This window comes from Streptomyces sp. NPDC090445 (assembly GCF_044769385.1).
Taxonomy (GTDB): Bacteria; Actinomycetota; Actinomycetes; order Streptomycetales; family Streptomycetaceae; genus Streptomyces.
In genome coordinates this window covers 1-57,671 of the sequence record NZ_JBIVXV010000026.1, presented here as the reverse complement: position 1 = coordinate 57,671, position 57,671 = coordinate 1, and the positions used below count along the sequence as shown (strand labels likewise).

At 72.3% G+C, this 57,671-nt stretch carries 45 protein-coding genes; 18 read left to right on the top strand and 27 right to left on the bottom strand.

Translation table 11 applies throughout. The features are described from left to right. Window positions 1-60: 60 nt before the first annotated feature. On the top strand, window positions 61-996 hold the full coding sequence (locus tag ACIQUT_RS32290) for an NAD-dependent epimerase/dehydratase family protein (protein ID WP_403568182.1): 936 nt from the start codon (window positions 61-63) through the stop codon (window positions 994-996). A gap of 87 nt (window positions 997-1,083) precedes the next feature. After that, window positions 1,084-2,343, top strand: coding sequence for an MFS transporter (locus ACIQUT_RS32285; RefSeq protein WP_403568180.1), 1,260 nt, complete (start codon window positions 1,084-1,086; stop codon window positions 2,341-2,343). Window positions 2,344-2,491: 148 nt separating this feature from the next. Here the strand turns inward: ACIQUT_RS32285 and ACIQUT_RS32280 are convergent, their stop codons facing one another. Continuing rightward, on the bottom strand, window positions 2,492-4,198 hold the full coding sequence (locus ACIQUT_RS32280; RefSeq protein WP_403568178.1) for an ABC-F family ATP-binding cassette domain-containing protein: 1,707 nt from the start codon (window positions 4,196-4,198) through the stop codon (window positions 2,492-2,494). A gap of 140 nt (window positions 4,199-4,338) precedes the next feature. Here ACIQUT_RS32280 and ACIQUT_RS32275 point away from each other — a divergent pair, with 140 nt between their 5' ends. Both ACIQUT_RS32275 and ACIQUT_RS32270 read left to right on the top strand, forming a co-directional pair. Next, a complete protein-coding gene (locus tag ACIQUT_RS32275; protein ID WP_403568266.1) occupies window positions 4,339-5,103 on the top strand; it encodes a 4'-phosphopantetheinyl transferase family protein in 765 nt (254 codons plus the stop codon). Between the two features lie 73 nt (window positions 5,104-5,176). Continuing rightward, window positions 5,177-5,935, top strand: coding sequence for a thioesterase II family protein (locus ACIQUT_RS32270; protein WP_403568176.1), 759 nt, complete (start codon window positions 5,177-5,179; stop codon window positions 5,933-5,935). Here the strand turns inward: ACIQUT_RS32270 and ACIQUT_RS32265 are convergent. The 18 genes from ACIQUT_RS32265 to ACIQUT_RS32180 form a co-directional block, all read right to left on the bottom strand. Then, window positions 5,898-7,148: a cytochrome P450 gene (locus tag ACIQUT_RS32265; protein WP_403568174.1), complete on the bottom strand. Its 1,251-nt coding sequence runs from the start codon at window positions 7,146-7,148 to the stop codon at window positions 5,898-5,900. The two genes, ACIQUT_RS32270 and ACIQUT_RS32265, sit on opposite strands and share 38 nt — an antisense overlap. Continuing rightward, entirely contained in the window at window positions 7,145-8,899 is a 1,755-nt protein-coding gene (locus tag ACIQUT_RS32260; RefSeq protein ID WP_403568172.1) for an amino acid adenylation domain-containing protein, read from the bottom strand. The genes ACIQUT_RS32265 and ACIQUT_RS32260 overlap by 4 nt, the downstream gene beginning before the upstream one ends. Window position 8,900: 1 nt before the next feature. After that, the gene (locus ACIQUT_RS32255; protein ID WP_403568171.1) at window positions 8,901-11,135 is read right to left on the bottom strand and encodes a penicillin acylase family protein; all 2,235 of its coding nucleotides are present in this window, start codon (window positions 11,133-11,135) and stop codon (window positions 8,901-8,903) included. A gap of 4 nt (window positions 11,136-11,139) precedes the next feature. Continuing rightward, a complete protein-coding gene (locus ACIQUT_RS32250; protein ID WP_403568169.1) occupies window positions 11,140-11,451 on the bottom strand; it encodes a phosphopantetheine-binding protein in 312 nt (103 codons plus the stop codon). Window positions 11,452-11,570: 119 nt separating this feature from the next. Next, a complete protein-coding gene (locus ACIQUT_RS32245) occupies window positions 11,571-14,582 on the bottom strand; it encodes an amino acid adenylation domain-containing protein (protein WP_403568167.1) in 3,012 nt (1,003 codons plus the stop codon). Continuing rightward, window positions 14,579-22,333 (bottom strand): amino acid adenylation domain-containing protein, encoded by a 7,755-nt coding sequence (locus tag ACIQUT_RS32240; RefSeq protein WP_403568165.1) that lies wholly within the window; start codon window positions 22,331-22,333, stop codon window positions 14,579-14,581. The genes ACIQUT_RS32245 and ACIQUT_RS32240 overlap by 4 nt, the downstream gene beginning before the upstream one ends. Continuing rightward, window positions 22,330-28,761, bottom strand: coding sequence for an amino acid adenylation domain-containing protein (locus ACIQUT_RS32235; RefSeq protein WP_403568163.1), 6,432 nt, complete (start codon window positions 28,759-28,761; stop codon window positions 22,330-22,332). Before ACIQUT_RS32235 ends, ACIQUT_RS32240 begins: the two co-directional genes overlap by 4 nt. A gap of 39 nt (window positions 28,762-28,800) precedes the next feature. After that, a complete protein-coding gene (locus tag ACIQUT_RS32230) occupies window positions 28,801-29,796 on the bottom strand; it encodes a cupin-like domain-containing protein (protein WP_403568161.1) in 996 nt (331 codons plus the stop codon). Between the two features lie 117 nt (window positions 29,797-29,913). After that, a complete protein-coding gene (locus tag ACIQUT_RS32225; RefSeq protein ID WP_403568159.1) occupies window positions 29,914-30,990 on the bottom strand; it encodes an amidinotransferase in 1,077 nt (358 codons plus the stop codon). A gap of 25 nt (window positions 30,991-31,015) precedes the next feature. Next, window positions 31,016-31,846 carry a formylglycine-generating enzyme family protein gene (locus ACIQUT_RS32220; RefSeq protein ID WP_403568157.1) on the bottom strand — a complete coding sequence of 277 codons (831 nt, stop codon included), beginning with the start codon at window positions 31,844-31,846 and terminating at the stop codon, window positions 31,016-31,018. Next, window positions 31,843-33,102 carry an MFS transporter gene (locus ACIQUT_RS32215; RefSeq protein WP_403568155.1) on the bottom strand — a complete coding sequence of 420 codons (1,260 nt, stop codon included), beginning with the start codon at window positions 33,100-33,102 and terminating at the stop codon, window positions 31,843-31,845. Before ACIQUT_RS32215 ends, ACIQUT_RS32220 begins: the two co-directional genes overlap by 4 nt. Beyond that, on the bottom strand, window positions 33,099-34,664 hold the full coding sequence (locus tag ACIQUT_RS32210; RefSeq protein ID WP_403568153.1) for a DUF885 family protein: 1,566 nt from the start codon (window positions 34,662-34,664) through the stop codon (window positions 33,099-33,101). The genes ACIQUT_RS32215 and ACIQUT_RS32210 overlap by 4 nt, the downstream gene beginning before the upstream one ends. Beyond that, on the bottom strand, window positions 34,665-34,805 hold the full coding sequence (locus tag ACIQUT_RS32205; RefSeq protein ID WP_403568151.1) for a hypothetical protein: 141 nt from the start codon (window positions 34,803-34,805) through the stop codon (window positions 34,665-34,667). Between the two features lie 2 nt (window positions 34,806-34,807). Continuing rightward, window positions 34,808-35,833, bottom strand: a complete 1,026-nt coding sequence (gene sbnB / locus ACIQUT_RS32200; protein WP_403568149.1) for a 2,3-diaminopropionate biosynthesis protein SbnB — start codon at window positions 35,831-35,833, stop codon at window positions 34,808-34,810. Further along, entirely contained in the window at window positions 35,826-36,842 is a 1,017-nt protein-coding gene (gene sbnA, locus ACIQUT_RS32195) for a 2,3-diaminopropionate biosynthesis protein SbnA (RefSeq protein WP_403568147.1), read from the bottom strand. Before sbnA ends, sbnB begins: the two co-directional genes overlap by 8 nt. Then, window positions 36,839-37,048: an MbtH family protein gene (locus ACIQUT_RS32190; protein WP_403568145.1), complete on the bottom strand. Its 210-nt coding sequence runs from the start codon at window positions 37,046-37,048 to the stop codon at window positions 36,839-36,841. Before ACIQUT_RS32190 ends, sbnA begins: the two co-directional genes overlap by 4 nt. Before the next feature lie 34 nt (window positions 37,049-37,082). Then, entirely contained in the window at window positions 37,083-38,291 is a 1,209-nt protein-coding gene (locus ACIQUT_RS32185) for an aspartate aminotransferase family protein (RefSeq protein WP_403568143.1), read from the bottom strand. 537 nt (window positions 38,292-38,828) lie between these two features. Beyond that, a complete protein-coding gene (locus ACIQUT_RS32180; protein WP_403568141.1) occupies window positions 38,829-39,155 on the bottom strand; it encodes a hypothetical protein in 327 nt (108 codons plus the stop codon). A gap of 308 nt (window positions 39,156-39,463) precedes the next feature. Between ACIQUT_RS32180 and ACIQUT_RS32175 the strand changes: the two genes are divergently transcribed. After that, complete coding sequence (locus tag ACIQUT_RS32175) at window positions 39,464-39,607, top strand: hypothetical protein (RefSeq protein WP_403568139.1); 144 nt, start codon at window positions 39,464-39,466, stop codon at window positions 39,605-39,607. 28 nt (window positions 39,608-39,635) lie between these two features. On the opposite strand, the gene ACIQUT_RS32170 is transcribed toward ACIQUT_RS32175, so the two are convergent. Beyond that, the gene (locus ACIQUT_RS32170) at window positions 39,636-40,427 is read right to left on the bottom strand and encodes a MarR family transcriptional regulator (protein ID WP_403568137.1); all 792 of its coding nucleotides are present in this window, start codon (window positions 40,425-40,427) and stop codon (window positions 39,636-39,638) included. Between the two features lie 295 nt (window positions 40,428-40,722). Between ACIQUT_RS32170 and ACIQUT_RS32165 the strand changes: the two genes are divergently transcribed. From ACIQUT_RS32165 to ACIQUT_RS32140, 6 genes are all read left to right on the top strand, one after another. After that, window positions 40,723-41,901, top strand: a complete 1,179-nt coding sequence (locus ACIQUT_RS32165) for a serine hydrolase domain-containing protein (protein ID WP_403568135.1) — start codon at window positions 40,723-40,725, stop codon at window positions 41,899-41,901. 133 nt (window positions 41,902-42,034) lie between these two features. Continuing rightward, on the top strand, window positions 42,035-42,208 hold the full coding sequence (locus tag ACIQUT_RS32160; RefSeq protein ID WP_403568134.1) for a hypothetical protein: 174 nt from the start codon (window positions 42,035-42,037) through the stop codon (window positions 42,206-42,208). 102 nt (window positions 42,209-42,310) lie between these two features. Continuing rightward, window positions 42,311-42,844, top strand: a complete 534-nt coding sequence (locus ACIQUT_RS32155) for a MauE/DoxX family redox-associated membrane protein (protein WP_403568132.1) — start codon at window positions 42,311-42,313, stop codon at window positions 42,842-42,844. A gap of 12 nt (window positions 42,845-42,856) precedes the next feature. Further along, the gene (locus ACIQUT_RS32150) at window positions 42,857-43,456 is read left to right on the top strand and encodes a TlpA family protein disulfide reductase (protein WP_403568130.1); all 600 of its coding nucleotides are present in this window, start codon (window positions 42,857-42,859) and stop codon (window positions 43,454-43,456) included. An 88-nt stretch (window positions 43,457-43,544) separates the two neighbouring features. Continuing rightward, entirely contained in the window at window positions 43,545-45,356 is a 1,812-nt protein-coding gene (locus ACIQUT_RS32145) for an ABC transporter ATP-binding protein (RefSeq protein WP_403568128.1), read from the top strand. Then, a complete protein-coding gene (locus ACIQUT_RS32140) occupies window positions 45,353-45,841 on the top strand; it encodes a S26 family signal peptidase (RefSeq protein WP_403568127.1) in 489 nt (162 codons plus the stop codon). The genes ACIQUT_RS32145 and ACIQUT_RS32140 overlap by 4 nt, the downstream gene beginning before the upstream one ends. A 7-nt stretch (window positions 45,842-45,848) precedes the next feature. On the opposite strand, the gene ACIQUT_RS32135 is transcribed toward ACIQUT_RS32140, so the two are convergent. After that, window positions 45,849-46,565 (bottom strand): BTAD domain-containing putative transcriptional regulator, encoded by a 717-nt coding sequence (locus tag ACIQUT_RS32135; protein WP_403568125.1) that lies wholly within the window; start codon window positions 46,563-46,565, stop codon window positions 45,849-45,851. 453 nt (window positions 46,566-47,018) lie between these two features. Further along, on the bottom strand, window positions 47,019-47,792 hold the full coding sequence (locus ACIQUT_RS32130) for a helix-turn-helix transcriptional regulator (protein WP_403568123.1): 774 nt from the start codon (window positions 47,790-47,792) through the stop codon (window positions 47,019-47,021). 408 nt (window positions 47,793-48,200) lie between these two features. Between ACIQUT_RS32130 and ACIQUT_RS32125 the strand changes: the two genes are divergently transcribed. The 3 genes from ACIQUT_RS32125 to ACIQUT_RS32115 all read left to right on the top strand — a co-directional run bounded on the left by ACIQUT_RS32125 (window position 48,201) and on the right by ACIQUT_RS32115 (window position 50,651). After that, window positions 48,201-48,329: a hypothetical protein gene (locus ACIQUT_RS32125; protein WP_403568121.1), complete on the top strand. Its 129-nt coding sequence runs from the start codon at window positions 48,201-48,203 to the stop codon at window positions 48,327-48,329. Between the two features lie 100 nt (window positions 48,330-48,429). After that, window positions 48,430-49,485 (top strand): HesA/MoeB/ThiF family protein, encoded by a 1,056-nt coding sequence (locus ACIQUT_RS32120; RefSeq protein WP_403568120.1) that lies wholly within the window; start codon window positions 48,430-48,432, stop codon window positions 49,483-49,485. Then, entirely contained in the window at window positions 49,482-50,651 is a 1,170-nt protein-coding gene (locus ACIQUT_RS32115) for a hypothetical protein (protein ID WP_403568118.1), read from the top strand. The genes ACIQUT_RS32120 and ACIQUT_RS32115 overlap by 4 nt, the downstream gene beginning before the upstream one ends. A gap of 88 nt (window positions 50,652-50,739) precedes the next feature. Here the strand turns inward: ACIQUT_RS32115 and ACIQUT_RS32110 are convergent, their stop codons facing one another. Then, entirely contained in the window at window positions 50,740-52,536 is a 1,797-nt protein-coding gene (locus ACIQUT_RS32110; RefSeq protein ID WP_403568117.1) for a protein kinase, read from the bottom strand. Between the two features lie 131 nt (window positions 52,537-52,667). On the opposite strand from ACIQUT_RS32110, the gene ACIQUT_RS32105 reads away from it, so the two are divergent. Next, window positions 52,668-52,934, top strand: a complete 267-nt coding sequence (locus ACIQUT_RS32105; RefSeq protein WP_403568115.1) for a hypothetical protein — start codon at window positions 52,668-52,670, stop codon at window positions 52,932-52,934. A gap of 130 nt (window positions 52,935-53,064) precedes the next feature. Here the strand turns inward: ACIQUT_RS32105 and ACIQUT_RS32100 are convergent, their stop codons facing one another. Then, window positions 53,065-53,646 (bottom strand): TetR/AcrR family transcriptional regulator, encoded by a 582-nt coding sequence (locus ACIQUT_RS32100; RefSeq protein WP_403568265.1) that lies wholly within the window; start codon window positions 53,644-53,646, stop codon window positions 53,065-53,067. 96 nt (window positions 53,647-53,742) lie between these two features. Here ACIQUT_RS32100 and ACIQUT_RS32095 point away from each other — a divergent pair, with 96 nt between their 5' ends. Continuing rightward, window positions 53,743-54,192, top strand: coding sequence for a VOC family protein (locus tag ACIQUT_RS32095; protein ID WP_403568113.1), 450 nt, complete (start codon window positions 53,743-53,745; stop codon window positions 54,190-54,192). Window positions 54,193-54,236: 44 nt separating this feature from the next. On the opposite strand, the gene ACIQUT_RS32090 is transcribed toward ACIQUT_RS32095, so the two are convergent. Next, a complete protein-coding gene (locus tag ACIQUT_RS32090; protein ID WP_403568112.1) occupies window positions 54,237-54,746 on the bottom strand; it encodes a DUF3995 domain-containing protein in 510 nt (169 codons plus the stop codon). Further along, complete coding sequence (locus tag ACIQUT_RS32085) at window positions 54,743-55,102, bottom strand: DUF6191 domain-containing protein (protein ID WP_403568110.1); 360 nt, start codon at window positions 55,100-55,102, stop codon at window positions 54,743-54,745. Before ACIQUT_RS32085 ends, ACIQUT_RS32090 begins: the two co-directional genes overlap by 4 nt. Before the next feature lie 532 nt (window positions 55,103-55,634). Here ACIQUT_RS32085 and ACIQUT_RS32080 point away from each other — a divergent pair. Both ACIQUT_RS32080 and ACIQUT_RS32075 read left to right on the top strand, forming a co-directional pair. Beyond that, window positions 55,635-56,210, top strand: coding sequence for a TetR/AcrR family transcriptional regulator (locus tag ACIQUT_RS32080; protein WP_403568108.1), 576 nt, complete (start codon window positions 55,635-55,637; stop codon window positions 56,208-56,210). Between the two features lie 17 nt (window positions 56,211-56,227). Further along, window positions 56,228-57,103 carry an SDR family oxidoreductase gene (locus ACIQUT_RS32075; protein ID WP_403568106.1) on the top strand — a complete coding sequence of 292 codons (876 nt, stop codon included), beginning with the start codon at window positions 56,228-56,230 and terminating at the stop codon, window positions 57,101-57,103. Between the two features lie 27 nt (window positions 57,104-57,130). On the opposite strand, the gene ACIQUT_RS32070 is transcribed toward ACIQUT_RS32075, so the two are convergent. Further along, on the bottom strand, window positions 57,131-57,391 hold the full coding sequence (locus ACIQUT_RS32070; RefSeq protein WP_403568104.1) for a hypothetical protein: 261 nt from the start codon (window positions 57,389-57,391) through the stop codon (window positions 57,131-57,133). Window positions 57,392-57,671: the final 280 nt, after the last annotated feature.

The window sequence follows — 57,671 nt, the reverse complement described above, 5'->3', positions numbered from 1 at the left end:
TCCTGTCTATGGGGTGTCGAGACGGACAAGGGGTCGAGGGGCCCGATTCGGGAGGCTGGTATGGGCGCGACGAGGGTGCTGCTGGCGGGGGCGACCGGGGCGGTCGGGCAGCCGCTGACCCGGGCGCTGGTCGGGGCGGGGTACGACGTCCTGGCGCTGGCTCGGTCCGAGGGGTCCGCGGCGGCGGTGCGTGCGATCGGGGCGACGCCGGTGCGAGCGGACGCGCTGGACCGGGACGGCTTGCTGAAGGCCGTGGAGGGGCTGGCGGCCGACGCGGTGATCCACCAGCTGACCGCGATGAAGGCGCCGTCGCGCAAGCTCACGGCGGACAATCCGACCAATGTGCTGCGCTCGACGGGATCGGCGAATCTGCTGGAGGCGGCGGGGGAGCTCGGGGCCCGCCGGTTCCTCACCCAATCCCTGGTGCTGGGCTACGGGTACCGGGACCACGGGGAGCGGTTCATCACCGAGGAGGACCCGTTCGGGGTCTACGGCGGCACGGTTGCCGACCACGTGGTCACCGGCCTGGTGGAGGCGGAGGAACGGCTGTTCTCGGCGGATCACGTGGCCGGGACGGCGCTGCGGTACGGGCTGTTCTACGGGCCGGGCACCTGGTTCGACCCGACGCCGGGCAGCCGGCCGATGCCGGTGCCGCTGAGCGGCGGCGGGGTGATGTCGTGGATCCACGTCGAAGACGCCGTGGCCGGCACCCTTGCCGCGCTGGAACACGGCCGGGCGGGCGAGGCGTACAACATCGTGGACGACCGGCCGGCCCGGTTCGGGGAGGTCGCGGCAGCGGCCCGGCAGGGTCGGCCGGGACTGCGGCTGCCGGGCTGGGCGCTGCGCACGGCGGTGCCGTACCTGGGCGACCTGATGCTGGACACCACGCTGCGGGTATCCAACGCGAAGGCCGCCCGCGAGCTGGCCTGGACCCCGCACCACCGGGACCACCGGGCCGGGATGGCCGCGCCCGCAGGCTCGAGGTTCTCTGCATGAGTTGCAGGACTCCGCTCGCGTCGCCATCAGGGCACGCGTTCTTGGTACCACTGCGGTGGTTCTGCGACCGCTGCTAGCCTGCCGTCCATGATCAAGAGCAGCCCGGCAAGCCGAATAGGCCGCATAGGCCGCATGGTGGGGGACAGCAGGCCGGAGCGCGTACTGATCGCCGCCAGTTTCGTCAACCGGGTCGGCAACGGTCTGTTCAACGCGGCGTCGGCGCTCTATTTCACCTTGGTCGTGGGCCTGCCCGCGGTGCAGGTCGGCGCCGCGCTCACCATCGCCGGAGTGATCGGCTTGTGCGCGGGCGTACCCGGAGGGCATCTCGCCGACCGGCGCGGGGCGCGCACGATCATGATGCTGGCCCTCGCAGTCCAGGCGGTGTCGATGGCGGCCCTCGTCCTCGTCGAGAGCTGGGCCGCGCTCACGATCCTCGCGACGGTCGACCAGATCGCCGCGGCGGCCGGTGGGGCGGCCTGGGGCGCTCTGGTGGCGCGGGTCGGGGGTGATCGCCCCGCCGTGTTCCGGGCGAAGTTGCGCACCTTCGTCAACCTGGGCGTCATTCTCGGAACGGTGGGTGCCGGGCTGGCACTGGCCGCGGGAACCCGCGGCGCCTATGTCACGCTGATCCTCGGCAACGCGGCGAGCTTCGCCCTGTGCGCGCTGCTCCTGCTCCGGCTGCCCCGGTATCCGGTGCTGGCAGCACCGCCGCAGCAGCATCGCTGGCTCGCTTTCACGGACCGCCCGTTCCTGGCGTTCACCGCCCTCTACGGGGCCATGGGACTGCAGTACCCGGTGGTCTCCCTGCTCCTGCCGATCTGGATCTCCGAGCACACCGAGGCACCGCGCTGGACGGTGGCCGCACTGTTCGCCGTCAATGCCGCCTTCTGCGTACTGATGCAGACCAGGATCGGCTCCCGTATCGAAACCCCGCAGGACGGCGGCAGGGCGTTTCGCACCGCGGGGCTGCTCTTCCTCGTCAGCTGCCCGGCGATGGCGCTGGCGGCGTACGCCCCTGTCTGGGCGGCGGCAGGACTGGTCCTGGCCGCGATCTTCGTCCACAGCCTGGGAGAGGTATGGGAGTCCTCGGCGGGCTTCGCCCTGGGTTTCGGTCTTGCCCCCGACCATGCCCAGGGTCAGTACCAAGGTGTCCTCGGCCTCGGCTTCAGCGCGGGCCAGGCCCTCGCCCCCGCGCTCCTCACCACGGTGGTGCTCGGCCTCGGCACGGCGGGCTGGCTGCTGCTGGCGTTGTTCTTCGCGGCGCTGGGTGCTGCCGGCCCGTCCCTTGCCCGCTGGGGCATGCGGACCCGGCCGCAGCCGGGTGTTGCTGCGGAAGTGGCGGGATGACCGGGGCGTAGGTGTCAGGAGTCTTCTGCCCGGCGTGGAAGAGTGCGCGTGCCTGTGCATCGCGCTGCCGCTGAGCAGTGAACGGCATGAGCGGTCAGGCCGCCTGGCCGCAGCCGTCCGCGCCCCGCGCCCGGCCCGGGCCGTGACGTCACGGATTCGTCTTCCGGGCGGACGGGCGCGGGCGTTGCACGCGGCCCTCGTCCCATACCGGCTCGGCCGACTCCCGCACCCGGCCGTCCTCGCCGAAGACGAGGAAGCGGTCGAACCCCTTGGCGAACCAGCGGTCGTGGGTGACCGCCACGACCGTTCCCTCGAAGGTGGACAGAGCCTGTTCGAGCGCCTCGACCGAGTGGAGGTCGAGGTTGTCGGTCGGCTCGTCGAGCAGGAGCAGGGTGGCGCCGCTCAGTTCCAGCAGCAGGACCTGGAACCGGGCCTGCTGGCCTCCCGAGAGCGAGTCGAAGGTCTGCTCCGCGGAGCGGGCCAGTCCGTACCGGTCCACGGCACGGGCGGCCTCCTCGCGGTCCCGCCCGGCGCGGTGCTCGTCGCCGCGGTGGAGGATGTCGAGCAGGGTGCGGCCGTGCAGACCCGCGTGCTGGTGCGTCTGGGCGAACCATCCGGGCCGTACCCTCGACCCGAGCCGGATCCGGCCGCCGTGCTCCACCGGCTCGGGCCTGACGGTGCTGACGGGCTGGTGCTCGACGTCGGGGTCGGTGCCACCGCACGCCATCAGACGGAGGAAGTGGGACTTGCCCGATCCGTTGCCGCCGAGGATCCCGACGCGTTCGCCGAACCAGATCTCGGTGCTGAACGGCCGCATCAGTCCGGTGAGTTCGAGGTCCTCGGCGACGACGGCCCGCTTGGCGGTCCGTCCGCCCTCCAGCCGCAGCCGCATCCTCTGCGGCACGGGGATGGCCTCCGGCGGGCCGGCGGCCAGGAACCGCTGGAGGCGTGATTCCGTGGCGCGCAGGCGCGATGCCATGTCCGAGTTGTACTTCGCCTTCTCCCGGTACATGACGATCAATCCCTTGATCTTCGCGTGCTCCTCGTCCCAGCGCCGGCGCAGTTCGTCGAGCCGCTCGTTGCGCTGCTCGCGCGCCTCGTCGTAGGTGGCGTAGGTGCCCGTGTACGTCCATGCCCGCGCTCCGGCCGCCCCGGGCTCCAGGGTGACCATCTTCGTCGGCACCCGGCTGAGCAGTTCGCGGTCGTGGCTGATGATGAGGATGGACTTGTCCGTCTTCAACAGCTGTTCCTCAAGCCACTCCTTGCCGGGGACGTCGAGGTAGTTGTCGGGTTCGTCCAGCACGAGGACGTCTTCCTGCCCCCTCAGGAGCGTCTCCAGGACCAGCCGCTTCTGCTCGCCCCCGGACAGCGTGTTGACGCTCCGGAACCGGGCCTCCTCCCAGGGGAGGCCGAGGGCCGCGGTCGTGACGACGTCCCAGTGCGTCTCCTGGTCGTAGCCGCCGGCCTCGGCCCAGTCGGCTAACGCCTGGGCATAGGCCATCTGCTCCTCGTACGAGTCCCGCTCCATGATGGCGAGCTCGCTCGCCTCGATCTTCCGGGCGGCTTCGCGGATGCCCGGCGGAGCCACGGACAGGAGCAGGTCCCGCACGGTGCGGGCGTCCCGGAATCCGCCGACGAACTGGGTCATCACCCCGACGCGCCCGCCGTACGTGACCGCCCCGGCATGGGCTGCGATCTCCTCCGTGATGATCCTGGTCAGGGTGGTCTTACCGGCCCCGTTGGGCCCGACCAGTGCGACGCGGTCACCCTCGCCCACCTTGAAAGTGATGTCGGCCAGCAGGGGGCGGCCGTCGGGAAGATGGAACGACACCCGGTTGACATCGATGTGACCCATGTCTTCTCCTGCCTCTTCAGCTCAATGGGCCGCACGATAACAAGAGACCTCTGAGGCCTTCGTGGGGATTTCTGCGCTCGGCAGCCCGCGGCCGTTGACCACCGGCCCGCGGCCGTCGCTACGGTGGTCCCGTGACGACGATGCCGCCGAGGCTCCGGCCGGCGCTGCTGCTCGGCGTGCCCTCGGCACACCGGCTCCCTCCCCCGCCCGGCGGCGAGCCCCGGCTGTGGGAAGTGCCGACCCGGGCGTTCGCCCCGGCCGCCCACGCCCTGGCCGACGGAGTGCTCGACCCGGCGGAACGCCGGCGCGCGGCGGGGCTTGGGCACCGGGAGGACCGGGACGCGTACGTGGCGGCCCACGTCGCGCTGCGCGTCCTGCTCGGCGGGCAGCTCGGCGTCGACCCGGGGGAGGTCGTGCTGGGGCGCCGTCCCTGCCCGGGCTGCGGTGGTCCGCACGGGCGCCCCTGCGTGAGCGGCGACGCCGTGCACTTCTCCCTGTCCTACACGCGGGGCCGCGCCCTGATCGCCTTCGCGGCGGTGCCCGTGGGCGTGGACGTCGAGCGGGCGCCTGCCCCGGCCACCGTCGCGCACGTCTCGTCGGCCCTGCATCCCCGGGAGCGCGAGGAGTTGGCGGCGCTGCCGAGGGCCGAGCGGGCCGGCGCGTTCTGCCGCATCTGGGTCCGCAAGGAGGCGTACTTCAAGGGGCTGGGAACCGGGCTCGCGCGCGGGCTGGGGCACGACCGGCTCGGGGCCGACCCGGCAGGCTCCGTACAGCCCGACGGATGGCGCATCCACGACGTGGAGGTGGGGGACGGGTTCAGCGCGGCCGTGGCCGCGGCCGCGGACCCGGATGCGGACGCGGACGCCGATGCGGACGCGGACGCCGCGGGGGCCGGCAGCGGGTGAGGTGCTCGTAAGCAATCGGCCAACGACGGCCAACTCCCCTGCTGCCTCTGCGGTATGGGGGTAACGTCGGTGTATGACCGAGCCTCGACGTGTCAAGGAACCGAAGTGGCTGCTGCGCAAGCCCGACCCCGAAGCTGCCGCCAGGCTCTTCTGCTTCCCGTATTCGGGGTGCGGCGCCTCCATGTACCACCGCTGGCCCCGCCGCATCGGTGAGGTCGAGGTGTGCCTGGTCCAGCTGCCGCACCGGGAGAACCGCATCCGGGAGCCGCACTACGGCACCTACGGGGAACTCGCGCGTCATCTCGTCGGCTGTCTGGCGCCGTTCCTGGACAAGCCGTTCGCCTTTTTCGGCCACTGCGGGGGCGCGCTCCCCGGCGTCGAGCTGGCCGTACAGCTGCACGAGGCGGGGCTGCCCACGCCGGAGCGGCTGTTCATCTCGTCCCAGGTGGCCCCGCAGGACGGGCCGTACGGGCGGTTCCTGGACATGCAGGACGACGAGCTGGCCGAGCAGTTGAGCGAGCTGATCACCAGTCTCGGCGGCACCCCGGACCCCCGGCTGGTGCAGCTGGGACTCGGGCTGCTCGGCCAGGACCTCGAAGCCAACCGGCAGTACCACCGGGCGGACCCGGTGGTACTGCCGTCCGGGATCACGGTCATCGGCTGGACCGAGGACCGGGAGATCCCGATGGACCTCATGGGCGGTTGGAAGGCGTGGTCGGACGACTGCCGCCACGTGCTGCTGGAGGGCAGGCACTACGACTTCCTGCACGCCCCTCCGGCACTGCTGGACGTGCTCAGCACCGGGCTGTCACCTTCACCGGGAAGTGCTTGATCCCGGCGGTGAAGTTCGAGACCAGGTGCTCGACGGCGCCGGCCTGCTCGAAACGTTCGACCCGGTCGAAGATCTCCCGGAGCGTCAGCTCCAGGGTGATCTGCGCGGCGACGGCGCCGATGCAGCGGTGCGGGCCGTAGCCGAACGCGATCTCGCGGTTCGGCCTGCGGCCCACGTCGAAGCGGAACGGGTCGGTGAACACGTCCTCGTCGCGGTTGGCCGAAGGGATCCACGCGACGACGCCGTCGTCCTTGCGGATCTTCCGTCCGCGGATCTCCACGTCCTCCACCGCATAGCGCAGGAAGTGCACGACCGGGGACGACCAGCGCAGCGCCTCGCGGATGCCCGGCTTGAGCAGCGACCTGTCGTTCGCCCACTTCCCGTACTGCTCGGGAGAGTCCAGGAGCTTCAGGATCGCGGCGGACACGGCGTGCCCGGTGTTGACGTTCGCGCCGAGCAGGAGGCTGTAGCAGTTCGAGACGATCTCCCCCTCGCTGAGCCTGCTCCCCTCGACGCGCAGCGTCATCAGCCTGCCGATCAGGTCGCTGTCGGCGAGGTCCGGCGGCGGGTTGCGGCGGCGCCTGCGCACCTGGGCCGCGAAATAGGCGAACAGGTCGTGGTGCGCCTGGTGCAGCGTCGCCTCGGCGCTGCCGCCGGCCTGGAACTCCTCGTCGTCCGGCGCCACCGTCATCAACCCGCTGCGCACCAGGTCCGGGTGGTCCTCCTCCGGCAGCCCCATCAGGACCCCGGACACGATCATGGGCAGCGCCGTCATCGCGACGCCCATGTCCCAGGTGTCGCCGGACGTCATGGGCGCCAGCAGCTTCCGTACCGCCGCCTGGATCTCCGGTATCCGGGGGCGCAGCGCGGACGGGGTCATCAGCTGGTAGAGGGGGCGGCGGACGTGGGTGTGCCGCGGCGGATCGCTCACCGCCATCTGCCTGCCGCCCGCCGGGTCCGGGGTGCCCAGCATCTTCAGGATCGCGCCGCGCGACGACGTGAACGACTCGTGGTCGCCGAGGACCCGGCACACGTCGTCGTACTTCGTCACCGACCAGAACCCGCGCCCGTCGGGGAGCTGTTGCCAGAAGACGGGTTCCTCGTGGCGCAGGGTCCGCCAGATCGCGTGGGGGTCGCCCTCGCTGAAGGTGTGCGGGTCGTACAGGTCGATGTCCTCGACGGACACGGCCGATTCCGGGACGGTGATCCTCATCGTGCGACGCCTTCTGTGCCGAGCAGCTCGCCGATGGCGCCGGTGAACTCCTCCACGGTGGGGTGGTGGAGCAGCGCGCGGATCGGCAGCTCCACGCCGAAGACCAGCTCGGTGCGGCTGATCAGGTCCATGGCGAGCAGCGAGTTCCCGCCCAGCTCGAAGAAGTCGTCCAGCGCGCCGACCCGGTCCAGGCCGAGTGCCTCGGCCCACAGGTCGCACACCAGCTGCTCGGTCGCCGACCGCGCGGCGACGAACTCGTTGTCGGCGTCCCGCTGCACCCGCCCCGGGTCCGGCAGTGCCGCCGGGTCGATCTTGCCGTTGGCGGTGATCGGGAACTCGTCGACCGTCACGAAGGCGGCGGGGATCATCGCCGCCGGCAGGGTCGTCCGCAGCGTCCGGCGCACGCGTGCGGGCAGGGACTCCGGTTCGTCCTCGTCGAGGGCGGGCAGCAGGTACGCGGTCAGCCCGTTCTCGCCGGTGCCGTCCCGCCGCGCGACCACGACGGCCTGGCCCACTCCGGGCAGCGCGGCGACCTCGCGCTCCACTTCGGACGGCTCGACGCGGAAGCCCCTGATCTTGACCTGGCGGTCGCCGCGGCCGAGGAAGTCGATGCCGTCCGGTGTCTGCCGCACGAGGTCGCCGGTGCGGTACATCCGCGCGCCCGGTACCTCGGCGAACGGGTCGGGGACGAAGCTGACCGCGGTCGCCGACGGCTGCCCGACGTACCCGCGGCTCAGTCCGGCGCCGGTGACGTAGAGCTCCCCCGTCTCCGCGGGGTTCAGCGCCTTGTCCAGCACCCGTGCGCCGGTGCCCCGGAGGGGACGGCCGATCGGCACGGAACCCGCAACGGGGCCGGGGACCGTGTGGCATGTGGTGAAGGTGGTGTTCTCGGTCGGCCCGTATCCGTTGATCAGCCGGATCGACGGGTGGCGCGCCACGAACCGGTTGACATGGTCGACCGACAGCACGTCGCCGCCCGCGAGGAGCTGGCGCAGCCCGGCGAGGTCGTCGAGGTGGTGGTCGACCATGCGGTGGAAGAGGCCGGCCGTCAGCCACAGCGTGGTGACCTCCTGGTCGGCCAGGGTCGCCACGACTTCCTCGGACACCAGCGGGCCCGGTGGGTGGATGGCCAGCCTCCCACCGGTGAGCAGCGGCGCCCAGATCTCGAACGTCGACGCATCGAAGGACACGGGCGCCAGCTGAAGGAACGTCTCGTCCGGTCCGAGGTCCGCGAACCCGCCCCGGACGAGCCGCACGACGGCCCGGTGCGGCACGGCGACGCCCTTGGGCAGCCCGGTCGATCCCGAGGTGAAGCTGACGTACGCCAGGCCGTCCGGGTGGACCCGCCGTGCCGCGAGCGGGGGGTGCTCGCCCATGCCGTCCAACGCCAGCACCCGCAGCCCCTCGTCCGCGGTGCGGTCGCCTGCGGACACGACCGCGACCGCGCCGGCGGCAGCTGCCAGCCTGTCCCGGCGCACCTGGGGGATCCCGGCCTCCAGCGGGAGGTAGGCCGCGCCGGCCTTCAGCGTGCCGATCAGCACCGCGATCAGGTCGTGGCCGCGTTCCAGTTCGACCGCGACCACGTCCTCCGCGCCGACGCCGTGCGCGACGAGCCAGGCGGCGATCCGGTCGGAGCGCTCGTCCAGTTCGCCGAAGGTGGCGGTGGATCCGCCGGACACGACGGCGACCTCGTGCCGCCGGTCGTGCACCTGCGCGGCGAACAGCTCCGGGATGGTCGTCAGTGTGGGCATGTCAGTTCCTCTCTCCAGGCCGAAGCACGAACGTGCACGCCGTGCCCCGCGGGCGCGCCGCGGCGGCGGGGTTCGACCACCGCCCGTGGCGGTCGGCGAAGTGGATGCTCAACGGGTGGCCGGACTGGCCCCCCGGAAGTTCGAAGGAGGCGTCGCCGTCCGGCGACACCACGGCACGGCCGGCTGCCGCGAAGCCCGGCACGCACGTCCGGACGGTGTGCAGCGCGCCCGGCTGGGGCGTCGCCGCGATGCCCAGCAGCGGAGCCGCCCACGGCACCAGGGCGGCGAGCGGATGGTCGAGCCCCACCCGGTTGACCTCGCCCCACGTCGGCAGTCCGCCCGCGACGGCCTCGTCGACGCACTCCTCGACCAGACCGGGAGGCAGCACCGAGGGGTCGTCGGACCGCAGGACCGCGAGCAGCGGCCGGTCCACGCAGCGGAAGGCGTAGCGGAAGCCCGGTTCCAGCTCCTGGCACGAGGCGAAGAACGGCGACAGCACCCGTCGTGCGAGCACCTCCCTCAACCGCACCAAAAGCGCAAACGCACGGGAGTCGGCGCCGGACGTGCCGTCCCACGAGGCCAGCAGGGCGGCCGTGCCGTCGTCGCGCCCCTGCAGGACGCGCACCGCGATCTCGCGGTACGGCTCGTACAGCTCGGCTGCGGTGTCGTGCTGCAGGGCATGCATGTCCCGGGCGCCCTCGGCCAGCACCTGCCGGATCCGCCGGGCGCGGAAGCCGGGATCGCTGTCGTACCCGATCCGGAACGGGTCCTCGGGAAACGCGCTGTCGTTGGCGGACACCAGGACCCCGTCCGCCGGGTCGACGGACCGGGGGCGCTGGGCCCCGCTCAAGTGGCCCTCGCCCGGCCGCCGGGGCAGCAGTCCGGTCGCCATGTGCGCCATGTGTCCGGCCGAGTCCGTCATGAGCACGTTGAGCGCGATGCCCTCGGCCTCCTCCAGCACCTCGACGCCCTCTTCGACGCTCACCGCATGCGCGAGCCGCTGGAGCTTCAGGTCGCAGGCCCGCGGATCGTACCCGGTCCAGCGCACCGCGACCCGCTCTCCCATCAGCGTCCGGGGGGACACCGGCAGCGGGCCCGTCCAGGCGGTGCGGCACTCCACCTGCCGGCCGCCGCGCACCCGGATGCGCTCCGTGCGCTCCTCGGTCCCGCCGGCGGGCACGAGGTCGAGCACATCGGCGCTGAGGTTCGTGATGCCCCAGGCGATGTGCCCGTTGGTTCCGGTGAGCACGACCGGCAGGCCCGGCACGGCGAGCCCGCGCACCCGCCGGCCCGGCCACGCCAGGTCGACCTCGTACAGGAGGTTCGGCATGGCCAGCGGCAGGTGCGGATCGCAGGCGAGCCGGTCGCCCGTCGCCCAGCAGTTGGACCCGGCGACGGCCTTGTCCACCGTGACCAGGTCGTCGCCGGCACCGCGGAACCGCGCCAGCCCGTCGGGCACGCCTCCGCCGCCCGGCAGGAAGAACGCGGCGACGTCCTCGGGGAACGCCCGCCGCACCACGGCTTCCGCCCGCTTGTCCTGCTCGTTCCACGACAGCCCGTGGAACGTCGAGAGCACGATCAGCAGGCTGTCCTCGACGCTCCACGCGCGGGGCCGGTACGACAGGAACCGGGTCTCGAACGGCCGGTGGGCCAGCGCCGCGTTCACGCCGTCCGCGAAGGCCGTGAGCAGATCCCGTTCCGGCGCCTCCAGCTCCTTCGCCGCCGCCTTCGCCGCCCCGGCGAACCCGAGCCTGCGGTAGTGCTCGTCGACGGGCACGGCGGTCCTGCCCCACACCTCGGCGAGGCGCCCGGCCGCGGTACGGCGCATCAGATCCAGGTGGAAGCCCCGGTCGCGGCCCATGGCGAAGCCGAGCGCGCGTACGGCGTCCGGCCACGACGCGGCCTCGATCCGGGTCACTCCGTCCCCCTGCACCTCCGCCCGCGCCTCGGCCACGAGGCCGGGCAGCGCGGCGCCGCCGCAGTCCGGCCGGGACGCGACGAGCGCACGCGCCATGCGCACCTCGACGGCGACGCGGGCCCGGTTCCGCCGCAGGTACCCGGCGAGCGCCACGGTCGCGAGCGCCACCACCAGCCAGGGGCTCCAGGGCGGAGCGAGCAGACCGGCGAGAACGGCGAGCGTCCCCGCGGCGGCGGCCGCCGCGCCCACCACCCGCGCGGTCGGCAGCCGCCACAGCCGCCCGTACCTGGGCCGGTGGGCGGAGCAGGACGTCACCACCGGCTCAGATCTCCCCTTCGTGCGTCGCGCGCCCGTCGGCGGCCGGCAGGCGGTCCAGCTCGGCCGCGATGTCCTCGACCGTCCCCAGGTCGAAGAACGTCTCCAGCTCCAGCTCGGTCCCCGTCCTCTCCGCGATCTCGTGCACCGCTCGCACGGCGAGCATCGAGTGGCCGCCCAGCTCGAAGAAGTCGGCGTCCCGTCGGGCGGGCGGACTGCCGAGCAGCTCGCCGAACACGTCGGCGACCAGGGCCTCCGTCGGGGTACGCGGCTGCCCGGCCGCTTCCTCGGCGGCCGCTGGCAGTCGGTCTCGGTCCACTGTGCCTCCTGGGGCGAGCGGGGGTTCGCCGGCCGGCGGGCCTGCGCCGGGGTCTCGTGGCGAGTGGTCGGCGGGCTGATCGTCCAGCGGCACTTCAGGTCCTCCGGTGACGGACGGGTTCACGTGCGGACACCCCCTGCGCCGCGCAGCACGTCGCCGACCGCGGCCACCCACCGCCCGGCGGTCTCCGCATCGGTCACCTGGGGCCGGTAGACCAGCTCCAGCCGGAGTCTGCTCGCCTCCCCCGACACGTCGAGCAGCAGGTCGAGATCGGTCTCGGGCTCCGCCAGCTCCGTCGGGACCACCTCGATGTCGGGAAGCGACACTCCCGTGCGCCAGGCGCCCTGCTGGGTGACCTTCGCCTGGAAGAGCGGGAACCGCCCCGCCTTGCGCGGCGGGTTCACCGCGGCGACGATCCGGTGGAACGGCAGCCTCTCGTGCTCGTACGCGCCGAGGCACTGCCGGCGCGCGAGCTCCACCAGTTCGCGGAACGCCGTGGCGGGCGTGGCGAACCGCACCGGCAGCTGGTTCACGAACGTGCCGATCAGCTGCTCGCTGCCCGGCCACGACCGGTTCACCGAGTCCATGCCGATCACGATGTCGTCCGTACCGCTCGCCTCGCGCAGCACCTGGTAGAACGCGGCCATCACGGCCATGAACGGAGTCGCCTTCACTTCCCGTGCCAGCGCGGCGACCGCGGCGGTCTCGGCCTCGGTCAGCTCGTGCACGACGTGGGCCGCCGTGAAATCCGGGGACTGCGGCCGTTCCCGGTCCAGCGGCAGTTCGAGCACGGGCGGCGCTCCGGCCAGCCGGTCGGTCCAGTAGCGCTCGGCCTCGCCGGCCTCCGCGCTCTCCAGCCACTGCCTCTCCTGGCTGACGTAGCCGCCGAACGTCGTGTCCGGCAGCGGCACCTCCGTCTCGCCGTCCACCCACTGCTGGTAGTACTCGGCGATCTCCCGCGCCAGCACGACCAGCGACCAGCCGTCGGCGACGAGGTGGTGCAGCACCAGGGTCAGCACGTGCAGGCCGGGGCCGGTGCGCACCAGGCCCGCCGTCATCAGCGGCGGACGTGCGGTGTGCGACGACAGCCCGGGCCCGTCGCCCCGGGCCGGCCCGTCCACCGCGGCGGGGTCCTCCAGCGCCACCTGCGCCTTCGCCCACACGGTGCCCACCGGGACCCCGCGCTGCTGGGAGAAGACCGTCCGCAACGGCTCGTGCCGGATCACGACGGCGTCCAGGGCGTGCCGGAGGGCGCGCCGGTCCAGGTCCCCGCGGAGCGTGAGCTCCAGCCGGATGAGTTGCGGGGCCTTGCGCTTGTGCAGCTGCTCCAGGAACCACAGCCGCTCCTGTCCCGACGACAGCGCGCCCGGCGGCAGGTCCGCCGCCTGCTTCGGTGCGGCGGTCTCCAGTGCGGCGTGGAGTCCGCGCGCCGTCGGGTCCGCGAGGAACGCCCGCAGCGGCGTGCCCGGCGCGTCGAACCTCTTGCGTACGCGCGACACCAGCGCCATGGCCCGCAGCGAGTCGCCGCCGGCCTGGAAGAAGTCGTCGTCCGGGCCCACCGACGGCACGCCGAGCGCCTCGGCGACCACCGCCTGCACGTCCTCCAGCGTGGAGCCGGTCACCTCGGCGGGCGCGACCGCGACCTGCGTCAGCTCCTTCAGGGCCCGGTGGTCCGCCTTGCCGGAGGTGTTCGTGGGCATCCGTTCCAGTACGGTCACCCGGTGCGGCACCAGGTAGCCCGGTGCGGACGCGCGGACCAGCTCGTGCACCCGGGCGCCGTCCAGTCCGGCGTGGCCCGTGACGAAGGCGTGGAGCCGGTCGCCGGACAGCACGCACGCCGCGGCGACCACGCCCGGCACCCGCAGCAGCTGCGCCTCGGCGTCGCCCAGCTCGACGCGGTGCCCGCGCACCTTCACCTGGCGGTCGCGCCTGCCCAGGAAGTCGATCGCCCCGTCAGGCCTGCGGGTGCCGCGGTCCCCCGTGCGGTACAGCCGCTTCCCGGGCTCGCCGCCGAGGTGGTCCGGCACGAACGCGAGCGCGGTCCGCACCGGATCGGCGATGTATCCGCGGCCGACACCGATGCCGCCGACCAGCAGCTCGCCCTCGTCGCCGGGCTCGACCGCACGGCCGGCGGCATCCACGAGGTGGATCCGCGTGTGCTGGATCTCCCGGCCGATCGGCGGGAAGGTCCCGTTCGCGCACTCCTGCGCGGTGACGAAGTGGTGGGTGACGTCGTCCGAGCACTCGGTGGGTCCGTAGGCGTTGACCACCGGGATGTCGGGGCAGCATGCGTACCAGCGCCGCGCGACGTGTGAGGGCAGCGCCTCCCCGGTGGCGATCAGGAAGCGCAGCGAGCCGAGGGCGGCGCGCAGTCGGGCGTCGTCGCGCAACTGCTCCACCAGCACCGACAGGAACGACGGCACGATCTCCAGCACCGTGACTTGGTGCCGCCGCACCCACTCGGCCAGCTCGGCGGGCTCCGAGATGTTCAGCGGCGACGCGACCGCGACGGCCGCACCGACCGTCATGCCGGTGAAGCACTGCCACACCGAGATGTCGAAGGACAGCGGCGCCGTGAACCCGATGACGTCCGCAGCCCCGAGGCGGAGGTCGTGGACCTTGGCCGCGATGTGGTTGTCCATGCCCTCGTCCACGACCATCACGCCCTTCGGCGCGCCCGTGGAACCGGAAGTGAAGATGACGTACGCGAGGCCGCCGGGGTGCCGGACGGCGGCCTCCCCCGCCGCACCCCCGGGTGCGGCCGACAGCACGGCCGGTCCCAGCCCGGCCGCGTAGGCCTCGTGGCCCGGCCGCACGAACAGCAGGCGGACGCCCGCCGTGTCGCACACCTGGCGGGCCCGGCGCACGGGCGTGTGCGGCTCGACGGGTACGAACGCCGCGCCCGCCCGCAGCACGCCGAGCGCCATCGCCACGTACTGCGCGCAGCGGTCGGAGACGATCGCCACCACGGTCTCCGGCCCGACCCCGCGGGCGCGCAGCGCCTCGGCGTAGCCGGCCGACTCGCGGTCGAGGTCCGCGTAGGTGCGGGTCGCCCCGTCCTCCGCCACGGCCACCGCGGCCGGGTCCTGCGCCAGCCGCGCGTGGAACGAGGACAGCAGGTCCGTGTTCATCGTGCCTCCTCCCGGCAGAGCGACTCCGCGGTCGCCGACAGCGCGGCGCCGATGTCGTCCAGCAGTCCCCGCGCCGCCGCACGGCCGAGGGTCGCCGGCTTGTACCGCAGTTCCAGCACCAGTTCCCCGTCCTCCGGCACGGCGTTCAGCACCAGGTCGCAGGTCGTGGCGCTGATCGAGCCGGAGAACAGGCCGCCGTCGGACCGGTACGGCGCCATCCGGACACCCCCGATCGCGTCCGCCTCGCGGTACTCCTCCTGCATCACGAACATCACCTCGAACAAGGGGTCGACGCGCATCCGGTCCGGGTACTCGGCGTCGAGCGCGTCGAGCAGCTCCTCGAACGGAAACTCCTGGTGCTGCTGCGCCTCCACGCACACCCGGCGGCTCTGCGCGGCCAGCTCCAGCGGGGCGGCGTCCTCGTCGACGTGCAGCCGCAGCACCGCCGTGTTCGCGAGCAGGCCGACGGTGTCCTCCACTCCGTGGCCCACCCGGTTCGCGAGCATCGTGGCGATGCGGATGTCGTCCTGTCCGCTCCACGCGCGCAGCGTCGAGGCGTACGCGGTCAGCGCGACCATGAACTCCGTCATTCCGTGCCGCTTGGCGCCCTCGCTGACGCGTTCGGTGTCGGCGCGGGAGATCCGCAGCCGGCAGCTCGCCGAGCGCAGGCGTTCCGCCACGCCTCCCTCGCCGAACCGCGCGAACCTGGTCTCCTGCTTGCCGCCCAGCCGGGGCCACGGCGCGGCCAGCCTGCCGAGCCAGTGGTCGCGCTGGCGTGCGGCGGCGTCCCCGAGCAGCCAGTCCTGCCGCTCCACGGCCCACCGGCCGAGGCCCGGCGCGGGAGGCAGCCGGGCCGGCTGCTCACCGGCCGCGAGGCTCGTGTAGATGCGGCCGGCCTCGTCGAACAGCACCGCCAGCGACCAGCCGTCGCAGACGATGTGGTGGACGTTGAGGAAGAGCACGTGCCGTTCGTCGGCGACCCGGTAGACGACGGCCCGCATCAGCGGTGCCCGGCCGATGTCGATCGGTTCGCGCATGGCCTTCGCGATCAGCCTCTCGCAGCGGGCGGCCGGGGCCGGGCGGTGGCGCAGGTCGACGGTCTCCACCGCGAACTCCGCCGCGGGCTCCACGATCTGCACGACCTGTCCGTCTGCGGTGATGCGGGTCCGCAACGCCTCGTGCCTGCCGATCAGTTCGGCGAACGTCTTCTCCAACGCGGGCAGGTCGAGCGGGCCGTGCAGCTCCACGGCACCCGGCATGCCGAACAGCGGCAGCCCCGGCAGTTTCTGCTCCAGCAGCCACATCTGGTGCTGGGCCCGGGACAGCGGGTACCGCCCTGCGCCCGCCGGCGCCTCCACGGGCGCCGCCAGGGGTGCCCCGGCCAGCGCCCGGGCCGTGTCCTCGATCGTCGGCGCGTCCATGAACGACCCCAGCGGGAGCGTGGCGCCGTACCGGGCGCGCAGGCGGTTCACCACGCGTACGGCGGTCAGCGACGAGCCGCCGACCTCGAAGAAGTTGTCCTCCACGCCGAACGGCCCGGAGCCGAGCACCTGCGCCCAGACGTCGGCGACCTCCTGCTCGACCGGCGTCCGCGGTGCGGTCGCCCCGGAACCCGCGTCCGTGGACTCCAGCCGCGCCAGTGCCCGCCGGTCGGTCTTGCCGTCGGTGGTCACCGGGAACACGTCCAGGATCACGTAGCTGTGCGGCACCGCCGTGCGCGGCAGCCGCGGCCGCAGGTGGTCCCGGATCGCCCGCCCGTCCACCTCGGCGCCTTCGACCGGGCGTACGAACAGGGTGAGGACGGCCGTCCCGTCGGCGTGCTGCCGGTCCACTGCGGCGGCCTCGGCCACCGCCTCGTGCAGGCGGGCGTGGCTTTCGATCTCGCTCGGGTCGACGCGCACGCCGCCGATCGACAGGCGTCCGTCGAGCCTGCCGAGGAAGTCGACGTTCCCGTCCGCGTCCCACCGCGCCCGGTCGCCGGTCCGGTGCAGCCGCCCGCCGGGCCGGTCGCTCCACGGGTCGGGCACGAACTTCAGCGCCGTCAGTCCCGGTTCGCCTCCGTAGCCGTGGGCCACGCACGCGCCGCCGATGTACAGGTCGCCGGCCACGCCGTCGGGCACCGGGTTCAGATCGGCGTCGAGGATGAACAGGTCGACGTTGCCGACGGGCCTGCCGATCGGCACGTCGCCCCGGCCGCCCGCGGCCACCTCGCCGGCCGTGGCGTCGATCGCGGTCTCGGTGAGGCCGTAGATGTTCACCAGCCGCACGTCGCAGGTCTCCAGGAACCTGTTCGCCAGCGCGCGCGGCAGCACGTCGCCCGCGCATTGGACCAGGCGCAGCGTCGCCAGGTCCTCGGCGCACGTCGGCGAGTCGAGCAACGCATGGAGCAGGCTCGGCGCCACGTGCAGGCAGGTGATCCGGTGGTCGCGCACCGCCGCGGCGACGAGGTCCGCGTCCCGGCCCCCGTTGTCCGGCAGGGCGACCAGCGTGCCGCCCGCGACGACCGTCTCCAGCATCTCGATGATCGCCGCGTCGAAACCGGTGCTGCGGGTCATCAGCGTCCTGTCGACCTCGGCCCGGTCGAAGTAGCTCCTCCCCCACCGGAGCCGGTTGACGATCGCGTCCTGGCCGACGACGACGCCCTTGCGGTTCCCGGTCGAGCCGGAGGTGTAGACGATGTAGGAGGGCGCCCGTGCGGGCAGGGACGCCGCGGCCGGAACGGCCGCCGCCGGTGCGTCCGGGATTCCTTCCGCGAGCAGCAGGGGTGTGCCGCGCTCCTCCAGCCACGCCAGGCCGTCGCGGAACCTCGCCGCCGACACGACCACGCGGATCGACGCGCTCGCCAGGACGTGCTCGTGGTGCAGCCTGCCGTCGTCCGGGTTGAGCGGTACGTACACGGCGCCGATCCGCTGCGTGGCCATGAACGCCGCGACCTGGTCCTCGTTCGCGTGCATGAGGACGCCGACCGCGTCGCCCGGGCCGACGCCGTGTGCGGCGAGCCGCTCCGCGACGGCCTGCACGCGCAGGACCAGTTCGCGGTACGTCCACGCCCGCCCGGCGGTCTCGACCGCGTGCTTCTCCGGGTTCTCCAGCGCCTGCCGTTCGAACATGGCGTGGACGGAGTCGCCCGTGGCGGGCGTCCGTACGCCACGGCCGCGCGCGACCAGCCCCGCCTCCTCGCCGGCGCCGAGGAGACCCGTGGCGCGGCAGGAGGACTCCGGCCGGGCGAGGAGTCCGAGCAAGGCGCTGCGGTACGCCCGGACCGCGAGGTCGACCTTCGCGCGCGGCACCACGGAGGCGTCGTGTTCCAGCGACAGCCTGAGCTGTGCGGTGCGCATGTCCACGGTGAAGTCGGCGCCGAACGCGTAGTGCGTCGACTCCGACTCGGTGATGCCGGTGATCTCGAGCCGACCGGAGCGCACGAGGTCGTGCGTGACGTGGAAGTCGGTGAAGTTGAACCCGGTGTCCACGATCGGGCGGCTGCCGTACTGCTGCTGGATCGCCGCGTTCGGGTACCAGCGGTAGCGCATCAGCTCCAGCTCGGTCGCGTGGACCTCGCGGGCCAGCCCGGCCCATGACTGACCGCCGATCACCGCACGCAGCGGCAGGTTGTTCAGGAACAGCCCCAGCACCTTGTCGGCGTCCGGCTGCTCCGGGCGGCACGCCACCGTGAGGCCGGTGACCACGGTGTCGCTGCCGGACAGCCATGCCAGCACGCGCATGTGCACGGCCAGCAGCAGCGCCTTCGGCGGCACCCCCGCCTCGGCGGCGACCGCGTGCAGGTCCTCCACGAGGCCGTGCGGCAGGGGTACCGGCTCGTGCCGCATGTCCGGCGGGCCCGTGCGTTCTCCGGCCAGGTCCGTGGGGTTGGGCGTGGTCCGCTCGCGCCAGAAGTCCTGGTTCCCGCGGTCGTCGGCCGCCTGCCGTTCGACCGCCACGTAGTCCGCGAAACCACTGCGCAGCCTCGTGACAGGCCGTGCCGGCCTGCCTTCGAGGAGGTCCAGGTACCTGGACGCCAGCTCCTCGAAGAACAGGTTCACCGACCAGCCGTCGAGGATCGCGTGGTGGTGCGTGAAGACCAGCTGGAAGCTGCTCGGCGAGAGCACCACCACGACGAGCCGGAACAGCGGCGCCGCCGTGAGGTCGACCGGCCTGCTGCTCTCGTCCCGCAGCAGTTCCTCCAGGCGGGCGGCCTGCCCGTGCTCGTCGAGGTGCTCGATGTTCTCGAACCGCAACGGGAGCCCGACGCCGCGGTGCACGACCTGCATCGGCGCGAACCGGTGGCCCAGGTCGAAGCCGGTGCGCAGGATCTCGTGCGCGCCCACGACGGTCTCGGCGGCCTCGCGGAACACGGCCGGGTTCATCGGCGCGCGCAGGGTGTAGCTCAGCATGATGTGGTACTGGGCGGCCTCCGGTGCCAGTTCGCTGTGGTAGACCATGCCGGTCTGCAGCGCGGTCATCGGGTAGGCGTTCTCGACGGTGTCCGGGAACGACCTCGCCACCCGCTCCGGCAGCAGGCCGAACGGCGGCACCCGCGTCGGGGCCTGCTCGGGCGCGCCGGCGGCCGCGGCGAGTTCCGCGAGCACCGGCTTGGCGTAGACGTCCCGCACGGTCAGGTGGACACCGCGTTCGCGGGCCAGTGCCACCAGCCGGATCGCGCGCATGGAGTCGCCGCCCAGCTCGAAGAAGTCGTCCGCCGTCGAGACGGTGCCGGCGTCCAGCGCTTCCCGGTACGCCTCGACCAGCGCCTCCTCGGCCGGGCCGGCGGGCGCCACCGCGTCCTCGGCGGACGACACCGTCCGGAGGGCCGCGAGGGCGGCGCGGTCCAGCTTCCCGTTGGCCGTCAGGGGAAGGGCTTCGACCACCGACACCGCGGACGGCACCATGTAGCGCGGCAGCGTCAGGCGTACTGCGCGGAGCACGTCCGCGGCCTCGATGCGCTTGCCGTCGGCGGCCGCCACGGCGGCCACCAGTCGGCCGCCGGCCACCGCCGCGCCCGCGGTGGCGACGCCGGGCTGCGCCGTCAGGGCCTTCTCGACCTCGGCCAGTTCGATCCTGAACCCGTGGAGCTGTACCTGGCCGTCGGCGCGGCCGAGGTAGTGGAGGTGCCCGCCGCGCCGCCGGCCCAGATCGCCGGACCGGTACATGCGGGCGCCGGGGACGGGGCTGAACGGGTCGGGTACGAAGCGTTCGGCGGTGAGCCGCGCCAGGCCGGGGTACCCGTTGCCGACACCGGTTCCGCCGATGTGGATCTCGCCGGCGCAGCGGTCCGCACAGGGCCGGCCGTCACGGTCGAGGAGGTACAGCGCACCGCCGGGCAGCGGCCCGCCGATGTCACCGGCCTGCCACACGGCGGGGCCCGGTGCGATCCGCTGCCAGGACGCGTGGACGGTGGTCTCGGTGATGCCGTACATGTTGACCAGTTCGCCGCCTGCGATCTCGTACCAGCGCTCGGCGAGCCGGTGCTCGAACGCCTCGCCGCCGAAGATCACGTACCGGATGTCGCGCACCCGGTCCGGGTGCTCGGCCGCCACCGGCAACAGCACGGAGAACACCGACGGGGTCAGGTTGAGCACGGTCACCTGCTCGCGCTGCAGCAGCCGGCAGAGCGCTTCCGGCTCCCGCGTGACCCACGACGGCACCACGACGAGCGTGCCGCCCGTGGTCAGGCAGCCGAACACCTCCCACACCGAGAAGTCGAACGAGCACGAGTGGAAGAGCGTCCACGTGTCCTGTGCGCCGAACCCGAACCCGGCGGCCGTGCCGTCCATCAGGCCCAGCACGTTCCGGTGGGTGACGTGCACGCCCTTCGGCCGCCCCGTCGAGCCGGAGGTGTAGATGACGTAGGCGACGGCGTCGAGCGGCACCGGCGGACACTCCGGTGCGGCAAGGCCCTCCTCGGCCAGTGACGTCAGGGCATCGGCGTCGATCAGGTGGCGGACGCCGGCGTCCTCGACGACGCCGTCGATCCGCGCCTGCGGCCACGCCTCGTCCAGCACCAGGTACGCACCCCCGCTGCGCACCACGCCGAGCAGCGCCACGACGAGGTCGATGCCGCGCGGCAGCGACACCGCGACGACGTCGCCGCCGCGCACGCCCCGCGCGCGCAGGCCTCGTGCGACGGCGTCGGTGCGCACGCCCAGATCGCGGTAGGACAGCGACTCGCCCATGTGCCGCAGCGCCACGGCGTCGCCGCGCTCCTCGACGGCCCCGGCGAGGCGGCCGGCCAGCGAGTCGTGCGGGGCGGGCGTCCTGCGCGGTGCGGCGCCGACGCCCCAGGCGTGGCCGTCGCCGACGGGCAGCTCGGCGACCGGACGGTCCGCATCCGGTACGGCCAGGCGGACGATCCGGTCGAGCAGCCCGCCGAGTGCGGCGGCGTCGTCGTCCGCGACGGCCCGGCGGTCGAACTCGATCGCCACCGACAGCGTGTCGCCGTCGTCCTGGACGAGGAAGTTCAGGTCGTACTTGGCGCTGTTGTGGTCGACGTCGAGCAACGACGCATCGAGGCCGTCGAACAGCGGCGCCGGCACGGCCGGGCCGACGTCGGTGACGACGACGTTGAACAGGCCGCCCTCCCGTGTCACGGGCGGGATGCCCAGCTCGTCGCGCACCACCTCGACCGGCAGCCGTGCGTGGTCGAGGGAGGTCAGCACGGCCGACCTGACGCGTGCGACGAGGTCGCGGAACGCGGGGCGTCCGGTCAGGTCCACCCGGACCGGGACCATCGCGACGAGGTGCCCGATCAGTGTCCCGAGGCCCTCGCGGTCCCGGTTGGCGACCGGCGTGCCGACGACCAGTTCACGCCGATCGGTCACGTGCGCCAGCAACAGCGAGACCGCGGCGGACATGACGACGAACGGGCTGGCGCGGCACGACTCCGCGAGCCCGCGCAGGGCGGCCGTGGTCGCGGCGTCGAACCGCACCGTGTGCTGGCCGCCGCCCTGTCCGGCGGCGGGTTGCGGCAACGGCAGGAGTCCCAGTCCCGGATCGGCCAGTCGGTCGCGCCAGAACCGCCGGGCGGCGCCGAGGTCCGCACGGCGCAGCCACTCGTGCTGCCAGTTCGCGTAGCCGACCATGCCGAAGTCGCCCGTGGACGGTTCGAGCCCGTTGTAGCAGCGCGCCAGCTCGTCGACCAGCACACGCACGGCCTCGCCGTCGGCGATCAGGTGGTGGACGGCGACGAAGAGCACGTGCTCCTCGGGCGCCAGCCGGAACAGCCGGACGCGCAGGGGCGGTTCGGTGCCGAGTTCGAACGGTGTGCCCGCCAGCTCCGCGCACCGCCGCAGGCACTCGTCCTCGGTGGCGTCCTCCACTGCGACGGGTGCTGCGGCGCACGGCAGCACCTCCTGGCGGGGCACACCGCGTTCGGCCCGGAAGACGGTCCGCAGCGAGGGGTGCGCCGAGCGGACCCGGTCGAGCGCCGCACCGAAGGCGGCGACGTCGAGCGCACCGCGCAGCCGGACCGCGCCGCAGATGTGGTAGACGCTGCTGTCGGCGACGAGCTGGTCGGACGACCACAGGCCGCGCTGGCCCCAGGTCAGCTCGCCGAGGTCGCCGCCCGCGGCAGGCGGCCACGGGGACGCGGCCCGTCCCGCCAGCAGGCGCACCAGGTCGTCGCGGTGTGCCTTCATCTCCGCCAGCAGTTCCGGCGGAACTGCGGCTCCGGCCGAGCGGAACTTGATCTTTCCGTCCTCCAGCCGCAGTGCCACGCCCAGGTAGTCCAGGCGCCTCATCACGTCGTGCGCGGTCATCGCTCCCCCTCGATGGCGTCTTCCGGGTGCGCCGCGCCCGCGGCGAGCACCCTCAGGTAGCGCTCGGCCAGCCGCGCGATCCCCGCGGTGCCGTACCGGTCCCCCGCGTACCGCAGGGAGCAGCGGTAGCCGCCCCCGCCGGGCTCGATGTCGAGCATGAGCGGGTACGGCGAGGTGCCGTTGTCGATCTCGATCAGCTCGGTGGTGACTCCGGCGAACTCGGGCGTCCCGTCGGCCGGCGGCTGCATCACGACCATGACGTCGAAGGGCGTGCTCGTCGGATCCGCGTCCGGCGCCACTGCCTTCACCAGGTGCTGGAACGGCAGGTACCGCGACCGGTAGGCGCGCAGCGAGCTGTCCCGCATCCGCTTGAGCGCGTCGTGGAAGGAGTCGGTCGGCCCGATCGCGACGGGCAGCAGCGACACGTTGAGCAGGGGCCCGACGACCTCCTGCAGTTCGGGGCGGTCCCGGTTCCCGATCAGTGTGCCCAGTACGACCGTCTCCGGTTCGCCGCCCCCGCGCAGTACGGCGGCCAGCGCCGTCGCGAAGACCATGAACGGCGTGGTCCCGGTCCTGCCCGCGCACTCCCGGACGGCCGCGGCCGTCCGCTCGTCGACCTCGAACCAGTGCCGTGTCGCGCCGGCGGCTCCTCCCGGCTCCCCGGGGGGCGCGGTGACGAGGGGCCCCGAGAGCACGCCCTGCCATTCGTCCGCGAGTCCGGTCGCGCCGGACAGCCAGGCGTGCTCGTCCACGCAGTACTGCGCGTACGTGTAGTCCGGGCCGGCCGGCGGCCGCCCGTTGTGGTGGTCGGCCAGCCGGCGCAGGAAGACGGGCAGCGACGGTCCGTCGCAGACGATGTGGTCGATGGTGACGACCAGCTGCCACTCCTCGTGTCCGCTGCGGACGAGCAGCGCCCTGAAGGGGAGTTCGCGCGGCAGCCCGAACGGGGTGCCCGCCTCCTGCGCGACCACCTGTTCGACGGCCTCGGGCCCGAACTCGGCGACGGCGCCCCGCAGGTCGGCGTGGGCCAGTGCGAACTCCTCGGCCGGTGCGGGCGCCCAGTGGAGCACGCCGTCGGTCTCGGTGAACCTCGCGAGCAGCACGGGGTGCGCGGCGAGCACGGCCCGCAGGCTCCGCTCCAGCGCCTCGGGGTCCAGCGGGCCGGTGAACCTCAGTACGCCCGGCATGTTGTAGACGGGGCTGCCCGCGTCGAGCTCGCGCAGGAACCAGAACCGCTGCTGTGCGGCGCTCGCGGGCACCGGCCAGGCCACGGATGCGGCGGTCGGACGGAACGGTGCCCCGGCGCGGGGGCCCGCGCGCCGGACCGCCTCCACGAACTCGTCCAGGCACGGGTTCGTGAACACGGACTCCACGTCCAGTTCGACCGACAGCGTGCGCGAGACCCGGTCGAGCATCCGCAGGGCGAGCAGCGAATGCCCGCCCAGCAGGAAGAAGTTGTCGCGCCAGCCGATCTCCCGGCGCTCCAGGAGATCGCACCAGACGGCCCGCACCGCAGCGGCGGCCTGGTCCTCGCGGACCTCCGCGGCCTCGTCCGACACCGCGGGGACGTAGCGGAGCGCCGCGTAGTCGACCTTGCCGTTGCCGAGCCGGGGCAGGCTCCCCAGCCGTACGAACACCGACGGGACCATGTGCCGGGGCAGCCGGTCCCGCAGCGCCTGCCGGATGCGCGCGTACTCGCCGGCGTCCGGTACCCGTGACCGCTCGCCGTCGCCGAACGCCAGGTGCGCCACCAGGGACACGCCGTGGGGCGTCTCGTGGGTCCTCGCCGCCGCGTCCACCACGCCGGGGAGCTCGCGCAGCGCCGCCTCCACCTCGCCCGGCTCGATGCGCAGGCCGCGCACGGCGATCTGGCGGTCCGCCCGGCCGAGGTATTCGAGCACCCCGTCCGCGGTGCGCCTGCCCAGGTCACCGGTCCGGTACAGCCGGGCGCCGGGCGCCGCGAAGGGGTCCGGTACGAAGGCCAGCGCGGTCCGGCGCGGGTCACCGAGGTACCCGCGCCCCACACCGTCGCCGCCCACGCAGATCTCGCCGGCGGCACCGAACGGCACGGCGGCCAGCTCGGCGTCCAGCACGTGGACCGAGGTGTTCGGCAGCGGTGCCCCGATCGGCACCGGCCGCATCTGGTCGTCCTGCCGGGTGACCTCGGAGATCGTCACGTCGTCCGCGCACTCGGCGGGGCCGTAGGCGTTGTACAGACCGACGGACGGGCACTCGGAGTGCCACCGCCGGGCGATGTCCCAGGTCAGCTCCTCACCCGTGGAGACGAGCGCACGCAGCCGGTTCGGCTCGCAGTGGAAGCCCTCGTCCAGCAGTGCCGAGATCGTCACCGGCACGACCTGCAGCACGGTGATTCCGTCACCGTCGATCGCGCCCTTGAGCCGGGCCGGGGACGCCGCATCGGCGATCCGGGTCCGCGCACCCGCCACCAGCCCGGTGAGCAGCTGCCACACCGAGATGTCGAACGACGCGGGCGCGGTCTGGCCGATGCAGTCGTCCGGGCCCAGGCCGAAGTACTCGACCATCTGCCACAGGTGGTTGGTCAGCCCCCTGGTCGTGACGACGGCGGGCTTCGGCACACCGGTCGAGCCCGAGGTGTGGATGACGTAGGAGCTGTGCAGAGCGGACGCCCGGAGGGCCGGCCGGTGCGCGGATTCGCCGCGCAGCAGTTCGTCCACGTCGAGCACCGGCACGCCGCCGTGGTCGACGAGGTGGCGGCTCGGGGCGTCGGTGACGGCCACGTGGGCGTCGAGGGCCGAGAGCATGCGTGCGGCGCGCACGGGAGCCTCGGAGGGTGCGATCGGCACGTAGCAGCCGCCGGCCTTGTGGACGCCGACCACGACCGCGACGTAGCCCGCGTCCCTTGCGGCGCACACCACGACGTTCGTGTCGGGGCCCACGCCTGCTTCGGCCAGCACCGCCGCCACGTGGTTCGCGCGCCGGTCGAGTTCGGCGTAGGTCAGCGTCCTGGTGCCGTCGTCCACCGCAACGGCGTCCGGCCTGTCGGCGACGTGCCGGTGGAACGCCGTCAGGTAGTGCTCCTCGCGCTCGGCACGGGCTCCCGTGCCGCCGGCGACCACCGCGGCCAGGCCCTCCGCGTCCAGCAGCGGAAGCCGCAGCACGTCGGCAGCGGGGTCCTTCACCAGCGCGCTCAGCACGGCCGCGTACGAGGCGGCGAACTGCTCGGCCTGTGCCCGGGGCAGGAGGGCGCTGTCGTACTGGAGCCCGAACTCCAGCCCGTCGCCGAGTTCGGCGACGTTCAACGCGATGTCCGTCTGTGCGGCCCGGTCCGCCACGGGGTGGGCGCGCAGGCTGCCGTCGCCGAGGGCCAGCGCCGCCGACGCGTCGCCGAGCACGAGCCCGGCCGCGTCCTCGCCGCCCGGCAGCGCCCGGGTGTAGTAGCCGAACATCGCCTGGAACACCGGCGGCGCACCGGATTCGCGGTCCACGTCCAGCTGCCCCGCCAGCAGCGGGAACGGCAGCTCCTGGTGGTCGAGGGCGTCCAGCACGCGCCGCTGCACGGTCCGGGCGAACGTGCGGAAGCCTTCGCGTCGTAACGAGGACCGGACGGGCAGCGTGTTCACCAGGTAGCCGACGTGCGAGGCGAGCTGCTGATCGGCCCGCCCCGCCACGGGCACACCGGTCACCAGGTCCGCCTGGCCGGACAGGCGGTGCAGCAGCACCTGGAAGGCGGCCAGCAGCACGTTGTGCCGGGTCAGTCCTTCCCGGCGGGCGAATGCCGCCAGCCCTGCGGACACGTCGGCGGGCACCCGGAACGGGATCGTCGTGCCCGCCCAGCCCCGGCGGCGGGTCGCCGACGGGAGCGACAGGACCGGCAGCCGGCCGTCGAGTTGCCCGCGCCAGAAGGCGCCCAGCTCCTCGGCGCGGGTGAGCGCGGCGGCCTCCAGCTCGGCCGGCAGCTCGCTGTACGGCGCGGCCGGAACCGGGGCGTCGCGCTCGTACTCCTCGACCAGGTGGGACAGGAGGACCGACAGCGACGAGACGTCGCAGACGATGTGGTGCAGGGACAGTACGAGCACCTGCCGATCGCGGCGCTGGAGCAGTCCGGCCCGCACCGGCCAGTCGTGTTCCAGGTCGAACGGAGTGGTCGCCCACCGCGTGGTCCACGCGTCGGCCTGCTCGTCCGTCCAGGACCGCGCGTCCACGATGTCCGGGACGACAGCGGCTTCGGGCCGCACCTCGGCAACGGGTGCGCCGTCGACGTCACGGACCTTCAGCCGCAGGGAGGCATGGCGGTTGACGACGGCGTTGAGGGCGCGCGTCAGCCGGTCGGCGTCGGCGGTGAGCGTGAAGGCGCGGGTGACGTTGTAGGCGTAACTGCCCGGGTTGGTGCGCTGGATGAACCACAGCGCCCGCTGGGCCTCGGTGAGGCGGGGACCGTTCGATGCGGCGGCCGCGGCGATGTGGGCACGTGCGTCCAGCGCGGTCCGGGCGAGCTCGGCGATCGACTCGGTCCGCAGCACGGCGCTGGGCAGCAGCCGCACGCCGAGCAGGCTCTCGATCTCGTGCTGGAGGCGCACCGCGACCAGCGATTCGACGCCCAGTGACGCCGGCGAGTCCCGGACGTCCAGGTCGCGTGTGCCGAACAGGTCCCGCAGGTGCGCGGCGATCGCCTCGGCCAGCCATTCGGCCCGCGCTTCGTCGTCCGCCGCACCGAACCCGCCGGCGCTCACCTCGGCGACCCGGTCGGCCAGCGGCGCCGAGCCGGTCCCGGCGTCCGGAGTGGACCGCACCAGGTGGGGCAGCTCGCCGGACAGGAACCGCTGCTTCGCGGCGAACCGCTGGACCTTGCCGCTGGAGGTCTTCGTGACCGCGCCGGGCGGCGCCAGCACGACCGTGTGCGCGCGGACGCCGTAGTTCCGCGCCAGCACACCGCGGATGCGCTGGATGACGTGCCGGTACTGCCCTTCGGGCGTGTCCGCCCGCACCTCGTGGACGACCACCAGCACGTCGTCGTCATCCGTGCCGAAGACGGCCCCGCACCCCGGCCGCAGCGCCGGGTGGGCGGCGGCCACGTCGGCCTCCATGTCCTCGGGGTGCAGGTTCCGGCCGCGGGAGATCACCAGGTCCTTGAGCCGGCCGGTGACGTGCAGCCGGCCGTCGACGACGAACCCGAGGTCCCCGGTGCGCAGGAACGGCTTCCCGTCCACGCGGAGGCCGAAGGTCCGGCGGGTCGCCTCGGGGTCGCCCCAGTAGCCCGCGCCGTTGCCGGCCCCGGCCACGCATATCTCGCCGATCCGGCCGTCGGGCACCCGCTCGCCCGTGTCGCGGTCCACGATCCGCAGGGTCGCGTGGTCGGGCAGCCGGTACGAGATCAGCTCCCTGGCCGTCGCCGCACCGTCCGGGCGCGCCACCGCCGTGCCGGCTTCGAGCGAGGCCACGTCGAACAGCCGGCTCTCGCTCGGCTCGTCCGCTTCCGTGCTCGCCACCAGCAGGGTCGCCTCGGCGAGCCCGTAGCACGGCGTGTGCGCCGCGGCCCGGAACCCGCTGACCGCGAAGGCCTCCGTGAACGTGCGCAGTGTCTGCGGCAGCACCGGCGAGGCGCCGTTGAAGGCCACCCGCCACGAACTCAGGTCCAGCCCCTCCCGCTCCTGCGCGGAGGACTTCCGGACGCACAGGTCGTAGGCGAAGTTCGGACCGCCGCTGACGTCCGCCTGCTCCGCCGAGATCGTCTCCAGCCACGACATCGGCCTTCGCAGGAACGTGAGCGGGTCGAGGATCACCGCCCGCGCCCCGGCGTACAGGGGCTGCAGCAGCCCGCCGATCAACCCCATGTCGTGGTGCAGCGGCAGCCAGCTGACGACCGTGGAGTCGGGCCGTACTCCGAAGGCCCGGTTGATCGCAGCCTCGTTGTCCATGAGGTTCCCGTGCGTGACGATCACGCCGCGGGGAGCCCGGGTCGACCCTGAGGTGTACTGCAGGAACGCCACGTCGTCGGAGGCGATGTCGGGCACGGCGGCAGCAGGTCCCGACAGCGTCTCCACGTCGACCCATGTGAGGTCCAGCGCGCCGACCGGTGTGGCGGCGAGGTACTCCCGCAGCGGTGCGACGGACAGGATCACGCGGGCGCCGCAGTCGCGCGCCACACCGGCCACGCGCTGCAGTGCGGACTCGTTGGCGGGCAGTGACAGGGGCACCGCGATCACGCCTGCCTGCAGACAGCCGAGGAACGCGTACGCGAACTCGGCCGTGGGAGGCAGCAACAACAGCACCCGGTCTCCCGGGCCCGCCAGCTCGCGCAATGCGCCCGCCGCCGCCGAGACGCCCTCGCTCAGCTCGCCGTAGGTGAGCGAGCCGCCCCGGCCGAGCTCCGGTGCGAACGTCAGCGCCCGCTCCGACCCCCGCCTCTCGGCGTGCTCGTGCAGGGTGGTGATCAGATTGCCGTGCATGGGCTCCCCCGTCGGTCCCTCGCCTGTGGCGCCGGATCGCTACTTGATGTCCGAGTTGCCGTACGAGAAGTCGCCCCGCCGCACCAGGTCGTACAGCCGCTTGCCGGTGCTGGAGGGGCTGAAGAAGAACTTCATCGGCTCCGGCCGGTCCAGCAGGCCGTGCTTCACGAAGTCCCGCACCGCGGCGGCCCAGTGCACCGGGCCGAGCTTCAGGACCTGCATCGCGTACTCCTGGAACGGCATCGGCGGCCCGAACCAGTGGTTCACCGAGACCGACGGCGCGAGGGCGCGGAAGTCGTGCCAGCAGCCGCGCGGAACGAACAGCACGTCACCCGGCCGCACGGTCGTTCCGTACAGCGCCGCGTCCTTCAGCAGCGGGTTCTTCCGGAGGTCCACGGCGGCCAGGTCGAGGCTGCTGTTCACGATGTTGTCCGGGAACGGGTAGGCGGCGGCCGTCTGGTCCCACGGGATCATCACGACCTCCTTCTCACCCCAGATCTGGACGAAGAGGTTGTCGTTCAGGTCGGAGTGCAGCATGGACCTCGTGCCGGCCGACCCGATCCACGCCCGGGTGTCCACGGCTTCCTGGGCCGGGTCCAACAGCGCCCGGAAGTCGTAGTCCCCGGGTGGCAGGATCTCCTCGACCCGTACGTGCGCGAGGTAGCACGGCGGCTTCGGCGCTTCTTCGAGCATCTCCTCCAGGAACTCGCGGAAGGTCAGCTCCTTCTCGTAGTCGTGCTGGTCGCCGGGGTACAGCACGCCGCTGGTCGGCAGGCCCATCAACGCGGTGACCTGCTTGTCGCCGTGGTCCTCCGCAAGCCTCTCCGGCGTCCAGTTCCGCACTGCCGGCCACGCGTCGATCAGCCCGGCGAAGAGCATCGGGCTGCGCGCCTCGCTGATCGCCCACTGCAGGTCGGACGGCGTCGCCTCCGTCAGCCGCGGGATCGGGCGCACGTCCACGCCCTGGGAGCGCAGCCTGTCGCGCAGCAGGTTTCCCGGAGCTGCCCGCTCCGCCTGCGCCACGCCGGTGTCCATCATGAGCCTCCGTTCAAGCAGTTCGACGGGTTCGCGGGGTCCGAGGGGCCCCAGCGGTCCGAGGGGTCCCAGCAGTCCGAGGGGTCCCAGCAGTCCGAGGCGGTCCGGTGCGTTCGGCTACACCGACAGATAGGTGCCTCCCCGGCCGCGGCGCCGCACGTCCAAGGTGGCGCAGTGGAAGGAGCCGCCGAAGCTGTAGACGTGCCGGAAGTCCACGGGCACGCAGGTGAAGCCCCAGTCGGTCAGCGCGTCCAGCAGCGGCCTCTCCTGGCGCTCCACGACGACGGTCTTCTCGTCCAGGGACAGGACGTTCATGCTCAGCCAGGGGCTGCAGAAGTACATCGGCCAGTCCGGCCCCAGCGCCGGCTTCGGCGCCTCGAGGATCTCCCAGTCGCGGAACAGCGGGTGCGGCACGTACCGGTCCGGGTTCACCAGCAGCTTCCCCGGGGCGAGCGGCACCATCGTGGCGTCGATGTGCATGGCGTGCGGATCGTTCACCGGCACCTGGTGCACCCGGAACCGGGAGCCGAGCGCACGGCGCATCCACTCGATGCCGAACTCGTTCGTCACGTGGCTGCGCTGCACGACCAGGTCGTCACCGAACCGCATGAAGTCGGCCGCGTCGAACACCGGCTCGAACTCCGTGATCGCGTAGCCCGTCTCGGTCTCCTCGTCGAAGTCCCCGTCGAAGAGCGCCTGCGTCAACTCCGGCTGGGGCGCGGCGAGCCAGCCGCCGCCGCGGCGGAAGTAGGACTTGATCAGACCGCGGAACGCGTCCACCTCGTGCTTGCGGCAGCGCCACGACATCGGCGTCTCCACGATGGTGTCGCCGACGACGATCAGGAGGTCGCGGGGCATGCCGGACGAGTTGCCGCCGCTCTCCCACTCGGGCGTGCCGAACCGCTTCGTCTGGTCGGCGAAGTCCGGCCGCACGACCTTGATTCCGCGTGCCTCCATGGCGGCCGCGAACTGGCTCAGCTCCTCCTCGGCCGCGGCGGCGTGCTCCGCGGGCAGGGGCGTGCCCCCCTGCTCCCGGAAGATCCGCACGGAGTCGTGCGGAAGGGTCGGAGCCATGGACTCCTGCCAGGTCGGGAACACGCCGCCGACGAGGCTGCCGACGACGACTTCCTCCAGCGGATCCCATTCGGTGTAGGAGTTGACGACAGGAGCGGTTCCCTCTGGACGAACAGACAATGTCTTCCCTATTCCTTCGGAGCGGTCAGGCCGCGCACACGCGGAATCCCACGTCGTAGCAGGTGTAAAGAAGCAGCGAGTACAGCCTCAGGGTGACCCGCATGGTGGCGGGGTTGCAGTCGTTGAAGAAGGAGCCGCCGCGCACGACACCGAGTTCCCGGGCGCCCTGCCTGGTCTTCAGCAGCTGCGTCCTGTCCGCACGGAAGGGGTACGGGTGCCAGCCCGTCGACACCCATTCCCACACGTTTCCCGCGATGTCGTGCAGGCCGAAGGGGCCGGAGGCCGACGGGTACTTCCCGACCGGGGTCGTGTCGCCGACGAACATGCTGTGGTTGCAGACGTCCGGTGTCGGCTCGTCGTTCCCCCACGCGTACATCCGCCGGTCCGGGCCGCGGGCGGCCTTCTCCCACTCCGCCTCGGTGGGCAGGCGGACGCCCGCCCACGCGCAGAACGCGAGGCAGTCCACCCGGCTCACATGGGTGACCGGATGGTCGTCCTTCGCCGCGATGCCGGAGCCCGGGCCGCGCGGCGTGCTCCATGCGGCGCCCTCGACCTCCAGCCACAGGTCGTCCTGGCCGGGTGTGGTGGTGTCCTCGCCGCCGACCCACACCCAGCTCCGGCCGGCCCGTTCGGCGGTCGACCGGTAGCCGGTCGCCGCGACGAACCGCGAGAAGTCGGCGACCGTCACGGGCGAGCGGGCGATCCGGAACCCCGGCACGTCGACCTCGTGGGCCGGCGAGGCGGGGTCCGGTGTGCCGTCCGGGCGCACACGGTCGAGGCCCATGGTGAAGGGCCCGCCCGGGATCCGGACCCAGTCGAATTCTGTGCGCACGTCGCTTCCCCCCGCATCGGTCATGTCGCCGCCGCCTCCTGTTCCTCGTCCTCTTCGTCCGCGCTCGGCGCACGCACGTCCCGGATGGGGCCGAAGAAGACGAAGACCGCGGACACGGTGGACACCAGCGCACCGAGGAAGATCGTCGTCGGCACGCTCGTCCACACGGCCAGAGCGCCGCCCAGGAGGTAGCCGAGCGGCCGGGGACCCGAGAAGATCATGCGCATCGTCGCGTTCACCCGGCCGAGCAGGTGGTCCGGTGTGACCGTCTGCCGCAAGGTGTACTGGTTGATGTCGTACCAGGCGTTGGTGAAGCCGGCGATCACGTTGATGACGACGATCACGGCGATCGCGGCGCCCATCTGCGACAGCGGGATGAACAGGTACGCCACACCGCCCGCCAGGATCGAGCAGACGAGCGTCGGGCCGAGGCCGAACCGCGCGACCACCCGGGAGATCGTCATGGCCCCCAGCACGTTCGAGACTCCGGTGACCGCCGCGAGCAGACCCACCTGCCACGGCGAGAAGTCCAGCGTCTGGTACAGGAAGACCAGGTACACGGACTGGAAGATCGCGACGCCGAAGTCGAAGGTCGAGTTCGCCACCGCGAGCCGCGCCAGCACCGGGTGCCCGACCACGAACCGGAGCCCCTCGCGGATCTCCGCCAGCATCGTGCGCGCATCGAGCTTCGGCTTGTTCCTGGCTTCCTCCTCCGTCTTCATGAGGAGCAGCGCCACCACGGAGACCGCATAGGACAGGGCGTCGACGAACACCGCCCTGGCCGGACCGATCGCGGCGACCAGCGCGCCGCCGATGGCGGGGCCGGCGGTCTCGGCGACCGAGTCCGTGGCGCTGAGCTTCGCGTTCGCGCCGAGCAGCCCCTTCTCCCCGACGACCTGCGGCACCAGCGACAGGTAGGCGATGTCGAACACCACGGTGAACGTGCCCGTCACGACGGCCGCCAGGTAGATGACCCACATCTCCCGGTATCCGGCGAGGTACGCGAGCACCAGCCCGCCGGAGGCGAGCGCGCGGCCGACGTCGCACACGATCAGCGTCCTGCGCCGGGGCCACCTGTCCACCAGCGTCCCCGCCGGCAGCGCGAACAGCGCGAACGGCACCACTTGGGCGGCACCGATCACGCTGACCTGGAAGGGCGTCGCGTGGTAGACCAGGATGGCGAGCGTGGGGATCGCCAGCATGGAGACCTGGGTGCCGAACTGGCTGACCCCCTGCCCCACCCACAGCTTGAGGAAATCCCCGCCCGAACTCGACTTCACTTGGCAACTCCTGTTGTGGCCTCGGCCGATCGGGCCGACCAGTACTCCCCGACGGTTGCCAGCGGGGCGAAGCCCGCCCGCAGGACTCTGTCGTGGAACGTCTTCAGCTCACCGCCCGCCTCCGCCCGCCAGCGCCGGATCACCAGCTTGCCGAGGCAGTACATGGCGGAGTCGAGGTCGGTCGGGACGATCAGCGCCTCGCGCGTCGCCTCCTGCGGCGCCCACCCGCACACGCGCACGAGGTGTTCCGCCGCCTCCTGGAACTTCCACCGCCGCGAGTGGACGGACAGGAAGATCAGCAGTCGGGACGCGGACACGAGCGCGGTCCGCAGCTGCGCCAGCTCCACGAGGGGGCGCCCGTCGGCCAGCCCGTGTTCGACGGCGAGTTCTTCGGCGTAGTGCGCCCAGCCCTCGGTGAACCCGCTGCTGCGGAAGCAGGTGCGGACGATGCTGCGCGAGCTCTCGCTCGTCCTCGCGTGCAGGTAGTGTCCCGCGAACGTCTCGTGCACGGCGATGACTTCGAGCATCGGCTCGTTGAGGTACTGCCGCCACACCCGTGCGCTCGGGCCGCCCGACGCCAGGTCGGGGTCGGGTACGTACAGCACGTGGGGCCTGCGCACTTCCTCCAGCGGGCCGGAGATCACGATCTCGACGGCGGCCGTGCCGTCGAGCTGCCGCATCCGCCGGATCTCCGGCAGCCCGGTGGGGTCGACCGTCACCAGGTCGGCATCCCGCCAGAAGTCGCGCAGCCGCCGGACGATCGCCTCCGTCGTGTCCAGCACCGGACCGCGCAGTGCCTGCGCACTCAGCAGTTCGGCCACCGTGCCCCCCAGGGCGCGGGACCTCCGGTCCAGCTCGTCCGCACACCGGTCGACCTCGTCGCGCGCCTCGGCCAGCAGTTCCTCGACCGGGGACTCGATGCCTTCCTGGGCGCGCAGCAGGCCGGCGAGGCGTTCCGGGCCGAGCAGCGCGGCGATCGGCTTGGCGTCGGACACCGTCGCGGCATAGCGCCGTAAGGCACGGGCGGCCGCCTCGGCGCCCGGCGCCGCCCGGAGTTCGCCTTCCAGGTACGCGGCGGAGCCCCGGGCCCGTTCCGCCGCGCGCAGCCGCAGCCCCGCGGGCAGCCTGTCGTCCAGCTGCCCGGCGGTGCCGTCGAGGTAGCCGGGCAGTGCGCGCAGGTGCGCGGCCAGCGCCTCGTCCCGCCGCGCGGCCGGCAGGTCCAGGTACACGTCGACGTCGGTCTCCGCGAGCGGTCCCAGCGGATCGGTGTGGGCCGTGCGCAGTTCCTCGGCCCGGAACCGCTCGGCTTCGACCAGTCGTGCCGCGGCACTCAGGTCGGCCCGTTCTTCCGGATCGTCGGAGTCCACCGCGTCCAGCCGTACGGCCAACGACGCCCACGCGGCGGGGCCCGGGCCCGTGCCCGGCAGCACGCCGTCGTATGCGCGCGCACCCGCGAGCCTCGCCTTGTGCGGGTGGCACGCGAACAGCGACGAGACCGCCTCGGACACCGCGCGGGTGTCCGGTTCGGCAGCGGGCAGACCGTACCGGTCGACAGTGAACACCTACGCGTCCTCGTCCTCGTCCTCGTCCTCGTCCTCGTCCTCGAACGCGACCTCGTTGTCGACTTCCTGCAGCATCGTCTGCAGTTCCTCGTTGGACACGGAATCAAGCTGTTCCGCGTCGACAAGCTGGGACAGGATCATCTTCATCCTCCGTATCGGGACAGCTCATGGAAGAAGTCGTCGACGACCACGCCGTCGGCGGTGCGGTCGTAGACGTGCCGCGAGACGACGAGGTCCAGCACGCCGAGCCCGAAGGGCGAGAACACCACGGTGCGGTCCTTCGGCGGGGTGAACGCCCCGGTCAGCACCTCGTGCAGGGTGGCGTGCACGTGGTCGCGGTTGTTCGCGACCTGCTCGGCGAGGTGTACCGAGGTGGAGGCCTTGAGGCAGTGTTCGACGTCGTCCACGACGTTGCAGCTGTCCAGCACGACTCCCGGCGAGAGGTCCCGCAGCGACACGTGCAGCACCAGCGGGTGGTGTGCGAACCATCCGGGGTCCTCGACGTGCGGTGTGCCCGCGGTCGTCGCGAAGAGCAGCAGGTCCGACGTCCGCACCAGGCCTTCCATGTCCTCGTGGACGTTCGTCCGGCCGGCGCCGGCGCGTTCCAGGTGGCCGGCGAAGCCCCGGGCGTGTTCGGCACTGTGGTCGAAGAGGCCGATCTCCTCGAACTCGAACCCGGCCGCCTTGAGGTACGTGTGCACGAACCGGGCGATCAGGCCGGTGCCGACGATGCCGAGCTTCCTGGGTTCCGGGCGGCCCGCGCCCAGCTTGACGGCGGCGAGCGCGGCGGACGCGGCCGTGCGCACCGCGCTGATGATCGAGCCTTCCAGGCACGCCAGCGGGTAGCCGGTCTCCCGGTCGTTCAGCACGACGACCGCGGATGCCCGGGGGATGCCCTTGTCCACGTTCGCGGGAAAGCTGGAGATCCACTTGATGCCGGAGACCGCGACGTCACCGCCCACCGACGACGGCAGCGCGATGATGCGGTTGGCGGGCTCGTCCGGGAACCGCAGGAAGTAGGACGGCGGGTTGACCGTCCCGCCCTCGCCGTGCAGCCGGTAGCCGTGCTCGACGAGGTCGATCAGTTCCCTCTCGCAGCCGTGGACGGCGTCGTGCACCGCCTTGCCGGAGATCACCACGAAGGGCCGCGGTGTGGTGGTGTCAGCCATGCCCTGTCCTTCGATTCGTGCGGAGCGCGGGGCTGCCGGCGCCGAAGCGCTGTGCGACCCACGCATCGTCGTAGACGGTGTCGGCGTACCGGTCGGCGAGGTCGGGCGCGATCGCCACGGCGCGCAGCCTCCGTTGCGGGTCCTTCTCGCCGAGCCAGCGCAGCGCGCCGCTGACGACGGTCCCGGTGGAGCCGCCGAACAGGAACCCGCTGCGGGCCAGCTCGCGGCAGCGCCGCACGGTGTCCTCCTCGGCGACGTGCACGACGTCCGCGAACAGGTCGGGGTCCAGCAGCGGCGGCCGGACACTGGCCCCGAGACCGGGGATGGAACGCGGCCCCGGTGCGCCGCCGAAGCTCACCGAGCCCTCCGCGTCCACCGCGATCACCTTCACCTCCCCGCCGTTGTCCCGGAAGTACCTGGCGCAACCCGTTGCCGTGCCCCCGGTCCCGACGCCGACGAAGAGCGCGTCCAGGTCCGGGAACTCCTTCGCGATCTCGGGCGCCGTGGTCTCGTAGTGCGCGATCCAGTTGGCCGGGTTCGCGTACTGGTTCAGCCACAGGTACCGGGGGTCCTCCTTGCTCCGGGCCCGGACGTAGTCCAGCCGGGTCTGCAGGTACCCGCCGTTCCCGTCCTGTTCGGTGACGACCACCGGTTCGGCGCCGAGCGACCGCAGCAGGTTCAGCGTGCTCGGGTTGCAGCGCGGGTCGGTGACGCAGACGAACCGCAAGCCCTTGCTCGCCGCTATCACCGCGAGCGCGAGGCCGAGGTTCCCGGACGACGATTCGATGAGGATCGAGTCGTCCTTGAGCCGTCCGCTCTGCTCCGCGGCCGCCACCAGCCCGGCCGCGGCGCGCAGCTTCAGGGAGCCCGCAAAGTTGAAGCCCTCGACGCGCAGCTTGAGGTCGTGCCCGAACGCCGGCCGCAGGTCCACGTAGACCTGGTTCTCGAGCGGCTCGTACGGGGCCGTGACGACGCGCAGACCCGCTGTTCCGCCGGCGGCCTCGCTCACACGCTCGCTTCCCGGACGCTCTTGGGCCGCATGTCCGTCCACACGGCTTCGATGTGGTCCAGGCACGCCGCTCGCGACCTGGCCGGCCCGTCCGCGCGCCAGCCGTTCGGCAGCTCGCGGTCCGCGGGCCACAGCGAGTACTGCTCCTCCTCGTTGACCACCACGAAGTACTCGGCGTTCTCGTCGTCGAACATGGTTGATGTCACCCACCCAGAATCGGATTTGTCAGCAGAGGCGTTGTCATGCGGCGGTGCAGGAAGCGGCCAGCAGGTCCAGTCCCTGTTCCAGCTCGTCCACGGTGGTCGTCAGCGGCGGCATGAGCTTCACGACCTGGCCGTGCCTGCCCGCCGTCTCCACCAGCAGGCCGCGTTCGAACGCGGCGGTGCACACCGCACGGGCCTGCTCGCCCGTGGGGAATTCGAGTCCGTTGATGAGTCCGGCGCCCCGGACGCCCCAGGGGGTGCCGGCGGTCAGCTCGGCCAGCCGTTCCCGGACGAGGTCCCCCTTGGCCAGGGTGTCCTTCTCCAGTGTTTCGTCGGCCCAGTACGTCTCGAGTGCCTTGGCCGCGGTGACGAACGCGAGGTTGTTGCCGCGGAAGGTGCCGCTGTGCTCGCCGGGTGACCAGACGTCCAGGTCGGGGCGGATCAGTGTGAGCGCGAGCGGCAGCCCGTAGCCGCCGATGGACTTGGACAGGCAGACGATGTCCGGCACGACGCCGTCGGCGGACTCGAAGCTGAAGAACGGGCCGGTGCGGCCGCAGCCGACCTGGACGTCGTCGACGATCAGCAGCACGCCGTGCTCGCGGCACAGCGCCGACAACCCGCGCAGCCACTCGGCGGGTCCGACGTTGACGCCGCCCTCGCCCTGCACGGTCTCGACGATCACCGCCGCCGGCCGCTTCTCGGCGAACACCTCGGCGAGCCCGTCCAGCTCGCCGTGCACCAGCGGCACCTGCCCTTGCCTGGCCGGCGAGGCGCCGTGGGCCGACCGGCTGATCGGGTTGTCGCTCACCGTCATGGCGCCGAGGCTCATGCCGTGGAAGGAGTTCTCGAACCCGAGCACGAGATGTCGCCCGGTGAATTTCCGGGCCAGTTCGAGTGCGGACTCGACGGTGGCCGCGCCGGTCGGGGCGGTGAACTGGACGCGGTAGTCGAGGCCGCGCGGTCCGAGCAGGTAGCGGGTGAGCGCCTCCAGCAGAGCCCGCTTGGCGGACGTGCTCATGTCGAGGGAGTGCACCACGCGGTTGTCGGTGATGTAGTCGAGCAGTCCGTCCTTGAGGAGTGGATTGTTGTGCCCGTAGTTGACACCCCCTGCGCCCGCGAAGAAATCGAGATACCGGTTGCCGCTCTCATCGGTGATCCAACTTCCCTCGGCCCGGTCGAAAACCACGGGCCAGGTCCGGCAATAACTCCGGACGGCCGATTCGACAGCGTCAAAAATTGCGATCATCCCCCAGATCCCCGACTCGCATTTCCGATGGGCATGCCACACGTGAGCTTGCCCGCCGCCGTCTTCGGCATGCTAGGCACAGTGAAGTCCGCCCAGTCAACGGGGTAACTCCAGCCATACAAGCCCCACTTGACCACTACAGTCACTTCCGTCGCCGTGGCCGACGGATCGCCCCGCGACGGCGGAGTGAACGGCCGGCCACCCTGGTCAGGGGGTTCGCGGAATGAAAATCGCACCCCGGTGGGGGTGTCTGCCGCAGCGTCCGCCCCGGACGCCCGTGGAATCCCCGCCGGGGGGCGAAAACCACGGGGCGGCTCACCCCCGGCCGGCGCGCGGAGGCCAGGCGGCAGAAGACGAACACCGAAACGGGCGCGTCGCGAAGCCGGTGATCATCTCGGTGAGAACGGAGCCGATCCGGCCCCGCAGAGCCATAGGGGCAACTTCAAGCCAATATCGGTGTCCAATGCGTTGCGTGCGTGCGTCCGTCCTGTCCTCGGGGCAGCGTCCCTCGGCCCCGGTCGCACAGACGGGGTGACCTCAGGAGTGGAGCACGGTGCAGTTGACGGTGGTCCCGTTGGCCGCCTTGACGACGTACTTGCTCCCGCTGAGGCCGCCGACGTCGAACCTTCCCTCCTTCGTGGGGACGGTGCCCGAGGCGGATCCGGTGTAGGTCACCGTTCCGCTGGGGAACCCTTCACCCCACAGGTGGTACTTGCCGGCCGAGTCCACTTCGACTTTGCACGTCGCGGCGGACGCGACCCCGGGCGCGGCCGTGGTCGAGGCGTGTGCGGCGACCGCGGGGCCCACCGCGAGCGCAGGGGCGACCAGGAGCGTGAGTGCTGCAAGACGACGTGTCCGGTTCATCATTCAACCTGCCTTGGGCGTTGGCGGTGCGGCCGGTGGGGCGTGACGGCTCCGGTACCCGCGGCAGCGGCCGCACAGGACTCCGGGGGAAGGTCTCGCAGGACTCCGGGGAGGTCTCGCACCGTTACGCCGTGCGCATGTCGCCCCACATGGATCGCGCTTCGGTCCGGTCGCCGGCGCAGTCCGTGAGGCCTGATGCCGTTTTCATCCTATCGTTCGGCTTGTCACACGGCATCCCGCGGCCTGTTGACGGATGGATGAGTACGGGTACTCAGGCCATGGCGAACCTCTTGCTGCAGGCTGAGGGCATGCACCAGCGTGAATGGAAGCCCGCCGACCACCGGCTCGGCGTTGAACGTGCCGGTATCGCCCTCCTGGCCGTGGTCGCAGCACTCTTCGCCGCAGGAGCCATCGCCGTGGTCTCCGTGATCACGGCCTACGCCCTCGCCTGAGCCAGGCCCCCTTCCGGGGCGATCGCGTTCACCGGGTGTCGGGCTGCGCGACGTCTCCGGGTGCCCCCGCGCCCGTGCCGTCTTTCTTTCGCGGGCGCCCTGGTGTGCGCGCGTAGGCCTGCTGCCATTCGTCGGCCGCCCGGACCATGGCCCGGCCGACGTGCTCGAAGAAGTCGCCGATGTCCTGCAGGCGTGTCCCGGCAGGAGTGGTCGCGCCGAGGAGCCGGGCGCCCTGCCGGGTGAAGTCGGCCAGCATGGTGTTCTGGCGGGCGCTGGCCATCCAGCCGCGGAACCAGGCGTCGGAGTCGATGACGTACCGGTCGCGCCGTCGGCGGGGGTCGCGTTCGCGCCTGATGAGTTCCTGCTGTTCGAGTTCACCGACGGCCTTGGAGACGGAGGCGGGGCTGACCCGCAGGCGCTGTGCGAGCTCGGCGGCGGTCAGGCTGCCGTCGTCGGTGACGTACAGGCAGGTCAGCACGCGGGCCGTCATCCGCGGTAGACCCGTGCCGACCATCATCGCGGTGAACTGCTCCTCCAACTGCCGAACGGCCTCGGGATCGCGCCCGTGGGGAGCGGTGGCGGAGGCCGGCGCGGAAGGGTCGGGGGTCCCGTCCGGTTTGCGGCGGCGCGCCCGCCCCTGGGTCGCCCGGTGCGCCGCGTCGGCCCGGTAGCCGTCGGGGCCGCCGTTGCGGGCCACTTCCCTGGTCACCGTGGAGATGGGTCGGTCCAGGCGCCCCGCGATCTCGGTGTAGGTGAGCCCCTCCGACAGCCCCTCTGCGATGGCGTGCCGGTCCTGGTGGGTCAGCCTGCCTCCGGGCATCGGCGTCGCCTCCTCATCCTCGTCGTCGTCTTCGTCTTCGTCTTCGTCGTCGTCATGACTTCCGGTGGGGCCACTATTGCGTTCAGAGACACCTCATTGCAAGTACTTGCCGGCCACTTTTACCTTCAGCTTCATTGCCATTGCAAGATGAGACCGACTCCCACCTGCATATTTAAGGATTGACGGTGCGATTCAATTGACGAATCAGTGAAAGCAATTTAGCTTTCAGCCATCCGCAAACCAGCGGAGCCTTCTGCACCACCCCGCACGCCGACCCTCCGAAAGGACGCATGACATGACCAGCTCCTTCTCCGCCAAGGCCGGGCTACTCCTCACCTCGATGGCGCTGGCCGGCGGTGCCCTGGCCACCCCTGCGGCGGCCGCTCCGTCCCCTTCCGGCCATGCCGCGGTGCAGCGGGCCCTCGACGACGCCGTGGTCGAGGGCGGTGCTCCGGGCATCGTCGCCGAGGTCGGCGACAGCCGCGGGAGGTGGTTCGGCTCGGCGGGCGCGTCCGACACCGCAACCGGGCAGAAGCGCGGGCCGTCCGAGCAGTTCCGGATCGGGAGCGCCACCAAGGCCTTCACTGCCGCCGTGGTCCTGCGTCTGGTGGCCGAGGGCAAGCTGGGCCTGGACGACACGGTGGAGCAGTGGCTCCCCGGCCTGGTCGCGGGCAACGGCTACGACGGCCGTGAGATCACCGTGCGGCAGCTGCTCAACCACACCAGCGGTGTCTTCAACTACGGCAACGATGCGGAGTTCTTCAAGAAGGGCGTCGGCGCGGAGTGGTTCCGCAACCGCCATGCGACCTACACGCCCGAGCAGCTGGTCAGGATCGGCCTGGCCAACCCGCCGCTCTTCGCCCCCGGCAAGGCCTTCCTCTACTCCAACACCAACTACATCCTGGCCGCGATGATCGTCGAGAAGGCCACGGGCCTGACCTTCGGCGCGGAGCTCGACCGGCTGGTCCTCAGGCCGCTCAGACTGCACCACACGTATCTGCCGGACACCGAGCCGGCGATCCGCGGCCGGCACCCCCGGCACTACTCCACCCTCTTCTCCACCGACGACCGGCCCGCGATCCACGACGCGACCGAGATGAACCAGTCCTTCGCCTGGGCCGCCGGCGCCGTCGTCTCGACCACCGGCGACCTGCAGCGGTTCTTCGGCGCGCTGCTCGGCGGACGCCTGCTGCCCGCCGAGCAGCAGCGGGAGATGTTCACCACCGTCGAGACCGAAGGCCCCGTCCCGTGGATCCCCGGCACGCGCTACGGCCTCGGCGTGTTCTCCCGGACGCTGCCGTGCGGCGCCACGCTCTGGGGCAACGCGGGGGCGACGTACGGCTCATGGACGTACGCCATGGGGTCCCGCGACGGCAAGCACCTGCTCACCAGCCAGGTCAACGGCGACTGGAGCGGCCTCGGCGTCTTCGAAGCCCTGCTCACCGCCGAGTTCTGCCCGACCGGGTCCCGGTAGGAACCGCCGGCGTCGCGCAGTGTCGTGTCCGTCGGACGGTGACAGGACAACGACAGATTTCTGACACCACTGCTTGAAAACCTTCGGGGGTCGAGGCGAGAAGGGCCTCACCGCAGAACCGAAGGAGAACACCATGACCAGGAGCGTCCGCCGTCTCGCCGCCAAGGCCGTCGAGGCCGTGCTGCCGCAGACCACCGCCTCGGCCGGCTGCGCCAAGGAGTGCTGGAGGGTGATGAAGACGTCCGGCAAGCAGGTGTACGGGCAGTGGTGCTGCATCTGGGAGGACTGCCGCATGCGCTGCAACTAGAACCGCCCAGGGGCCGCAGGCCCCCGGACTGTCCACATCAGCGTGCCTTCGGCTGCCGCGTCCCACGGGCGCGGCAGCCGAGCCCGGCTTCCAGGCGAAACCATGACCCGTGCCCTCCTCTTCGGCCAACTCGTGCTCGCATCGGTGTTCGCTGTCTCAGCGGTGCCCAAGGCCCGCGGCTTCGCCGCCTTCCGTGCTCATGTGGAGACGACCGTGCTCCTGCCGCGCGGCGTCGCCGGGCTCGTGTCCGCCGTCGCGTTGGCGGCCGAAGTCCTCGCCGCGGCCGCGCTCCTGCATCCCGGCACGGCACGGGCGGGATCCGCACTGGCGCTCGTCCTGCTCGCCGGGTTCACCGTGTACCTCGCCCGGCTGATCGCCCAGGGCAGCGGAGCGCCCTGCGGATGCGCGGGAAGCAGCGATGATCAGGCCGCCTCCGGCGTCCACCTCCTGCGCAACGGCCTCCTGCTGGCACTCGCCACCGCCCTGCTCGCCGCCTCGTTGGCCGGGGCTGACTCCGCACCGCGGGCCGTGGAGTACGCGGTGCTGGCCGCACCGGCCGCAGTCACCGGCGCGGTGCTGCTCTACCTGCCCGATGTTCTGACGTTCTTCCGGACCTCCTTGCGCCCGGGTTCTTGAAAGGTGCGTCCCGTGCTGACTTCTGTGACCCTCCTCGCGCTGCTCCTCGCCTCCGCGAGCTGCGCTCTCTCCCTGGCCGTCGCCCTGCGGGTGAAGAAGCTCCTGGACCCGATGGTCCAGGAAGGCCTGCTGGGCCGGAGGCGGCCGGACGTCGTTCCGGTCGGAGCCGTGGTCCCGGCCCGACCGGCGCTCACCGATGTGAGCGGTGACCGTGTCGAGCTGCCGACGGACCCCGAGGACGGACCCTGGATCCTCACCTTCCAGGCGGTCGGCTGTGCCGGCTGCAAGGAGCAGCTGCCCGACTACCGCCGCTACCTGCAGAGCACCGGGCTGCCCCGGCACCGGGTGGTCTCGGTGATCCACGGTGATGCCTCCGAGGCAGAGCTCTACCGCGAGCAGCTGGGTGACCTCGCCACCCTGGTGCCCGCCGACGGTCCCGGGCCGGCCGCCGACCTCGTCGCGGATCTGGGGGTCAGCATCTTCCCCACCTACCTGGTCGTCTCTCCGGAAGGCACCGTGCTCCGCTCGGAGGTGAGTTCCGCCCGGCTGCGCCAGGCGGGCAGCCTGTCGGGAACCGGTACGCGGCCCGCCGCCACCGCCGTCGGCCTGTGAGCCCCGTATGTTCCGTCCGAACCCCGAAACAGAGCCACAGCCCGCGGACGCTCCCGGCAGCCGGCCCCGCCGCCCCGACCGGCGCCGAGTGCGCACCCTCGCGGCAGCCTTCGGGCTGGCCTTCGCGGCCGCGCCCGCACTCGTCCCCGTCCATGCCGTCCTCGTGCTCCTGTCGGGCACCTTCCCCGTCGTCACCGGCTGGGCGACCAAGCTGACTTTGGACGCCCTGGCGGAGGACGACGGCCTCGCCGCCGCGGCCGTCCCCGTCCTGTGCCTGGCAGCCGCAGGCATTGTGCAGTCAGCCACCCCGCACGTCCTCGGCTATCTGCGCGCCGAGCTCAACCGGTCCATCGGCATGCTCGCCCAGCACCGTCTGTTCACCGCCGTGGGCAGGATCGTGGGGCTCGGGCCCTTCGAGGACCCGGTCTTCCTCGACCGTCTCAGGCTGGCCAAGCAGTCGGGGCGCCACTCGCCGGGCGCGGCCACCGACGGCTTGCTCGCCGCTGTCGGCGCGGCGGTCACCCTCCTCGGCTTCGTGGCGTCGCTCGCCGTCATAGCCCCGGTCATGGCCGTCTTCGTCCTCGTCTTCAGCATCCCGGTCCTGGTGGCTGAGGTGCTGCTCGCGCGGCGCCGGGCAGGTGCCATGTGGGCCGTCGGCCCGGCGGAACGCCGAGAGCTGTTCTACGACCAGCTTCTGACGAGCGAGGCGGCGGTGAAGGAGATCCGCCTGCTCGGTATCGGCGACTTCTTCCTCAAGCGCATGCGCGCCGAGCGCCGGACCGCCGACGCCGGCATCCGGCGGGAGGACCGGCGCGAGGTGTACACCCAGTCGGCTCTGGCGGTCCTCGCCGCATGCGTGGCCGGTGCCGGGATGCTGTGGGCGGTGCGCTCCGCCGTGGCCGGGACCCTGTCCGTCGGCGACGTGGCCATCTTCATGGCGGCCGTCGCGGGCGTGCAGAGCGCATCGGCTCATCTGGCCGGCGAAGTCGGCAAGACGCACCAGGCGGTGGTGCTCCTCGATCACTACCGGGTCGTCACCACGGCCGAACCGGATCTTCCCGTTCTCGCGGCCCCCCGGGCCCTGCCCCGCCTGTCGCGCGGCATCGAGTTCCGCAATGTTTCGTTCCGCTACTCCCCGGAGCACCCGTGGGCGCTGCGCGACGTCAACCTCACCATCCCCTTCGGCCGTGCCGTCGCTCTCGTCGGACTCAACGGTGCGGGGAAGTCCACGCTCGTCAAACTGCTCTGCCGGTTCTACGACCCCACCGAAGGCCGGATCCTGTGGGACGGAGTGGACCTCCGCGACGTCGATCCCGCCGCCCTGCGCGAGCAGCTCGGAGCTGTCTTCCAGGACTTCATGCACTACGACCTGACCGCCCACGAGGCCATCGGGCTCGGCGACCTTCCCGCCCTGGACGAGCGCCCGCGTGTCGAAGCGGCGGCCCGCAGGGCCGGCGTCCACCAGACGCTCCGCGCCCTGCCCCACGGCTACGACACCCTCCTGACCCGCACCTTCTTCGCCGGCCAGGACCTCGACGAGGACGAGGCGCAGACCGGGGTGATGCTCTCCGGCGGTCAGAGCCAACGCCTCGCGCTCGCCCGTGCCTTCCTGCGCGAGGACCGCGACCTGCTCATCCTCGACGAGCCGTCGTCGGGTCTCGACGCCGAAGCCGAGTACGAGATCCACACGGCCCTGACCCGGTTGCGCGGCGGCCGGACCAGCGTGTTGATCTCGCACCGCCTCGGAGCCGTACGCGAGGCCGACCACATAGTCGTCCTGGCCGGCGGGCGCGTCGCGGAGGTAGGGACCCACGCCGATCTGATGGCCCGCGGTGGCCCCTACGCCCGCTTGTTCACCCTCCAGGCATCCGGCTACCGACCCCAGGAACTGCCCGTATGACCGTCCTCCGTACGACACCCGTGTGCGCCGCGGCGGCGCTCGCCGCCGCAGCGGTGGTCGCGGTGGGCCTGCGCCGGCTGCGTCGACGCCTCGTCGTCGTCACCGTCCAGGGCCTGAGCATGCAGCCCACCTACCAGCCCGGGGACCGGGTCCTGGTCAGACGCGGCCACGTCCCCGGGCGCGGCGGGATCATCGTCGTGGAACGCCCGGCGGCCGACGAACCGCACTGGGCGGGACCTGCTGCGGGCCTCGGCTGCCCGACGGGCGGTGTCGACGCCCGGGCATGGCTGATCAAGCGGGTGGCCGCGGTGCCGGGAGATCCCACCCCGGCACCGCAGGCGGCAACGGCTGCTTGCACGGCGCCGCAGGTACCCGCCGACGCGCTCTACCTCCTCGGCGACCACGCCCGGGTCAGCTTCGACTCCCGCCAGTTCGGATTCTTCCCCTGCGACCGGGTCCTGGGCAGCGTCCTGCGAAAGCTCTGACCCCGTGTCACTGCGTGGAACCGCGGCCGTCGGCACTCAGGACGGAATCACGGCGCAGCACAAGATCGTGCAGATCGCGCAGCGCCGGCCCCGGTTCCTGGCCGAGCTGGTCGACGAGCAGGCCTCGGATCAACCGGTAGCGGCCGAGAGCATCCCCCTGTCTGCCCGACAGGTACAACGCACGGATCAGTGTCTCCGCCACCGCCTCGTCCAGCGGGTGCCGGTCCGCGAGCTCCAAAAGCGTGGCCAGAACCTCCGCGCACCGGCCCGACGCCAGCGCCAGCTGCGCGTGCTGGAGGCGCGCCGTCAGCAGCTCCAGTTCCATCGACCATCGGACCCGATCGGCCCAGGGCGAGCTCAGGTCGGCCAGCGGCACACCGTGGGCCGACCTGAGCGCTTCGTCGAACAGCTCGTACGCCTCCTCGGGCCGACCGGCGCGCCGAGCGGACCGGCCCGCCCGGACGAGCTGCCTCAGCCCGTGCAGATCCACCTGGCCGGGGTCGGCGACGAGCATGTAGCCGCCGTCGCGGCGCACCAGCGAGCAGCCCGGATCCTGCCGCCCGGAGTCGGCGGTCCCCATCAGGCGACGCAGTCGGCTCGCCCACGTGTACAGGGTCGCCCGGGGGTCCTTGGGGTGGTCCTCACCCCAGATCTGCGCGATGGCTTCGTCGTCGGAGACGAAGGAGTTGGGCTTCCATGCGAGCAGGGCCAGCAGATGGCGCATTTTGGTGGAGGGAAGCAGACGGAGCGTTCCCGACTGCCCTGTGGAGACCCGGACCGGGCCCAGGAGCTGAATGTGCAAGGTGATCCCCCATGACGAGCGAAATACTGGAGTACTGGCACGCAGGCGGGTCCGCACGGTGACGTCCAGCTCGGCGCCGGGCCGGCAAGGTCCGGTGACACCGGCAGAGAGCTGGGAGGTGTGGACCTTCCGGAGAAGACAACCGCTGGTCAGGCGGAAGCCCGTCCGAGGGCCTGCTCAGAAGGAACCCTGCCGCCCGCGGCAGGTTCGTGCCAGGTGGCGGCGGTGGCACAGTGTTCTCGTGACACATTCGTGCCACGAGAACACTGTGGTCTCCGCCCGGGCCGCGCCGAGCCGCCCGGCCCGGCGCGGCCCGGCCCCGGCGCGGTGCGGCCCCGGCGCGGCCCGGCCCCCGGAGCCTTTCGGCCAACGCGTCTACAGGACACCCAGTTCGGCTGCGCGCTGCCCGAGCTGGAACCGGCTGGTCGCTCCCAGCCGCTTCGACAGCTCTGTGATCATCCGCCGCTCCGTACGCAGCGAGACTCCGAGCCTTCGCGCCGCGGCCTCGTCGGTCAGCCCCTCGGCAAGCAGCTGGAGCAGCGCCACCTCCTGCCGCCCCACCGTGTCGGCCGACACCGGCACCACCGCCTCTCCCAGCGGCTGAGCCCTCGCCCACACCTGGTCGAAGAGGGCACACAGGCCGGCCAGCGCCCCGGCCTCCCGGATGACGACGGCTCCCTGGGAGGAGTCAGCCGGATCCAGGGGGAGGAGCACCACCTCCCGGTCCACGATCTGCATCCGCATGGGCAGCGAGGGAACGGTCCTCGACTCGCCCCCCATGGACGCCATCCGGGCGATGTGCTCCCGGCTCCCGGGGTCGTTCGCAACGCTGTCGAGGTAGACGGTCTGCACCCGTACGCCCCGCGCCAGCAGCGCCTCGGACAGAGGCCGGCTGGCGGCGCGGTTGGCCGGCGTCTGCGCACCGCCGGGCGCGAACGCGTGCGTCTCGCGGCGGGCGCGGAAGGCCAGTTCCTCCAGCCTGACGCGGATGGCGTCCAACCCCACCACCCGCTCGACACCACCGGCGTTCTGGCCGGCCTGCAGCGAGGCGTAGTTCGACAGCATGGCCGCCATGGCGGTGCGGCTCTCCTCGATCTCCTTCTGCCTGCGGGCGAACTCCGCCTGCTGCCGGGCGAGCATCGTGTCCACAGCGATCTCCGGCGGTACCGGCCGAAGCGCCTCCGGATCGTTCAACGACGACCTCAGAAACGCGAGATCCGCCAGCCGGTCCCGTGTCGCCACGACCGAAGCCCTGTCCATCCCCAATGCGACGGAGAGCTCGGCCACCCCCCACCCCGGGTTCTCCAGCATCATCCTGTAAACGGACTCACTCTCCCGGTCAAGCCCCAGTGCCCCGTACACCAAGCTCCCCTTCGTTGCACGGTATGCCGTTGCACATTCAAGCCGAGGCCGGAAACTGCCACGGCATCGAGGCATCCGCAGTCGGCTCCGAAATCCTCCACGCCGATCCGAAAGAAGCGTGAAAGCCCCGCGACAGGCCCCCTGACCAGCATGGAGTCACGCCGGACCGACGGCGTACGACCGAAGGAGACCGCCATGAACGAGACGTCCCGCGACGAGTCCGTCAGCCAGGGGGCAGCCGCCGAGCACCCGGAGCCGGGGACCATCGAGATCCGCCTGCTCGACAAGATCGAGACCATTCAGAACAAGGCCAACGAGACCTGATCGCGGCAGGCCCGTTCTCTGTGGCGGAACGGGTCACCCGTTCCGCCACATCCCGCTCGAAGGGTGATGCACCGGTGATGCACCAATGAGACGGCCCAGGGTGAAAACCGAACACCTGGCGCACCAGCTCGATGACGGAACCGTCCGCATCGGCGGCGAGCTGTACGGGATCTCCGCGGAGATCGCGGATCCGAACGGTTGGGCGTGGAGCGCCCTGCGGCTGATGGACGGCGAGAACCCTCCCGACCGGATCGAGGCCCAGGTCGCCGCTCTCCACCCCGACCTGGGGACGGCCGGTGCGCGACGGCTGGTGACCGCCCTCCTGGACTCCGGCTACGTGGAAGACGCCGCGGCCGGCCCCGCCGCCCTGCCCCCGGCCGAAGCCGCACGCTACAGCCGCAACCACGCCTACTTCAGGCGGGTCGACCTCAGACCGCGCAACGATCCGTGGGAGAACCAGCGGGCACTGGGGCGGGCGCGGGTACTCGTCGTGGGCCTGGGCGGAACGGGCTCCCACGCGGCGTGGGCGCTGGCCGCAGCCGGCGTGGGCTCGCTGACGTGCGTCGACGCGGACGTGGTCGAGGAGTCCAACCTGACCCGGCAGGTGCTGTACACCGAGTCGGACATCGGCCGCCCCAAGGCCGAAGCCGCCGCCGACCGCCTGACTGCCGTCAATTCGGCAGGAACGTACACCGCGGTCCGGCGCCACGTGGACGCCGCCCCGGAACTCGAAGAACTGCTGCAAGGGTGCGACGCCCTCGCCCTCTGTGCCGACGAGCCCCGCGTGGACGTACTGGCCCACTGGGCCAACGAGGTCTGCACCCGCCTCCGAGTCCCGTGGGTCTCGGCCGGCTACAACGGCCCGCTCGTGGCCGTCGGTACGTACGGGCCGGACGGACCGTGCTACCTGTGCGTGGCAGCCGGGGAGGAGGCCCGGCTCAAGCCCGGCGCCCACCCGAGGATGGGAGGCAAGGGCGTCCTCGCCCCCGTCGCGGGCATCTCCGGACAGCTGATCGCCTACGAAGTCATCGCGCTCCTCACGGGAATCAACCGGGAACCGCTCGGCTACGTGCGCGGCATGAACCTGATAGCCCCGGACCAGCACGTCCACGTCCGACACCCCTCACGGCCCGACTGCCCCGTGTGCGGGCGATGAACCGGAACGGCATCGTCCTTCCCGTCCTGGAGATGCGCCCGCACGGCCACGAATGGCTCGTCGGGCGCCAGGACACGGGGGCGGCCATAGCCCTCCCCCCGGAAGGGCTCGACGCACTCCTCCTGCTGGCCGCCGGCTGCCCGCCGGACGAGGCCCGCTCCGCGCTGCGCCACACCGCCGGCCGCGACCTGGACGTGCAGGCGTTCGCGGAGGGACTGGGTGCGGCAGGCCTCGCCGACACCGTCGGAAGCAGGCGGTACGACCACCGGCCGGTACGGGAAACCCTTCCGGCCGTGCGGCGCCGGCACCTCCGCTGGACCGTGCACCCCGCACTGCACGCGGTGCTGTTGCTGCTCGCCCTCTGCGGTCCCGTGGTCGCCGTGGCCGAGCCGAGCGCACGGCCCGCGTGGAGCGACCTGCTCGCACCGCAGTACGGAACCGTCACCCTGGCCATGCAGGCGATCACGACATGGACACTGATCCTCCTGCACGAACTGGCCCATCTGTTCACCGCACGAGCCGTCGGGGTGCGAGGACGGCTGAGCCTGGGCACACGGCTCCAGTTCCTCGTGGCACAGACAGAGGTCTCGGGCATCTGGCTCAAGGGACGCCGCGAACGCCTCACCGTCTACCTCTCGGGGCTCGTACTGGACGCCGCGATCGCGGGCGCGTGTCTGATCGCCAGAGCAGCCGGAGCAGACGATCCGGTCCTGTCGGTGGCCGTGCTCACACTGATGTACTCGTCAGCCGTGCAGTGCCTCGTGTTCATGCGCACCGACCTCTACTTCGTCCTTCAAGACCTGTCGGGCAGCCACAACCTGTACGCCGAGGCGACCGCGCTGCTGCGCCGTTCCTCCTCGGCGAAGCACCGCGCCTCCGGCGTCGGCGTGCACGTCTACGCCCTGCTCGTGGTGGTCGGGTCCACGGCATGCGTCATCTTCGGACTGGCGATGCTGCACGAGGTGACCCTGCCGCTCGCGGGCCGGTCGATCGAGGCCCTCGCCCATGGGGAAGGGCTGCCCGAGCGGGCCGACGCACTCGCCACGCTGGCCGTGCTGCTGTTCGTACAGGGTCTCTGGGCCCGGGCGTGGTGGCACAAACACCGCCAGAAAATCCGCAGCTGGTGCACCCGCCGCAGGCGGCATACGCACCGGTCGGACAGATGAGTGCCTGGAGATCGAGAACGGGTGGAAATACAACGGCGCCCCCGCACAGCAGCGGACATGCGTGCCCGGTGCGAGTGGGGCCCGTGCGCTAGCACGCGGGGGACGAGCCCTTCTGGCCGGTGAGGTCGCGGTTGTACAGCCACCCGGTGGTGTTCGTGCCGTCCACGCGCACGTACGTCCACTGGTTTCCGTACTGGTTGACGATGTAGCAGTGGTACCAGAGCTTCGTGCCGTTCTTGACGAGGGCGCCGGCGGTGCAGTTCTGGTACGGCGCGGCCAGCAGGTGGTGGTCGCCGGAGATGTAGCCGTACGTGCCCGGCTTCGGGTCCTTGTGGGTCCAGCCGGCGCAGCCCGTCGGTACGGGGCCCGGCTGGGCCGGGGCAGCCGAGGACGCCTTCGGGGAGGGCGTTGCCGTGCCCGGCTTCTTCGAGGCAGTGGCGGACGGCTTGGCCTGGGTCCCGGAGGGGGAAGGGCCCGGGCCGGCTGTGTCCGGCAGGTCGCCGGACGCCTGCGGTGCGGGCTCGGCCGCCGGCGGCGTCACCGACGCCCGGGGCTGGTTCCCGCCGCCCCCGCTGGTCACGGCGTACGTGACGCCTCCCGCGGCGAGGACGGCGGCCACCGCCACGGCGATCGCTACCCGGCTGCGGCGGCGTGCCCGGGCCGTGGCCGCCTCCTCGGTGGTGCGTACGGCGGTGGGCGGCTGGCCCGACGGCCCGCCCTGCAGAGGGAATCCGGGGTACGGAGCCGGGGCGTGAGGCGGCTGCTGAAACGATACGGCGGCGGGTGGCGGGCCGAAGCCGGGAGACGGCCCGGCGACGGGCCCGGCGGCCGGCGCCGCAGCGGCGGCAGGGGCAGCGGCAACCGGTACGGCGGCAGGGGCGGCGGAGGGCGCGGCGGCGGCGGAGGGTGGAGCGGCGGCGGAGGGTGGGGCGGTGGCCGGAGCCGTGGGGGTGGGCGCGGCGGCGACCGGAGCCGGTGGCACGGCCGGAGCCGGCTGCCGCGGGTCCTCCCCGGCGGCGGCGGCGCCGGACGCCACCTGCTCCAGCATCGCGCGGGCCTGGTCGGCGGTGGGCCGGTTCTCCGGCTCCTTCGCCATCAGGGCCGACAGCACCGGCCCGAGCGGCCCCGCCCGCCGGGGCTCGGGCAGCGGTTCGGCGACGATGGCGGACAGCGTCGACCACACGGAGGTCCGGCGGAACGGCGAGACGCCCTCCACCGCCGCGTACAGGGTCATCCCCAGCGACCAGATGTCCGAGGCGGGTCCGGGTTCCCGGCCCTGGGCGCGCTCCGGCGGCAAGTAGTCGAGCGAGCCGACGATTTCGCCCTTGCGGGTGAGCTTCGCCAGCTCCTCGTCGTCGGCAGCCTGCATGCTGGCGATGCCGAAGTCGGTAAGCACGACCCGGCCGCCGCGCTCCAGCAGCACGTTGCCCGGCTTCACGTCCCGGTGCAGGACGCCCGCTCGGTGCGCGGCGTCGAGCGCGTCCATCAGCCTGGCGCCGATGGCGGCGGCCTCGTACGGGTCCAGCGCGCCGCGCTCGGCCACGACTCGGTCGAGCGAAGGCCCGTCGACGAGCTCCATCACGATGACCGGTCGGCCCTGCTCCTCGGTCACGTCGTGCACGGTGACCACGCCGGTGTGCCGGATGCGCGCGGCGGCCTGTGCCTCGCGCCGCATCCGGTTCCGCAGGTCGGCCTGTTCGGCGGGGGTGGCATCGGTGTAAGCGCGCAGCAGCTTGACGGCGACCTCCCGGCCCAACACCTCGTCGACCGCCCGCGCGACCACGCCCATGCCGCCGCGGCCGACCACCTCGGTCACCCGGTAGCGCCCCCCGAGTGCCCTGCCGACCAGGCCTCCGTCGTTCGCCTGCTCCGATGGCACCGGCACCGCCCGCTCCGTTCCTCACCGGCCGTCCGTCGACAGCCTGCCGGGGCCCAAGCGTAAGGGCATGGCCACGCCAGGGTTTCACCCGCCCGCTGACAGCGCCTCAGCCGGGGCCGCTCCGGGGCGGCTCGGAGGTGGCGTCCTCGTACGGGACCCGCCCGGTGCCGCCCGGTGCCGCCCAGGGTGATCAGCGCCAGTGGTCCCCGGCAGCGCAGGCAGCCGTGGTCGGGTCGGCCGAGGCCGGGCGGGCGGCCGGGCGGGCGGGCGGGCGGGCGGGCGAGGACTTCGTGCCGGGGACGGTGTACCGGGCCGCCGGAAGCACCCGGCTGCTTCCCCGGCTTCTCCCCCGGCTGCTCAAGGTCAGCCCCCGCGGGGCCGTACCGCACCCTCCGCCGGTGTAGCGGCGTCAGACGGCAGGCGTCAGGCGTCTCGTGTCGCGATTGGCTTGTGCGGGTGGCTGCTGATGGCCTTGATCGACCGGATCGCCGCTCTGGCGGCATCCGGCCCGGTGCGGGCCCGTACTCACAGTTGTCAGGCGGGGGTGCGCAGTCCCGCCAGGAGCCGGTCGAGCGCCTGCTCCGCGGCGTGCGGGTCCCCGCCTCGCGCGATCCAGAGCGCGGCCTCGTTCATCGCCCCCGAGAGCAGCCTGGACAGGGCCTCCACCGGCTCGTCGGCGATGACCCCGGCTGCGGCGAGCGCCGCCAGGACCTCTGCGAGGTGCCGGGCGGAGGACTCCTCGTCCAAGGCCCGCCACTCGTCCCAGCCCAGCACGGTCGGCGCGTCGACCAGCAGGATCTGTCGCACCGCCGGGTCGGTTCCCGCGGCCAGGAAGGCCCGGCAGCCGGCCCGGAGCTGCTCCCAGAGGTCCTCGTGCTGCTCGGCCGCGGCCGCGACCTGCTCGCCCAGTTCCTGCTGGATCTCGGCGACGACGGCCCGGAAGAGGCCCGCTTTGCTGTCGAAGTGGTGGTAGGCGGCCCCTTTGGTGACCCCGGCGGCCCGCGCCACCTCGGACAGCACGACGTTGTGGTATCCGTCGGCGGCGAACTGCCGCCGTCCTTCGGCCAGCAGCGCCCGCCGCGTGGCCGCTCGCTGCTCCGCCCGGTTGACCGCCATTACGCGCACCGCCCTTCCCTTTTCGCATACCCGGGGTATGCTAACGCGACAGTTCGCATACCCGGAGTACGCGAAAAGGAAGGGCCCTCCTCTGCCATGACGAACGACATCACGACAGGACCCGCGACCAAGCTCGGCGGCTTCTACCCGGTGCTCGCCACCCGGGACGTGGCGGCCTCCCGCGACTTCTACACCCGCCACCTCGGGTTCGAGGTGACCTTCGAGTCGGACTGGTACGTCAGCCTGCGCCGGCCCGACGCCCCGCAGTACGAGCTGGCCCTCCTCGACCACGCCCACCCGACCGTCCCCGAGGGTCACCGGGTCGCGCTCCGGGGCGGCCTGCTGCTGAACTTCGAGGTGGACGACGTGGACTCCGAGCACCAGCGGCTCGTGGCGGGGGCCGGCCTGCCCGAGGTACTGCCACTGCGCACGGAGGAGTTCGGCCAGCGCCACTTCATCGTCGCCGCACCCGACGGTGTGCTGATCGACGTCATCACCGTCGTCCCGCCCAGCGAGGAGTACGCCGCCCACTACGCCAACGCCTGAAACCCCGGTGGCGAGCGAGCGCCACTCGCCGAAGGGACGGCGCCTCAGCGCCTGGACGGGGGTGGCGATTCCGCGTCGGCAGGCCTGCGGGACCGGAGGGCGGCGAGGCCGAAGGCCAGTCCTCCGGCGATGAACCAGGGGTTCCAGAGGGTCAGCGTCCAGGCCCGCTGCCCCGCGCTCACGGAGGTGTCCAGGTGCGTTGCGTCGGTCAGCAGCAGCACCTCGACACCGATGCCGCGGGCCAGCAGGAGGGCGCTGACGCCCCAGCCCAGCCACCGTGCCAGCAGAGCGGGAACGCCCCGGAGCCTGGACCGGGCGAGCAGCCACGCCAGCAGTGCGCCGAGGAGGCAGAGCCCGCCCACCCCCCACAAGCCGGCCACGACGAACCACAGCGGGCGCTCGGCGGCCAACGGACCGGCGGAGATGCTCAACCCCACATCACCGCCGACGGCCCAGTAGAAGTGCAGCCCGGCGAACGCGGCCGCCCACACGCACGCGATACGCCCCCACAGCATGGACGGCTCTGCGACCGCCCCCTCCGGTTCGCGCTTCACCGCCGGCCGCCTTCAAGGGCATCGCACCTGTCAGCGCGCGGGGCAGCCGCTGCCCGCGGCAACACGATGAACGCGGTGCCCTCGGTCAGGTCGATGCTGGAGCGAGGCGGCGCGCCGTCGCTCTCGTCGTCCCGCTGCAGGAGTTCCACCCGCCGCTGCTCCAGCTCTGCCGCCTTGTTCCCGTTCACGACCGCCGTGAATTCGTCGAAGACCGTGTTCGACAACGACCGCCCCGTGCGCCTGCGCAGCCACGGCATCAAGCCCAGCCCCGTGAACCATCGCCACGCGCTCTCCACCAGGGCGAACAAGACCAGCAGACACACGAACGCCGGGAACGACATGAGCCACAGCGTCACAGATGGCCCCTCATCGTCCGCGTCCGCACACACGGTTGGCTGCGGGCCGTGCGCACTTCCCGGAGCGGCACAGGCCGCTCGGGCCGCCCGGTCCCCTCGACCGCCGCCGTTGGGCTCGCCTCGCTGATTTCCACGGGTTCACTGTTCCGGATCCGCAGCGCGCAGGAATCGGGCCGGGGCATGATCCGCCTCCCCCGTGCGGGGGAGGCTCTTCGACTGGCCCACCACACCGGCCCTCACACCCGGCGAGTTCGTCATGCGTACCGGTGGCCATGCCGACGCCGGATCCAGCCCAGGGCCGAGCCGATGGCCAACAGCCCGACCAGGACCCGGATGGCCCACTCCGGCGGTGCCTCGGGGTGTGCCCCGGGTGGTGCGGTCTCCCTCACCGTCGTGTCCTCCACGTTCACGTCAGACCCTTCCCCCAGCGCAGCGCTTCCAGCAATACGTCCAGGAATCTTAATGGGACATGCATGTCCTAAAATTGGAGAGCCAAGCTCCAAGATGGATGATGATCTGCTACGTTCAGGACATGAGCAGTGCAGCTGTGGAATCCGGAACGCGGAGTCGGACGCGTCGCGCCATCCTGGGCGCGGCCGCGGAGGTGCTGGCCCGGGACCGTGCCGCAACGCTCGCCGACATTGCCAAGGCCGCTCAGGTCGGGCGCAGTACGCTGCACCGCTATTTCCCCGACCGGGAGGTGCTGGTCAGGGCGGCCGTCGCCGATGCCTATGTGGTGATCCGGGAGTCGGTCCTGGGTGCGGCGGTGGACGAGGGGCCGCCTCTGGAGGCGATGCGTCGGCTGGTCGCGGCGATGGTCGGTGCGGGGGATCGGCTGTTGTTCCTGTACGGCGACTCCACCGTCCTCGAGGGCTTCGAGGCGGGTGGCGAGCCGGATTCCGTGGACCGGATGGTGGGCGATCTGATCGCGCGCGGCCAGGCGGAGGGGGTGTTCGACCCGGATGTCGCGGTGCAGTGGATCCAGGGAACGTTGTGGGCGCTCGTCTACGCCGGCTGTGACTCGGCGAGTCGCGGTGTCCTGCCGCGGCACGGTGTCGCCGCAGCGGTCGTCCGCACGCTCGAGAACGGCATCCGAGGGAAGAGCTGAAGGGGACGTGGTGTGTGATGACGGTCCTGGTGACCGGTGCGACCGGGAACATGGGACGGCGCGTGGTCGGACGACTGCTGGAGGCCGGTGAGAGCGTACGCGCGCTGACGCGCAGGCCGGACGGTGCCGGGCTGCCCGCCGGGGCCCGGGTCGTCGCGGGTGACCTGGCTCAGCCTCGCACGCTGGCGGACGCCCTGGCGGGGGTGGAGAAGATGTTCCTGTTCCCCGTCCCGGAGACGGCGCAGGAGGTCGTGGACCTGGCGGTGAGGGCGGGGGTGCGCCGTGTCGTGGTGCTCTCGTCCGCGACCGTCACCGCCGGCTGGGACACCGAGTACCACCTGCCCGTCGAACGGGCCGTGGAGGCCTCCGGCCTGGAGTGGACCCATGTCCGGCCCGGCGAGTTCGCCGTCAACTCCCTGCACATGTGGGGTCCGTCGATCCGTGCCCGGCGCACCGTCGTCGAGCCGTACCCCGGCCGGCTCAGCACCCCGGTCCACGAGTGGGACATCGCCGATGTCGCCGCTGCCGCGCTGGCCGAGGACCGGCACGTCAACACCGCCTACACGCTGGCCGGCCCGCAGACGCTCAGCCAGCGCGAGCAGGTGGCGGCCATCGCCGAAGCCCTCGGCGAGGAGATCCGGCTGGAGGAGGCCACCGTCGCCGAGGCCCGTGCCTTCTACCACCGGCAGGGCGGCTGGGCCGCGGCGAACGCCGACTTCCTCCTCGGCTACGAGGACTACTCCGGAGTCGAGTCGACCCCCGACGAACCCGCCGCCCAGGAAGGCGCCGAACCCCCGCAGGCCCCCGGGACGGTCACCGCCGACGCGGTCACCGGCAGGCCCCCGCGCCCGTACACCGAATGGGCCCGCGACCACACCGCCGACTTCCGCTGACCCGCCCCGCGTACGGTGCCCGGCGGTTCAGCCGTCGAGGAGTTCGGCGAGGGCCTCGGCCGGGTCGTGGTGCGGTGCGGCGGCCGGCCACCACCGGCCGTCCCGCTGCCGGTAGGGGTACCAGCGGCCGTCCCGGCCGTAGCGGAGCTGGAGCCCGCTGCCGGCCGGCGTGAAGCGGTTGTCCCGCACCTCCAGCTCGGGCAGTTCGTCCTGCTCCCAGCCCGCGGTGAGCACGGTGCGGGCCCGGGCGGTGTCCTGCTTCGGCGGCGTCCAGGCCTCCTCCAGCACGTCCAGCCCGGCGCTCCCGCCCAGCCGCCACGCCTCGGCCGCCCGGTCCAGCCGGTCCGGGCTGCCGCAGGCCTCCCGCAGGCGGGCCAGGACCCGCCCCCGGGCGGGCCGCCGCGATCCGTACGCAGTCCCGCCAGAGGTCGAGCGGTGCCGGCGGCTCGGCGGTGAAACCGTGGGTGTAGGCGCAATACCAGTGACTTAAGAATCCCGGGTGCGTGGGACCTTCACAGGTGGGTTGATCGGGGCCGTTTTGTGGTGCGGGGCGATGGCTACGGCCTCG

Coding starts and splice junctions, on each gene's coding strand:
- ACIQUT_RS32290 (WP_403568182.1), top strand. CDS start 61: ATGGGCGCGACGAGGGTGCTGCTGGCGGGGGCGACCGGGGCGGTCGGG.
- ACIQUT_RS32285 (WP_403568180.1), top strand. CDS start 1,084: ATGATCAAGAGCAGCCCGGCAAGCCGAATAGGCCGCATAGGCCGCATG.
- ACIQUT_RS32280 (WP_403568178.1), bottom strand. CDS start 4,198: ATGGGTCACATCGATGTCAACCGGGTGTCGTTCCATCTTCCCGACGGC.
- ACIQUT_RS32275 (WP_403568266.1), top strand. CDS start 4,339: ATGCCGCCGAGGCTCCGGCCGGCGCTGCTGCTCGGCGTGCCCTCGGCA.
- ACIQUT_RS32270 (WP_403568176.1), top strand. CDS start 5,177: ATGACCGAGCCTCGACGTGTCAAGGAACCGAAGTGGCTGCTGCGCAAG.
- ACIQUT_RS32265 (WP_403568174.1), bottom strand. CDS start 7,148: ATGAGGATCACCGTCCCGGAATCGGCCGTGTCCGTCGAGGACATCGAC.
- ACIQUT_RS32260 (WP_403568172.1), bottom strand. CDS start 8,899: ATGCCCACACTGACGACCATCCCGGAGCTGTTCGCCGCGCAGGTGCAC.
- ACIQUT_RS32245 (WP_403568167.1), bottom strand. CDS start 14,582: ATGAACACGGACCTGCTGTCCTCGTTCCACGCGCGGCTGGCGCAGGAC.
- ACIQUT_RS32240 (WP_403568165.1), bottom strand. CDS start 22,333: ATGACCGCGCACGACGTGATGAGGCGCCTGGACTACCTGGGCGTGGCA.
- ACIQUT_RS32235 (WP_403568163.1), bottom strand. CDS start 28,761: ATGCACGGCAATCTGATCACCACCCTGCACGAGCACGCCGAGAGGCGG.
- ACIQUT_RS32230 (WP_403568161.1), bottom strand. CDS start 29,796: ATGGACACCGGCGTGGCGCAGGCGGAGCGGGCAGCTCCGGGAAACCTG.
- ACIQUT_RS32220 (WP_403568157.1), bottom strand. CDS start 31,846: ATGACCGATGCGGGGGGAAGCGACGTGCGCACAGAATTCGACTGGGTC.
- ACIQUT_RS32205 (WP_403568151.1), bottom strand. CDS start 34,805: ATGATCCTGTCCCAGCTTGTCGACGCGGAACAGCTTGATTCCGTGTCC.
- sbnB (WP_403568149.1), bottom strand. CDS start 35,833: ATGGCTGACACCACCACACCGCGGCCCTTCGTGGTGATCTCCGGCAAG.
- ACIQUT_RS32185 (WP_403568143.1), bottom strand. CDS start 38,291: ATGATCGCAATTTTTGACGCTGTCGAATCGGCCGTCCGGAGTTATTGC.
- ACIQUT_RS32180 (WP_403568141.1), bottom strand. CDS start 39,155: ATGAACCGGACACGTCGTCTTGCAGCACTCACGCTCCTGGTCGCCCCT.
- ACIQUT_RS32175 (WP_403568139.1), top strand. CDS start 39,464: ATGCACCAGCGTGAATGGAAGCCCGCCGACCACCGGCTCGGCGTTGAA.
- ACIQUT_RS32170 (WP_403568137.1), bottom strand. CDS start 40,427: ATGCCCGGAGGCAGGCTGACCCACCAGGACCGGCACGCCATCGCAGAG.
- ACIQUT_RS32165 (WP_403568135.1), top strand. CDS start 40,723: ATGACCAGCTCCTTCTCCGCCAAGGCCGGGCTACTCCTCACCTCGATG.
- ACIQUT_RS32160 (WP_403568134.1), top strand. CDS start 42,035: ATGACCAGGAGCGTCCGCCGTCTCGCCGCCAAGGCCGTCGAGGCCGTG.
- ACIQUT_RS32155 (WP_403568132.1), top strand. CDS start 42,311: ATGACCCGTGCCCTCCTCTTCGGCCAACTCGTGCTCGCATCGGTGTTC.
- ACIQUT_RS32140 (WP_403568127.1), top strand. CDS start 45,353: ATGACCGTCCTCCGTACGACACCCGTGTGCGCCGCGGCGGCGCTCGCC.
- ACIQUT_RS32135 (WP_403568125.1), bottom strand. CDS start 46,565: ATGCGCCATCTGCTGGCCCTGCTCGCATGGAAGCCCAACTCCTTCGTC.
- ACIQUT_RS32125 (WP_403568121.1), top strand. CDS start 48,201: ATGAACGAGACGTCCCGCGACGAGTCCGTCAGCCAGGGGGCAGCCGCC.
- ACIQUT_RS32115 (WP_403568118.1), top strand. CDS start 49,482: ATGAACCGGAACGGCATCGTCCTTCCCGTCCTGGAGATGCGCCCGCAC.
- ACIQUT_RS32100 (WP_403568265.1), bottom strand. CDS start 53,646: ATGGCGGTCAACCGGGCGGAGCAGCGAGCGGCCACGCGGCGGGCGCTG.
- ACIQUT_RS32095 (WP_403568113.1), top strand. CDS start 53,743: ATGACGAACGACATCACGACAGGACCCGCGACCAAGCTCGGCGGCTTC.
- ACIQUT_RS32080 (WP_403568108.1), top strand. CDS start 55,635: ATGAGCAGTGCAGCTGTGGAATCCGGAACGCGGAGTCGGACGCGTCGC.
- ACIQUT_RS32075 (WP_403568106.1), top strand. CDS start 56,228: ATGACGGTCCTGGTGACCGGTGCGACCGGGAACATGGGACGGCGCGTG.